Raw genomic sequence first — 57671 nt, forward strand, 5'->3', positions numbered from 1 at the left:
GGTCGTCGGCGTGCCCGACGCGGGGGGGCCGGTCGGGTCGCGGGTGGGGCGGGGGTGCGGGTGGGGGGCGTGGCTGTGCGCGGGGCGCAGGAGGTGGACCGCGGACGTGGCGGCGGCGGCCACGGCCGCCGCACCGCCGACCATCACGGCCCGCCGGCTGACCCGCCGATTCGCGCCCGGCCTGGTCAGCTCCCCATGAAACGCGGGCCCGGTAGCCCCGGCCCCGGGCGGCGGAACCGTCCCCGGGCCCGTCGCCCCGGCCCCGGCAGGGGGAACCGTCGCCCCGGTCGCGGGGGGAGGTGGTGGGGTCTGGAGGGAGGCCGGGTGGGGGGTGCCGGGGGTGCTGATGAGGTGGCGCAGGAGGGCGGCGGGGGTGGGGCGGGCGGCGGGGTCCTTGGCGAGGCAGGACCGGATCGGCTCCACCAGGCGGGCCGGCAGGCCCGTCAGGTCCGGTACGCCGCTCATGACCTTGTGCAGGATGGCGGCGACCGTCTCCCCGGCGTACGGCGGATGACCGGTGGCCGCGAACACCATCGTCCCCGCCCAGCTGAACACGTCGGACGCCGGCCCGACCCGCTCACCCGCGAACTGCTCCGGCGACATGTACGCCGGCGTCCCCATCGGCGCCGAGGCCATCGTCGTCGCCCCCAGCGCCTTGGCGATGCCGAAGTCGATCACGATCGGCCCCTCGGGCCCCATCAGCACGTTGCCCGGCTTGAAGTCGCGGTGCACGATGCCGGCCTCGTGGATGGCGGCCAGCGCGGTCAGCGTGGAGATCGCCAGCCGGTCCAGCGCGCCCCCCGTACGCGGCCCCGACTCCCGGACGAGCCTCTGCAGGGTGTCGCCCGCGACGTACTCGCTCACGATGTACGGCCGCCCGTCGGCCACCCCCACGTCCAGCACGGCGGCGGTGCAGAAGGCGGCCACCCGGCGCGCCGCCTCGGCCTCGCGCAGGAGGCCCCGGGTGACGGCGTCGTCCTGGGTCAGGTGGCTGTGCAGCAGCTTGACCGCGACCTCGCGGCCCGTGCCGTCGACGCCCTTGTAGACGACTCCCTGCCCGCCGGAGCCGAGCACGCCGAGCAGCCGGTGGTCGCCGATCCTCTCGGGATCGCCCGGCCGGAGCGGACGGACTTCCGGCATTCCGCTCCCTTCCTCGGGCACGTACGGGGACATGTCGGCGAACCACACCCTAGGGCCGTTCGGCCGGGCCCCGGAAGGCGGGGCCCGCGCCGGATGGCAGGATCGAATCCGGCACCGCACAGGAGAAGCCGGCACCGCACAGGAAAGGCGTCCCAGATGGCTCCGAGGATCGCGACCGCCCGCCGCGTCGACCTGCCCGAACTTCTCGACTTCCTCCGCCCCCGGCATCACGGCCTGCTCTCGACGACCCGCGCCGACGGGCGTCCCCAGCTCTCGCCGGTCTCGTGCGGCCTCGACGGCGAGGGCCGGATCGTGGTCTCCACCTACCCCGAGCGCGCCAAGGCCCGGAACGTGCGGCGCGACGAGCGCGTGTCGATGTGCGTGCTGTCCGACGACTGGGACGGCCCGTACGTCCAGGTGGACGGACGGGGAGAGGTCCTGGACCTGCCCGAGGCCCTCGACGCGCTGGTGGACTACTACCGGTGCATCGCCGGCGAGCACCCCGACTGGGAGGAGTACCGGGAGGCCATGCGCCGCCAGAACAAGTCGCTGATCCGGATCTCGATCGACCGCTGGGGGCCGATCGCGACCGGCGGCTTCCCGGCCGGTGCGACCTCCGGCGGCTGAGCGCGCCGCCGTGGGCCCGCCGCGTCAGCGGGCCAGCACCTCGCGCAGCACGTCGGCGAACTCCTTCGGCCGGTCGACGAAGCCGCCGTGCTCGCCGGGGAACTCGACCGGCGGCGTGCCGAGCAGGTCGGCCAGCGCCTGCGAGGTGCGGTAGGTGAGCAGGCCGCCCGACTCGGCCCCGATGCCCACGACGACCCGGGCCGGTCCGGCCTTCAGCGCCGCGACGTCGGGGACGTAACGGGTGGTGCCGCGCAGCTCGTGCAGGAAGAAGTGGGCGGCGTCGGCCAGGTCCTGCTCGGGCGACTCGCTCGGCGGCGGGGGCGGGGCGTCCTCGCCGCCCTCGAAGCCCGCGGTGGCCATGAACTTCCCGAACGCCGCCCCCGGGCCCTCCCGGCGGAACGTCTCGATGATGTCGTCCACCTCGGCGCGCCGCTGGGCCACGTCGGGCAGCAGCTCCAGCACGGGCGGCTCGTGCGCGACGAGCGTGCGCACGCGGGTGGGGTGGCGGGCGACCAGGGCCAGGCCGGTCACCGCGCCGCCGCTGCTGCCGAGCACGTCGGCGGACTCGGCGCCGAGCGCGTCCATGATCGCGATCGCGTCGTCGGCGCGCAGGGCCGGGGTGGAGTCCTGGTCGGGGTCGTCGAGCGTGCTGCCGGACACGCCGCGCGGGTCGTGCGTGACGACGGTGTGCTCCCCGGCCAGCTCCTCGGCCAGCGGGACGAAGGCCTCGGCGTTCATCGGCGCGCCCACGAGCAGCAGCAGGGGGCCGCTGCCGCGGACGTGGTAGCGCAGGCGGCCGCCCGGGATGTCGAGAATGTGCGTGGTGCTCATCGGTGTGGGTCCTTCCTCGGAATCGGGGTGACGCCGGGTTGGACTCCCGCGGGCGCGCGAACTCATCGGTCCTGCGGGCAGCTCGTCGAAATCTCGTGATCAGGGCTCTTTGACCTCGTCGAACAGGTTCTCGACGGCCGCGACGATCCGCCGGGTGGCCGGGGAGACGGCGTCCGGGCCGTCGAACGGGTGCGCCGTGCCCTCGGCGACCCCCTCGACGGTGGCCAGGTCGGCCCCCGGATGGCAGACGACGTCCGGCTCGGGCAGGTTGGCCAGCAGGAACTCGCCCTGACCCGCCCGCGCGTCGGACGGGTGCGCCCCCCGCCGCACCCACCGCAGGTGTCCCGACCGGTCCAGACGGTAGACGCCGGAGCCCTGGGCGGCGACCACGCGTACGGGGGTGTCGCGGTCCAGGCGGACCCTGACGTGGAAGGGGCCGCCCGGCCGGGCCGCGCGCAGCAGCGTGCGCTGGTTGAACTCGTGCGCGTCCCCCAGCCAGGTCACCGGCCCGCCGAGCATCACCGACAGGTGGGCCAGCACGAACGGGGGCAGCCCGGCCGCCTGCTGGTTGACCGACGACACCTCGGTGCCCTCGTGGTGCCGCCACTTGATCGACGACAGGTAGACCCGCTCGTCCGGCGTGAGGATGGCCTCCACGCTGAACAGGCCGGCCGCGCCGTACCTGCGCCAGGCCCAGGACGCGATGCGCTCGGCGCACTCGACGAGCAGCGCGGCTGCGGACGTCGGCCAGGGACGCGACCAGTCGTCGCCCGTGCTGCGCATCGGCCCCGCGCCCAGCTCGGCGATCCCGGCCGAGGTGTGGGCGGGGCGGTCGGCGTACACCCGGACGCCGCCGTCGCCGCCGGGCACGCTGAGCACCGCAATCGTGCACGGCCAGCCCGGCACGTACGCCGCCACCCGGTACGGCCCCAGCAGCCGGGCCGCCCGGGGCATGTCCCTCTCGTCGGCGACGACGACGGTGCCGTGCCGGTCCGCCCGCCCGCCCGCCTGCACCACGACCCGTTCGGTGCCGACCGCGCGCCGCAGCTCGGCGAGTCCGGGCAGCCGCTCGACGTGCACGCAGGGGACCCGGGCCACCGCCGGCACGCCGGCCGCCCGCAGCAGGTCGTCCAGCAGGTGCTTGGCCTCGATCGCGGCCCGCACGTCGGCGTCGATGGCCGCGACCACGCCGCCGGGGCCGGCCAGCTCACGCAGCCGGGCGTTGTCGTACCAGGTGAAGACGACCGGCGGGCGGTCCAGCTTGAGCAGGTGCCGGGCGGCCTCGTGCCGGACGCGGGGCAGCCAGGCGCGCCGGTCGGCGACCGAGCGGGTCCTGGTGCGGTCCTCGGCGGCGACGACCATGCCGGGCAGCGCCGGGTCCCAGGCCGAGTAGCAGCCGATGCTCAGAGCCGGGCGCAGCGCCCCGATCGAGGCCGGGCCGGTGTAACCGGTGCGCAACGCCGTGCTGAACCGTTCGACGCACACCAGCGGGCGGCCCGCCAGCGCGGTCGTCAGCTCCTCGTGCGCCGCCTCCTCCAGCCCGGTCACGCGCCGGTCCTCGCCGTCCAGCCCGTCCATCAGACCTCCCTCGTCGCAACCGGCTCAGGACCGTCACCCGGGGGCCACGGTCCGCACCCTTGACGATGAGCCATGTCCGGCGGACCGTCGAGGCCACCGCGATGTGAAGCGATGTGAAGACGAGATGCCGCCCCGGCGTACCCTCCCAGTCGTCAACCGGGCGCTCGCGGCGTTGATCGAGCAGGCGGGGTGGACGCACGCGGCCACCGCGCGGCACGTCAACGCCGTCGCCGCCGAGAGTGGCGAGCGCGTGCACTACGACCGCTCGGCGGTCGGCCACTGGCTGACCGGCACGATCCCGCGCCCCGAGGCGGTGCGCGCGGCGATCGAGGCGTTCCGCCGCCGCCTGGGCAGGCCCGACCTGCGCCCGGCGCATCTGGGGTGGCCCGAGCCGGGCGGGTGGCCGTGGTCCGACGACCCCTGGCGCGGCGACCCGGTCGCCCGGCTGGCCGTGCTGGGGGAGGACGACCTGCTCAACCGGCGCACGTTCACCCTGGCCGCCTTATCCGGCTTATCCGGCTTATCCGTTCTGTCGGGACGTCGTCCGGCGCGTCAACCAGCGGGACGCGCGGGGGCCCGCCGGGCGGGCGCGGGCGACGTCGAACGCATCCGCGCCACCACCCGCGCCTTCGCCGACCTGGACGACCTCTACGGCGGCGGCCACGGCCGCGCCGCGGTCGCCGCCTACCTGTCCCGCGAGGTCACCCCCCTCCTGCACGGTACGACCGGCCGCCACAGGCCCGACCTGTTCGCCGCCGCCGCCGAGCTGAGCTACCTGGCCGCCTACATGGCCATGGACGCCGGCGCCCACGCCCTGGCCCAGCGCTACTACATCAGCAGCGTGCGCCTCGCCGACGAGGCCGCCGACCTGCTGCTGCGCGCCACCGCCCTGCGCAGCATGGCCGTCCAGGCGGCCGAACTGGGCCACGACGGCGACGCGCTGGCCCTGGCCGAGGCGGCCGCGTCCGCGCTGGCCGGGCACGGCCCCGCCCGCACCCAGGCGTGGATCACCGGCATGCGCGCCGAGACCCACGCCGCCGCCGGGACCCGCTGGGACGCCCTCCGGCTGCTCGGCCGCACCGAGACCCAGCTCGAACGCGCCGACTCCGCGCCCGAGTCGGAGTGGACGGGCAACTACCGGCGCGAGTCCCTGGAACACCAGATCGGCCTGACCCTCACCCAGCTCGGCGACCACGCCACCGCCGCCCGCCACTTCGCCGCGTCCATGCGGGCCAGGCGGCCGGTCGAGCTGCGCACCCGTGCCCTGATCGGGCTGCGGGCGGCCCACTCCCTTCTGCGCGCGGGCGAGGTCGACCAGGCCGCGGCCACCGTCCTCGACCTGAGCGACGACATCCGGCGGATCTCCTCGGCCCGGGTGCGGGAGGAACTGCGCGTCCTGCGCGCCGCCTGGCAGCCCCACCGCGGCAACCCCCTGGTCGGCCGCGCGGACCGCGCGGTCGCAAGCTGACCCCGCCGCCGGCGGGAGGCCGCGGGTTCTTCCAGGGTGGCTCTAGGATCGCGGCGTGATCAGGAACGCGTACTGCTCCTTCTGTGGCGCCGCCTTCGCCCCCGCCCAGCCCTGGCCCCGCACCTGCGCGGCCTGCGGGAACACCAGCTACCTCAACCCCCTGCCGGTCGCGGTGACGCTGCTGCCCGTCGACGACGGCCTGCTCGTGGTACGCCGGGACGTCGAGCCGCACCGCGGCGAGCTGGCCCTGCCCGGTGGGTTCATCGACGTGGGGGAGTCCTGGCAGCAGGCGGCGGTGCGGGAACTGCGCGAGGAGACCGGCGTGGTGGCCGAGGCCGCCGACGTCACGCTCTTCGACGTGGTCAGCGCCCCGGACGGCACCGTGCTGATCTTCGGCCTGGGCCCGCGCGTCACCGCGTCCGGGCTGCCGCCGATGGAGGCCACGGACGAGACGACCGAATGGCTGGTCATCGACGGCCCCGCCGAGCTGGCGTTCCCCATCCACACCCGGATGGCGTCCGCCTACTTCGCACGGCAGGCCCGTCGCGACCCGCGGTGAGGGCGCCGCTCCGGCCGAGGCCGGAGCGGGGGGACGGCAGAAAGGCTCAGCTCAGGTCGAGGCCCGGGTAGAGCGGGTGGGCGGCGAGCAGTTCGGCCGCGGCGGCGCGGGTCTTCTCGGCGGTGCTCTGCGGCAGGTCGTACTTGGCCTTGGAGGTGGCCGACGGCGTGGTGTCGGTCAGCACGCCGACGATCAGCTCGGCGACCTGGTCGAACTCCTGCGTCCCGAACCCCCGTGAGGTGAGCGCCGGGGTGCCCACGCGGATGCCCGAGGTGTACCAGGCGCCGTTGGGGTCGCGCGGGATCGCGTTGCGATTGGTGACGATCCCGGCGTCGAGCAGCGCCGACTCGGCCTGCCGCCCGGTCAGCCCGTACGTGGACACGTCGAGCAGCACCAGGTGGTTGTCGGTGCCGCCGGTGACCAGGCGTACGCCCCGGCGCACCAGGCCCTCGGCCAGGGCGACCGCGTTGGCGGCCACCGCCCGCGCGTAGTCGGCGAACGCGGACTGCCGGGCCTCGGCCAGGGCGACGGCCTTGGCCGCCATGACGTTGCCGAGCGGGCCGCCCAGCACCATCGGGCAGCCCCGGTCGATCGAGTCGGCGTATTCCCGCTGGCACAGCACCAGGCCGCCGCGCGGGCCGCGCAGCGACTTGTGCGTGGTGGTCGTGGTGACGTGCGCGTACGGCACCGGGTCGTGCACGCCGGTGAACACCTTGCCCGCCACCAGCCCGGCGAAGTGGGCCATGTCCACCATCAGGACCGCGCCGACCTCGTCGGCGATCTCCCGCATGCGGGAGAAGTCGATGCGCCGCGGGTAGGCCGAGTACCCGGCGATCAGCACCAGCGGCCGGAACTCGCGGGCGGTCTCGCGCAGCGCGTCGTAGTCGAGCAGGCCGCTCTCCGGGTCGGTGCCGTAGGAGCGCTGGTGGAACATCTTGCCCGAGATGTTGGGACGGAAGCCGTGGGTCAGGTGACCGCCCGCGTCCAGCGACATGCCGAGGGCCCGCTGGTCGCCCAGGGCCTTGCGCAGGGTCTCCCAGTCGTCTTCCGACAGGTCGTTGACGTGCCGGGCGCCGGCGGCGGCCAGGGCCGGGGCCTCCACCTTGTGGGCCAGGATGCCCCAGAAGGCCACCAGGTTGGCGTCGATGCCCGAGTGGGGCTGGACGTAGGCGTGCTCGGCGCCGAACAGGGCCTTGGCGTGGTCGGCCGCGAGCTGCTCGACGGTGTCGATGTTCTGGCAGCCGGCGTAGAAGCGGTGGCCGATCGTGCCTTCCGCGTACTTGTCGGACAGCCACGTGCCCATCGTGAGCAGGACGGCCGGGGAGGCGTAGTTCTCGCTCGCGATGAGCTTCAGTGAGGCGCGCTGGTCGGCCAGCTCGGCGCGGATCGCGCCGGCCACGCCCGGCTCCACGGCGGCGATCACGTCGAGCGCGTTGCGGTAGGCGGCCGACACAGTTGCAGCGTCGTGGTCGCCGTAGGAATGGGGGTGCTCTTCAGCCATGACTTCTCCCGAGCCGTCGAAGTGAGGGCACCCAGGCGCGCGGCGACGTCCAGGACCGCTCCCCGGTGGTCAGTCCCACCTTACGATCACGCCAGTCACGATCCGAGGCTGACACTACGGTCAGCGGCCGGGGCCGCGCAACGAGGGAGGCGCTTGAGCCTCCACCAAGGGGAGACGCGAAGGTGGAGGCATGGACGGCGGCACCCTCTACACGATCGGCGATCTGGCGCGGCGGACCGGGCTATCGGTCAAGACCATCAGGTTCTACTCCGACCAGGGGATCGTGCCGCCGGTGGAACGCAGCCCGGCCGGTTACCGCCTCTACGACGCCGCCGCCGCGGCCCGCCTCGACCTCGTCCGCACCCTGCGCGACCTGGACGTGGACCTGGCCACGGTCAGGAAGGTCGTGGACCGGGAGCTCACGCTCGCACAGGTCGCGGCGGCGCACGCCGAGGCGCTGGCGGTGCGGATCCGCACGCTGCGGCTGCGGCACGCGGTGCTGACGGCGGTGGCCCGGCGCGGCTCGGGGCCCAAGGAGATGGAGCTCATGCACAGACTCGCGAAACTGTCGCAGGACGAACGCCGCCGCCTGGTCGGCGACTTCCTGGACGCCGCCGTCCCGGACGTGGAGCCGGGGCTCGCGGGGGCCAGGGTGTCGATGACCCCGGAACTGCCGGACGACGCCGAGCCGGAGCAGGTGGAGGCGTGGGTGGAGCTGGCCGAGCTGATGGCGGACCCGTCCTTCCGGACGGCGATGCGCGACCTGACCACGTCCCACGCGTCCGACCGTGCCGCCGACGGCGGGGGAGGGGTGCGGCGGGATGCCGTGTCGCTGGGGCTGGGCCGGGCGGGGGCGGCGCTGGCGGCGGGCGTGGACCCCGCCGGGCCCGAGGCCGCACCGGTCGTGGCGGCGGTCGCCGGGGAGTACGCGCGCCTCCTGCGCCTCCCCGACGACGCCGCGCTCCGGCGGCGGCTGCTGGCCAGGCTGGAAGCGGCGAACGACCCCCGCAGGGAGCGCTACCTCCGGCTCCTCGCCGTGATCAACGCCTGGCCGCCCCCGGCTTCCTCAGCCCCGGCCCTCGACTGGCTCCTCACCGCCCTGCACACCCACCCGGCCCCCTGACCCGACCGCGAAGGCCCTGAACGCGAAGGCCACCGACCGCGGGGTCCTCGACCGTGGGGGCCCTCGACCACGAAGAGCCCCCGACCGTCTCACCCGCGGGCGGGGGCCTCGGCGGTGGCGGGGCCGGTTTCCGGCAGGCCCCTGGTGAGCAGGCGGGCGCCGATGCCGAGCAGCGCGCTGACCACCAGCGTGACCCCCATCGGCAGCCCGGTGTCCTCCCCGCCCAGGCCGACCAGGGGCGAGACCAGCGCCCCGAGCGCGAACTGCAACGCGCCCATCACGGCCGCCGCCGTGCCGGTCGCGTACGGGGCCCGTCCCACCGTCAGCGCCGCCGCGTTCCCCATGATCAGCGTGAACGAGCTGACCAGCACGAACAGCACGGGCAGCACCACCACCGCGCCCAGCCCCGCCCCCAGCATCACCAGCAGGACGGCCGACAACCCCAGCACCGCCCCCTGCCCAGCCCGCAGCAGACCCTCCGGGCTGAACCGGCGCAGCAGGCGGGCCCCCACCAGGCCGGTCAGCGTCATGCCCAGCGCGTTGGCCGCGAACGTCACGGTGTAGGCGGGGGTGGACAGGCCCAGCACGTTCTGCACGACGAAGGGCGAGGCCGAGATGTACCCCATGAGCCCCGCGAAGCCGAACGCGAAGGAGAAGACGTAACCGACATAGCCCCGGTCGGCGAACAGCCGCCGCACGTTGCGCCCGGTGGCGGCCAGGCCGCCCGCGTGCCGGCGGCCGGGCGGCAGCGTCTCGGGCACGACGAGCGCCGAGCCGAGCAGCATCACGGCCGAGATCCCGGCCATCACCCAGAACTCCACGCGCCAGCCGGCGGGCGACAGCGCGCCACCGATCAGCGGGGCCACCACGGGCGCGACGCCGACCACGGAGGCCAGCAGCGAGAAGATCCGCGCCGCCGCCCGGCCGGTCGTCAGGTCGGCCGCCACCGCGCGGCCGATGACGATGCCCGCCGACCCGGCGAACCCGTGCACGAAGCGCAGGGCGACGAGCGTCCGGATGTCCGGCGCGAGCGCGCACAGGACGCAGGCGACCAGGGCCGCCGCGGTGGCCAGCAGGATGGGCCCGCGGCGGCCGAACCGGTCCGACAGCGGCCCGATGACGAGCTGCCCCAGCGCCAGCCCGGTGAGGAACGCGGTCAGCGTGAGCTGCACGCCGGCCGCCCCCGTCCCCAGGTCGGCCGCCAGGCCGGTGAACACGGGCAGGTACATGTCGGTGGCCAGCGGCGCCACCGCCGACAGCAGGCCGAGCACGACCAGCAGCGGGCCGGACACCCCCGTCCTGGTCACGAGGCACGCCCCGGCGGACGGTGGCTGTGGGAAGTGGCGAACTCCATGGTCATGGCTCCAAGACGGCCGCGCGGCTAGAGACCTAGGATGTTCCGTGATCCGGCCACGGCTAACCGCCTCACCGGCAGCCGGGGGCAGACGTCGCCGCAGGTCCGCCGGTCGCGGAGGCCGGGTGACCGCGCCGTCGCCGAGACAGGAGCACCGCATGACCGCCCGGCTGCCCGCCCTGCCCCCGGAGGACTTCGACGACGCCCAGGCCGAGGTCTACCGCGCCATCACGGGCGGCCCCCGGGCGGCGGGCCCCCAGGTCTTCCCCCTCGCCGACGAGCGCGGACGGCTGCGCGGCCCGTTCAACGCCATGCTGCTGAGCCCGCCGGTCGGCGGCGCGCTCCAGGCGCTGGGCGCGGCGGTGCGCTACGGCTCGGTGCTGCCCGGCCGGGCCAGGGAGCTGGCGATCCTCGTGGTGGCCGCCCATTGGGGCAGCGAGTTCGAGCGCGCCGCGCACGAGGCGGTGGGCCGGGCCTGCGGCCTGACCGACGCCGAGCTGACCGCGTTGCGCGAGGGGCGGCCGCCCGACCTGGCCGACCCGGCCGAACGCGCCGCCGTGCACGCCGCCCGCGAGCTGACCGGGGCGGGGACGCTGAGCGAGGAGGACTACCGGGCGGTCACGGCGGCGCTCGGCGAGCGCGGCCTGTTCGAGCTGACCACGCTGGTCGGCTACTACGCCACGCTGGCCCTCCAACTGCGCGTCTTCGCAGGCGAGCACCCCCGAAGCCCCGCGAGCGCTGACCGCGGGCCGAGCGCCGGGAGGGCTGACCACGAAGGCTGAGCGCCGGGAACGCTGAGGGCCGGGGGTTCACGCGCCTTCCGCCGAGGGGCGCCCGGTGGGTTTCGTGGCCAGGGCGACCAGGGCCGTCCTCGGGAGCTCCGCGACGTACTGCCCGTCACGCCGGTAGACGACCGGGCGGGGTGGGGTGTGCCGGTGCGTCCCGTGGTCGAAGTGCCGTTCCAGGACCCGCCAGGCCGCCTCGACGTCCCCCAGGGCGGCGAAGTACGCGCCGAGGCCGTACATGTCGGCGACGTAGCGGCACATGCGCTCCTTGGCGGCCGCCTCGCTCCCGGCCCGGACGATCAGCGGGTCGTACAGGTCGAGCACCCGTACGGGCAGGTCCGCGTCCGCGAACAGGGCGGCCAGGCCGGTCCGGGTGAAGTGCCGGTAGGCGTGCCCGCCCGCCGCGTGCGGATGCACGACCCGCGCGAAGAACCCCGCCATGGGGCCGGAGTCGTCGAAGTCGTGCAGCACGATCCGGCCGCCCGGCCGGGTCACCCGCGCCGCCTCGGCCACCGCGTCCGGCCGGTCGGCCGGGTCGATGTGATGGGTCCCGTACGCCAGCAGCACCCCGCCGACCGACCCCTCCCGCAGGAACAGGAACTGGGCGGCCTGGCGCACCGCGGGCAACCCCTGGGCCAGGGCCCGGTCGACCATCTGGCCGGACAGGTCGCCGGTGATGATCAGCGGCTTGGCGTCCAGGCTGCCCAGCCGCCCGGCGGCCGCCCGCGCGACCGTCCCGTCCCCGCCGAGGACGTCCAGCAGCAGCGGCGGCCCGTCCGCCGGATCGGGGGTGAGCAGGCCGAGGAGCGCCCGGATGCCGGTCCAGCGCACGAGCGCGTCCTGCTGGGCGCGGCGGTAGGAGTCGCCCCGCCCGCCGTGGTCGGAGTCGAACTCGCTGCTGGTCGCGACGAGCACGCCGAGCGCCCGCGCCGCGCCCGGCCGGTCGAAGTCCAGCACGGCGTGCACCTGCGGGTGGACGGTCGCGACCAGGCGCAGGTACTCGTCCAGGGTCAGCGAAGGGAGATAGGAGGCGCGCACCGGCCCTCGTCCTTTCCGGGTCACGTGCTGGGGGGCAGGAGCTGCGGGGGGTCCAGGCGGTGGCCCAGCCCGCCCACGAACCGGGTGACCATCCCGCTGCGGGCGGCGAACAACCGGCTGCGCGGCTCCAGCCGCACCCCGAACTGCTTCTTCGTCTCGTACGCCGCGCCGCCGAGCCGCAGCCTGCGCGCGCCCGAGCCGACGGCGGCCCGTACGCACGCCGTGAGCAGCGCGTGGTAGACGGCGGTGCCCTCCGTACGCGCGTAGTCGCGCCCGATCCACCGGGCGACCAGCTCGTCGCCGTCGCGCAGCAGCGCCACGCAGCCCGCCGGCGCGCCGTGCCGGTAGGCGGCCAGGACGGTCAGGTCCGCCCCCAGGACGCCGGCCGCCTCGGGGAACAGGCCGGGCCGGTAGAAGACGTGCGGCCCGTGGCGCAGGTCCACCGCGGCCACCATCCGGTCCAGCAGCCGGCCCAGTTCCCCGCCGGGCCCGGCGAGGAGCGGCCGGACCTCGATGCCCTCCCGCTCGGCCCGGCGCTGCGTCCGCCGGATCTCGGCGCGCCTCTTGCGCGGCAGATGGTCCAGGTACGCCTCGTACGACGGCCACGTCAGGTCCAGCAGCGTCTCCGGCAGCCAGCCCAGGCGGCTGTAGCCCGGCTGCCCGGCGGCGTACGGCAGGTGGTCGACCACGCAGAACAGCAGCCGCTCGCGCCTGACCAGCGACCGCACCGCCCGCAGCAGGACCCGCCGCTGCGGCCCCTCACCGCCCAGCAGCCCGGACGTCGCCGTCATCGGCGCCTGGACCTGCAGGAACGGCCACCGCCTGGTCAGCCGCCCGAACCGGGACTCCAGCACCGGGTTGTGCAGCCGGTGCTCCAGCGCGCACACCGCCGCGGCCACGAGCCCGCCGTCCTTGCGGACCAGCAGGTAGCGGGGCCGGTGCTCGGCCAGGACGCGCTCGGCCAGGACCAGCCAGTGGTGTCGCACGAAGGGCACGCCGTCGGCGAGCGCGTCCCACTCCCCGGCGCCGACCTCGCTGATCGAGCGCGCCACCTCAACGCCGTACATCGCCCTCCTCGCCGGCCGGGCGGGCCACGTCAACGCCGTCCATCGCCCCGCACCTCGAAGCGCAGCGTCCGCGTCACGGCGGCGGCGGCCGCCTCCAGCTCCGCCGGGCCGGACGCGTGCACGACGAACCAGCCGAGCCGGTCGGAGACGTCGCGGTAGGGCCGTACCCGCTGTCCGGGGCGGGCCAGCAGGACCAGCTCGGCCACCCCCGGCAGGGCCCTGGCCTCCTCCACGCCGGACACCGACACCAGCTCGCCCGCCCGCCCGGCGGTCAGCACCTGCCACAGGACCGGCCTGGGCGGATGCGGCCGCAGCTCGATCGGCAGGCCCACCGCCGCCCGCACGGCGGCCAGCACCGGATCGACGCCGTGGCAGGACCGCACCATGTCGTCGGTGCCGTTGCCGCCCGTCCGCAGGCCGAGCTCGATGACGTACGGCCGGCCGTCCGGGGTGACGATGAGGTCGAGGTTCAGCGGGCCGCGCCGGTAGTCCAGGCGGGCGCAGACCTTGTCCATGATCGAGCGCGTGGTGTCCAGGACCTCGCCGGGCAGCCCGGCCGGCATCCGGCGGCTCATGGTCAGCACCAGCGGCGGCGGGCTCACCTCCTGCAGGCTGGTCGCGACGAACGCCACGCGCCCGTCGTCCACGACGCACTCGCAGTTGCACAACCTGCCGCGGATCTCCTCCTCGACCATCACCAGCCCGCCGTACGAGCTGCGCCGGGCCTCCTCGGCGGCGGCGAGCACGTCGCCGGGGGCGGCGCACCTGCTCACCCCGCGCCCGCTCTGGGCGTCGGCCGGCTTGACGACCACGGGGAAGCGCAGCCCCCGCGCCCGCGTCGCCAGGTCGGCCGGGTCGTCGCCGACGATCCAGGGGTAGGAGGACACGCCCAGGTCGTCGAGGAGGCCGCGCAGCACCCACTTGTCCACCGAGGCCCGCGCCGCCGTCTCCGACAGCCGGCCCGGCAGCCCGTACGCCTCGGCCACCGCCCGCAGCGCGGGCACCGCGACGTCGCTGGACGGGGCCACCACGCCGGCCAGGTCGGCACGTCCGGCGAGCGCGGCGGTGACGGCGTCAGGATCGTGGGTGCTGACCGGCAGGTACTCGTCGGCGAGCGCGACGCCGGGCGCGTCGGCCGAGCGGTCCACCGCGATCGTCCGCAGGCCCATGCCGGACGCCGCCCGGTAGGTGGACAGCGAGCCGTCCGCCGCCCCGAGCACCACCAGGGACCTCGTGCCGCTCATCGGGCCTCCTCCAGCTGGAGTTCCGGTTCGCCGGACCGCCGTTTCCCGGCCCAGAACGGGCCGAGGGCCAGCGCGTCCGCGCCCGTCCTGAGGTAGCAGGCGACGGCGTCCTCGGGTGTGCACACGATCGGCTCGTCGTCGTCCCGGAAGGAGGCGCCGGCCAGCATCGGCACGCCGGTCAGCTCCTCGAAGCGGGTGATCAGCGCGTGGAAGTCCGGGTTGCCGGCGCGGCTCACCGTCTGGACGCGGGCGCTGCCGTCCACGTGCGTGATCGCGGGCACCTCGCCGCGCCGGTGGTCCAGCACGTCGAACCCGACCAGCATGACCGGCGAGGGACGGCCGTCCGCGAAGTAGTCCCCGGACCGTTCGGCCAGGCACGACGACGCCAGCGGCAGGAACGGCTCCCGCCGCCTGACCCGCTCGTTCATGCGCGTGGCGGAGGTGGGGTCGCGCGGGTCGGCCAGCAGCGACCGGTTGCCCAGGCCGCGCGGCCCGCACTCCGCCCGGCCCTGGAACCAGCCCACGATCAGCCCGTCGGCGATCCGGGCGGCGGCGTGCCGGGCGATGTCGCCGGGCCGCCGGTAGTCCACGCCCGCGTCGCGCAGCGCCTTCTCCATGCGTTCCTCGGTGAACCCGGGCCCGGCGAAGAGCTGACCGCCCGCCGGACGGGGACGCCCGTACAGGCCGACGCTCACCTCCAGCGCCGCGCCGAGCGAGGCGGCGGCCGGCTGAACCGACAGTTCCTCGAAGCCGGACTCGGCCAGCAGGCGGCCGTTCAGCATCGGGTTCATCGCCGCGTCGCCGGCCACCGCGAGCCGGGTCGAACCGGTCGTCTCGCGCAGCCAGCGGGCCAGGTGCAGCGCGGCCCGCTCAAGGGTGGCCTGGAGGGCGAAGGCGACGTCCGCGGAGTGCTGGGTGGGGGTCTCGACGGCAGGCGGTCCCGGCGGGCCGAAGGCGTCCAGGAACTTCGCCGAGACCGCGTGCCGCCCGCCGTCCCCGTGCGGCTCGAACCAGCTCAGGTCCAGCTCGTGGCCGCCGTACGGGGTCAGGCGCAGCAGGTCGGCGAAGGGCTGGAGGTAGGTGTCGTCGCCGTACGCGGCCAGGGCCATCACCTTGTCCTCGTCCCTGCCGGGACGGAAGCCCAGGTAGCCGGTGACCGCCGCGTACAGGGCGCCCAGGGAATGGGGCCGGCCGACGTGCCGCAGGTGCCTGATCCGCGCGCCGTCGGCCACGGCCAGGCAGGTGCCGGCCGCGTCCATGGTGAGCACGGCGGCGGAGTCGAACGGGCTCGCGTAGAACGCGCCCGCCGCGTACGCCCGGTGGTGTTCCACGAGGTGCATCCCGTACCCGACCGGCCCGGTGTGCCCGGCGGCCTCCCTGACCTCCCCATCGGGAGGGGAACCGGCCCGCGGCCCGTGGAAGGCGACGTGGTCCACCTCGTCCAGCCCGATCCCCGCCTGTTCCAGGCAGTACGCGACCGCCCGCCGGGGGAGCCGGCCGTCGTGCCGGACGCGGGTGAAGCGCTCCTCCTCGGCCAACGCCACGATCTCGCCGTCGCGCACCAGCGCCGCCGCAGAGTCGTGCGCCCGGGAGATGCCCAGTACGTCCATGTCGTCACTCCGAGTTCCGCGAGATGAGCATCCGGCGCATCACATGGGCCTTCACCGGGACGCCCAGGGCGAGCGTCACCACGCCACCGGCGACCCCCGCCCACGGCACGACGACGGCCGCCAGCGACCCGGTGGCCACCAGCCCGGCGAACGCGCCCGCCGACGTCACGGCGAGCACGTCGTTGTTCGTGTTCTCCACCAGGTAGGCCGCGTACATGACGGTCAGGAACAGCGCCAGCACGACGAGGACCAGCCCGCCCATCACCCCGGGCGACGTCGCGTGCCCGTCCGGCAGCGCCCACCCGAGCAGGACCGCGCACGCGACGGCGACGGCGGCCCCCGCCCGCTCGACCCGGCCCAGGAGCCGGGCCGCGCGGGCCCGCCCGGCCCGCCCGCCGGGCCCGCGCAGCCGCCGCGAGGTCGCGGGCTGCGCGACCCGCAGCAGGTAGATGGCGAGCTGGCAGACCGCGACCGCCGGAAGCAGCGCGAGGTACAGCACGCCGCTCTGCCCCGACCGCCCGGAGACGCCGAGCACCAGGTACACGGCCGCGAAGCAGAGCGCGTCACACAGGTCGGCCACCCCCAGCAGCCAGGTGGCCCGAGCCAGGGGACGCAGCAACCGCCGTCCAGGGGCGGCACCCGTTCCAAGGAGCGGCAGCCAGTCGCGGGGGAGCGCCGCGAGGGCCGCGCAGGTCACCGCGACCGTCCCGGCCAGGACGAGCAGCAGGTGTGTCTGCGGCGGCCAGCCGATCCACAGGGTGGCGGCGGTGACGGCGAGCACCACGCCACCGCTCGCCCCGAACGCCATCGTGTCCAGCACGGGCCGCCCGCGCACGCGGTGCAGGCCGGAGACCGCCATCAGCAGGCCCGTGCAGGCCGACCACGCCCCGGCCGCGAGATACAGGGTCGCCACGGACAGCGGCGCGGTCACCGCCACGGGAACGAGCACCGCCAGCAGCACCGCCACCGGCGCGGCGGCCATGGCCATCGCGAGCCGGGAGACCGCCGGGCCGATCCGGCTGACCCGCGCCAGCGTCTTCAGCGCCGCCTTCTCCGGCGCGTCCGCGACCAGGAGCAGCCAGCCGCACAGCCCGAGGGCGGCGGCGAAGTGGCCGAACGTGGACCCGTCCCACACGGTCGCCGGGGCCGCCGCGGCCACCTGCGTACCGGCCCTGAACGCGCCCCGCCCCGCCAGCAGCCGCAGCACCGCCACCGGGCGGGGCACGACCGCGTCCACCGCGCTCACGAGCCGCCCGCCCGCGGCCCCCGGACACGGCACAGGGGGAGTTCAGGCAGCGGCCCGGCGGCCGGAGCGCCGGTACTGGGAAGGGCACGGGCAGCTCGCCGCTCACGGAAGGGGCGATGGGCGTGGGGGTGGGTCTGGGTGTGGGTGCGGTGGTGGAGAGCGGCGTGGGCGTGGGTCACCGTGGTCCCCCGGTAGTCGCCTGGCGGCGTGATGGCGTTCGTGCGCCGGATCAGAGCGTCCGCCGTGCGGCCGGAATACCGGTTGGGGGGACCAAAACGGATCAACCGGAGGAGTAAGGGGTCGTCAGGCGGCGCCGGAGCGTTGTGCGGCCTGGTAGACGGCCATGGCCTCGTTGCCGAAGAAGGGGCCGAACATGAAGTCGGGGGCGAAGTCGTACTTGAAGCTGTTGACGGAGTTCAGCCAGCCGAGCCCGGTGGAGGTGTCGAACCCCTCGAACCACGGCCCGCCGCTCGACCCGCCGGTCATCGCGCAACGCAGCCCCTGGTCGCGCGTCCTGACCGGGTCCTTGAACGCCTTCCCGCTGCAGAACACCAGGTCAGAGCCGTCGAAGGGGGCGGCGGCCGGGTAGCCGAAGGAGAACATCTGCCGTCCGGTGGGCTGGTTGAAGGCCACCCCCTGCCCGCCGACGACGTCGGTGAGCGTGCGTCCCTGTAAGGGCGCGACCACGACGGCGGCGACGTCGAAGTTGATGTCCTCGTTGGTGTTCCACTGCTGGGTGGTCAGCACCCGGGTGGCCACCCACGTGCCGAACGGGCGGCGGCCGTTGGCGAAGCCCGGGACGAACACCCAGTTGCGGTGGGCGGCGCCGTTCAGCTTGACGCAGTGGCCCGCGGTCATCACGACGCTCTGGTTGGCGCTGGTCACGGCGGTGCCCGAGCAGGAGGCCGTACCTCCCTCGGCGGTGGTGAAGAACACCCGGCCGACCGTGCGGACGACGCCGCCCCCGTCGGCCCACGCCTGGCCGGGACTGTTCTGCACCGGCGCCGCCTGCCGGCCGGCCGCCGCCGTGCCCCCGGCGCCCGTGGCGGCGGCCGCGCCGCCACCGCCGGTCCAGGAGGAGGTCGTGATCCGGCGGGAGCCCGTGACGCCGCGGGACGCCCACGGCGAACCCTGCGTCGGCCCGTCGGAGGACGTCCTGCGGCGCGGCGCGGGCGCGGAGAGCGGTCTGGCCGCCCGCATGCGCTCCGGCGTCCAGTACTCCGTGACGGTCCTGCGCTCGGACGACGTGCCGGCCCCCGACCAGCCCACGGGCCCGGGGGCGGACGTGGTTCCCGCCTGGGCGGGTACCGGCGCGCCCGCCACGGCGAGCGCGACGACGGACAGCAGGACGACTCTGCGGTGCATGACGTACCTCCGAAACCGGAACCGGGATCTGCCGTCAGGAGGTACGCGCGCCGCCCCCGCGCGGGCTCAAGCCATGCGTAATCGGGTATGGGCGCGACGGGATTACACATTCGGTTACACACTCTGGACCATGCCGCCCGCCCGTCCCCTTCCTACCCTGGAGCCATGACTGGTTGGACGGAGACGGTCCTGCTGCGGGCGGCCGCTCTCGGCCCGCGCGTGGCGGTCGCCGAGGCCGCGAGCGGCGCCACGCTCACGTACGGCACGCTGGCCGTCCGCGCCCGCCAGGCGGCCCAGGGCCTGCGCCGGCGGGGCCTGCGCCCCGGCGACCCGGTGGTCGTGCTGCTGCGCGGCGGCTGCCACCTCCCCGTCGCCGGGTACGCGGTGCTCGCCGCGGGCGGCGTGGTCGTGTCCATCCCCGGCGGACCGGCCGCCGCCGGCGCCCGCATCATGATCACCGACCGGGACGACGCCGACGCGATCGCCCTGGAGGCCGACATCCGGCAGGTCTACTCCTTCACCGGCATCCCCGGCACGGCCGGCTTCGACAGCCTGCTCGGCGCCGACGGGCCGATCGAGCCCACCGCCCGGCTCACCACCGCCCGCAGGGTGAGCGCGGCCGACGTCGTCCTGGTCGCCGGGGCCGACCTGCGGGCGTACGACATGGTGCTCGGCGCGGGGGCCCGGCTGGTCGCGGCGCACGAGCCCGACCCGGCCGAATGCCGCAGGATCATCGCCGAGCACGACGTCACCCTGCTGATCGACGCGCGGTTGCGGATCGTCCCGGTCGGCGCCCCCGGTCCCGCGCTTGGGGCAAACCTCTGACAGGTCGTGAGGGCGGTGTCACACTGGGTGCCAATCCTGGGGTCCAGACACTTGAGGATCATGGTGACGTTGCTCAGACACAACCTGCCCGCCGAGCCCGACAGGTTCATCGGGCGGGAGCGGGATCTGGAGGAGTTGTGCGGGCTGGTCGGTGAGGTCAGGCTGCTGACGCTCAGCGGCGTCGGGGGCACCGGCAAGACCAGGTGTGCGCTGCAGATCGCCACCCGGCTGGTCCCGTCCTTCCCCGACGGGGTCTGGCTGGCCGAGCTGTCCAGGCTGACTCGCGCCGACCTGCTGGTCCACGAGATCACCAAGGTGCTGGGCGTGCACGAGGAGGGCGTGCGGCCGCTGCTCGACACGCTGGTCGACTTCCTGCGCGGCAAGAAGCCGCTGCTCGTCCTGGACAACTGCGAGCATCTGGTCGGGGCGTGCGCCGAGCTGGCCGAGAGGCTGCTGACCTCCTGCGAGGACCTGCGGCTGCTGGTCACCAGCAGGGAGCCGCTGAAGATCCCCGGCGAGCTGGTGTGGCGGGTGCCGCCGCTGGCGGTGCCCGGCCCGGCGGAGGCGGCCGAGGAGGTCGAGCGGGTCGAGTCCGTGCAGCTCTTCCTCGACCGGGCGCGGGCGGCCGGGTCGGGGCTCGCGGTCACCGGCGCCAACGCCCGCGACATCGCCCGGCTCTGCCAGGCCCTCGACGGCCTGCCGCTGGCCCTGGAGCTGGCCGCGGCCAGGACCGCCGCGATGTCCCCCCGCCAGATCTCCGACCGGGTCAACGACCGGTTCCGGCTGCTGACGGCGAGCGGCCGTACGGCGCCGGCCCGGCAGCGCACCCTGCTGGCCACCCTCGAATGGAGCCACGACCTGCTCGCGCCGCAGGAGCAGGTGCTCTTCCGGCGGCTCGCGGTGTTCAGCGGGCCGTTCACCCTCGACCTGGCCGAGTCCGTCTGCGCCGGGCGGAGCCTGGCCGCCGCCCACGTCCTCGACGTGCTCAGCGGCCTGGTCGACAAGTCGCTCGTCCTGTTCGACCAGGGCAGCTCGTGCTACCGGCTGCTGGAGTCGGCCCGCCAGTTCGCCGCCGGGAAGCTGGAGTCGGCGGGCGAGACCCGGCACCTGCGCGACCGGCTGCTGCACGGCCTGGCCGACCTCGCCCACCACCACGGCCGCGACGTGTGGGCCACGCCCGGCCTGACCTGGCCCGAGCGCTACGCCCGGCTGCTCGCGCTCCAGGACCTCCTCGGCAACGCCCGCGAGGCCCTGTCCTGGGCCGTCGAGTCCGGTCTGGCCGAGCCGGGCCTGCGGCTCGCGTGCGGCTACATGCCGCTGTGGGCCGGGTTCGGCGAGCTGACCGAGGGCCGCCGCTGGTACGAGAGCCTGCTCGCGCTGCCCGCCGCCCGTACCCTCGGCGACCTGTCCGCCGAGGCCCTGCTCCACCACGCCAACCTGGCCTACGAGCAGCAGGACGCCGCCGCCTGCGGCGAGTCGGCCGCCCGCGCCCTTGAGCTGCGCCGCGCGACCGGCGACGACTTCATGCTGGCGTTCACCCTCGTGATCGCAGGCATGTACGAGGGCACCAAAGGCGACGTCGTCCTGGCCGCCGAGCGCGGGGAGGAGGCGCTGAAGCTGGCGCTGCTCGTCGGCAACGGCCTGATCGAGGCGTCGGCGCGGCTGCTGCTGTCCGGCGTCGCCGCCTTCCACGGCCAGCGGCGCGAGTCGCTGACCAGGGGCGAGGAGGCCATCGAGGTCTACGCCCGGTTCGGCCACCTGTGGGGGGTCACCAGGGCCCACCTGGAGCTGGGCCGCTTCGCCGACTTCCTCGGCGACCTCGACACCGCCCGCCGCCACCTGGAGGAGTGCGCCGAGCTGGCCGAGGAGATGGCGGCCAAGCCCGTCCTCGCGACCAGTCTCGGCCTGCTCGGCGCGGTCCTGGCCCGCCAGGGCGAGGCGGAGCGGGCGAGGGAGCGGCTGGCCCGGTGCGTGACGCTGAGCCGGTCCATGGGGCAGCACCTGCCGATCATCTCCGTGCTGGTCGCGCTGGCCGTGCTGGCCGAGGGGCAGCACGACCTCGAACCCGCCGTACGCCTCTGGGCCGCGGCCAGGGCCATGGAGGACCGCCTCGGGCTGCCCGTCTGGACCTCGGCCACGCCAGAGCCGCTGCTCGCCCGCGCCCGTGCGGAGGCCGGTGAGGGGCAGGTCCAGCTCTGGTGGACGATGGGCGGCGGCATGACGGAGGAGGAGGCCCTGCGCTACGGCCTGGCGGGTGAGCGGCCCGCCCAGGGGGCGTCCCGGCCTCCGGCGGGCCCGGCGTCGGTGCTCACGCCGCGCGAGCGGGAGATCGTCGTGCTGATCAGCCGGGGGTTGTCCAACCGGGCCATCGGCGAGGAACTGTTCATCAGCCCGGCCACCGCCGCCCGGCACGTCGCCAACATCCTGCTCAAGCTGGGCTTCGGCTCGCGCACGCAGGTCGCCGCCTGGGCCGCGGAGCACGGCGTCCTGCACTGACCGCACCCACCGGCGGGGCACGGCGTCCTCCGCTGACCTCGCCCCCGGGCGGGGCGCGGCGTTCGCGGCCGGGGCGGTCATCGGCCCGCGGCCACCTCGGCCGGGCGGGACGGTGGCGGGTCGAGGACCGCCGTGAACAGGTCTCCCGCCCGTTCCTGGCAACGTGCGGCGGCCGGCTCGTCGCCGATGCGGCGGTGGGCGCGTCCCAGCGTCACCAGGGCCCGCGCCTCGCCCAGCTTGTAGCCGCTGCCGGCGTGGACGCGGGCCGCGCGGGCGGCGTACGAGATGGCCGCGCCCGTGTCGCCGGCCGCCAGCGCCGCCTCCGCGCACGCCGCCAGCGCCGCGCCCTGCACCAGCACCGCGCCCGCCTTCCTGGCCAGCCCCAGCCCGGCCAGCGTGTCGCGCATGGCGGCCAGGTGCTCGTCCAGGCCGGTGCGCGCCACGGCCAGCCCCACGAGCGCGTCCGCCTGGCCCACGGCGGCGCCGATGCCGCGGGCCCGCTCCAGCGCGGCGTTCAGCTGCCCGACGGCGGCTCCCGGATCGGTCTGGCAGCGGATGCGGCCGAGTCCGATCAGGGCGTCCAGCTCCAGCTTGGGATCGCCGACCGCCAGCGCCCGCCGCAGCGCCTCCTCGGCGTAGCCGAGCGCGTCGGCCCGCCGGCCCGCGTCCAGGTGCACGTCGGCCAGCTCCCTGCACAGGTCGGCCTGGTACCGCTCGCCGATCGCGGCGCCGAGCCCGCGCGCCGCCGTCAGGCACCGGACGGCCTCGCCCAGCCGCCCGGTCAGCCGCAGCACGGCGCCGAGCCCGGCCAGCGCGGCGGCCTCGGTCGCCGGCAGCCCGCGGTCGCGGCAGAGCGACAACGCCTCGCTCAGATGCTCCTCGGCGACGCCGAGCCGGCCCATCTGGGTCAGCGCCAGCCCCAGATGGACGAGCGGCGCGGCCCCCACCCGCGCGGAGCGCCGGGAGCCGTCCACGGCCAGCGTCAGCAGCCGCCGGGCCGCGCCCAGCCTGCCCTGCTGGAGGTGGACCGCGCCGAGCGCGGCCAGTGCCGCGAGCCTGCCCTCCGGCCAGCCGGCCAGCTCGGCGGCCGTGAACGCCCCCCGCAACTCCTCGACCGCCTCGGTCAGCTCGGCCGCCCGCCACCGCGTGGAGGCCAGGCAGTGCCCGACGGCCGCCTGGCCCAGGTGGTCGCCGGCCGCGCGGGCGGCCTGCCGGGCGTCCCGCAGCACGTCCGTCCAGCCGGGCTGGCCGCCGGTCAGGTCGAGGTAGCCGTTCATGGCGTCGATGAGCCGCCAGGCGTACGGGTGGCCGGGGGCGTTCCGGACGGCGGCGACGAGGTTGGCGCGTTCGGCGTCCAGCCAGGCCAGCGCGGCGGTCGCGCCGGTGAAGGCGACCGGACGGCGGGAGCCGTCGGCGGGGGCGCGCAGCAGGTGGGGATAGGCGACGTCGCCGGCCTCCCGGACCATCCGCAGGTACCAGGCCATCAGCGCGTCCAGGGCACGGGCCCGCCCCGGCGCGGACTCCTCGGCCAGCACGCGTTCGCGGGCGTACTCCCGCATCAGGTCGTGGAAGGTGTAGCGGCCCGGCTCCGGCTCCTCGACCAGGTGCGCAGCGGCGAGCCCGGACAGCAGCCGGTCGGCCTCGGCCGGGACGGTCCCGGCCAGCGCGCCGGCCGCCCCCGCGGTGAACGTGGGCCCCGGGACGAGCGCGAGCAGCCGGAACAGCCGCCGTGCCGCCGGATCCAGGCGGTGGTAGGACAGGTCGAACGCGCCGCGCACGGCCGCGTGCGGATCTCCGGTGACCGCCAGGGCCGATAATCGGGTGCCGGTCAGCCGGCGCACCTGGCCGGCGATGCCGCCGGCGGCGTCCCCGTCGGCCCTGCCGAGGATGCCCGCGGCGGCGATGCGCAGCGCCAGCGGCAGCCGGCCGCACGCCCGGGCCAGGTCGAGCGCCGCGTCCCGCTCGGCGGCCAGCCGCTCGCCGCCGAGGAGGCCGCCGAACAGCGTGACCGCCTCGCCGGTGGACAACATGCCGAGCGGGACGGGGATCGCGCCGTCCCGGGCGACCAGGCCGTCCAGGCGGTCCCTGCTGGTGATCACGGTGGCGCAGCGCGGGCCGCCCGGCAGCAGCGGGCGGACCTGCTCCTCGCTGCCGGCGTTGTCCAGCACCACCAGCACCCGCCGGTCGGCCAGCAGGCTGCGGTAGGCCGCGCTGGCCTCCTCCACCGTGCCGGGCACGCGCTCGGCGGGCACGCCGAGCCCGCGCAGGAAGCGGCCCAGCGCCTCGATCGGCAGCAGCGGCCGCTCGGCCGAGTGCCCGCGCAGGTCCACGTAGAGCTGGCCGTCGGGGAAGCGGTGGCGGTCGCGGTGGGCCCAGTGCAGGGCCAGGGCGGTCTTGCCCGAGCCGCCCGCGCCGGTCAGCACCGCGATCGACGTCCCGCCGGAGGCCGGGTCACCGCCGGTCCCGAGCGGGTCGAGCAGCCGGAGCTGGGCCGTCCGCCCGGTGAACTGGCCGGGGCCGGGCGGCAGCTGGGCGGGCGTCACCGTTTCCCGGGAATCGGACGGCCTGATCGGCGGAACGTTCCCGCGCAGGATGCGCTGGTGCAGTTGCCGCAGCTCGGGTCCGGGGTCCAGGCCCAGTTCCTCGGTGAGGCGGCGGCGGGTGCGGTCGTACCGCTCCAGGGCGTCCACGCGGCGGCCGGCCCGGCACAGCGCCAGCATGAGCAGGCCCACCAGCCCCTCACGGAACGGGTGCTCGGCGACCAGCGCGATCAGCTCCGGGACCAGCACGGCGGCGCGGCCCGCCCGGACCTCGGCGTCCAGGCACTCCTCGACGGCTGCGAGGCGTTCCTCGGCCAGGGCGTCGCGCAGCCGGTCCAGCAGCTCGCCGCCGGAGACGCCGGTCAGCGGCTCGCCCCGCCACAGGGTCAGGGCGCGGCGCAGCCCGGCGGCCTGCCGCTCGGCCGTCTCCCCGGCCCGCGCGCGGGTGACCGCCGTCCGGAACTCGTGCACGTCCACCTGCCCGGGGTCCAGGCCGAGCTGGTAGCCGCGCGGGCGGTAGGCGATGGTGACGCCGGCCGCGGCCAGGGCGGGGCGCAGCCGGGAGACGTACCCCTGCACCAGGTTGCGCGCCCCGGCCGGGGGACGTTCGCCCCACAGGCCCTCGATCAGCCGGTTCACCGAGACGAGCCGGCCCGCGTCCAGTGCGAGCAGGGCCAGCGCCGCCCGCTGCCGGGGTGGCCCGAGCGGGATCTCCTGGCGCCCCCGCCAGGCTCGCACCGCCCCCAGGAGCCCGATTTTCAGTACGTCCGCCAGACCTGCCCGTGTTGTTTCGTCTGACATGTCGTATTTCCCCTTTGCCACGTCGCAGGCCGCCGTACAGCAGACATGACAGGCAGTACAGCCGAAATCCTGACGCCATCAAGCCCCCGTGCAGCGGCCTGCTGCACTCTGAACGCGATCTCGCTTGGTTCGCCCCACATTCGCTTGACACGGGCTGACAGACGCGCGGGCCGTGCGGCCGGCGGCGCCGCGTCACCCCGGGGAAGAGGCAGCGTTGTCCGAACCGCACCACGACGTTCTCCGGGAGTTCGCCCGGACGGCCGAGCGCCACCCGGACCGCCCGGCCCTGGTCCACGCCGGCCGCACCCTCACCTACGCCGAGCTGGCCGCCCGGGTCCGCGCGACGGCCCGGCGGCTCGGGCCCGATCCCGGGGCGGTGGGCGTGCTGACGTCCCGCACGCCGGGGACCGTGGCCGCGCTGCTGGGCACGCTCGCGGCGGGCGGCGCGTACGTGCCCGTCGACCCGGCGCACCCGCGGGCCCGCCGGGAGGCGGTGCTGGCGGCGGCCGGCTGCCGCACGCTGATCGCGTCCGGACCCGGCGCGTGGGCCCCGGAGGGCGTGCGCGTGATCGAGCCGCCCGATCGCGGGGAGCCGGAGGGCGGACCGGTGGACGAGCTCGACGAGCTCGCGGCCGTCGAGGCGGGCACCCCCGCGTACATCCTGTTCACCTCCGGCTCGACCGGCGCGCCCAAGCCCGTGGTGACGCCCAGACGGGCGATCTCCGTCGTGACCGGGGCGCTGCGCGAGCTGTTCGGGATCACCCCCGCCGACCGGGTGCTCCAGTTCGCCTCGCTGAACTGGGACACCTGCCTGGAGGAGATCCTGCCCGCGCTGACCGGCGGGGCGGCGCTGGTCTTCCACGACGGCACGCATTCGGGGTCGTTCCGCCGGATGCTGCGCGCGGTCGCCGACGAGCGGGTCACCGTGCTGGACCTGCCCACGGCGTTCTGGCACGAGCTGGTACGGCACCTGGCGGACGAGCGGGCCGCGCTGCCTGCGTGCGTCCGGCTGGTGATCATCGGCGGCGAGGCCGTGAGCCCGCCGCGCCTGGCGGACTGGCGGGCCCTGGACACCGGCGACATCCGGCTGCTCAACACCTACGGCTGCACGGAGACCACCCTCATCACGCACGCCGTCGACCTGCACGGCCCCCTGGCGCCCGGGGACGCGGGGGAACGGGCGCCGGGGGATGCGCGCGGCGCGGCGGCGCGGGAGCGGGCTTCGGCGGAGCGGGCTTCGACGGAGCCGGGAGGCACGGCGGTGGGGGAGCGGGTGCCGATCGGCTGGGCGCTGCCGCACGTCGTGCAGCGGGTGAGTGGGGAGGGGGAGCTGCTGGTCGGCGGGCCGGCCCTGGCACTGGGCTACCTGGGCCTGCCCGAGGCGACCGCCGCCCGCTTCGTCACCCCCAGGACGGAGTCCGGGCGGTTCTTCCGCACCGGCGACCGGGTCACCGTGACCGGGGGCGGGGCGCTCGTCCACGAGGGCCGGCTCGACCACGAGCTCAAGATCCGGGGCATCCGGGTGGACCCGGCCGAGGTCGAGGCGCACATCGCCGGCCATCCGGGCGTGGGCGCGGTGGCGGTGGCGGGTGTCACGGTCGCCGATCACACGACCCTCGCCGCGTACGTCGTGCCCCGCCCGCAGCCAGGCCGGGACACCGAGGACGGGCTGGCCGCCGAGGTCCGGGACTACCTGCGGGACCGGGTGCCGTGCCACCTCGTGCCCAGCCGGATCACCGTCGTGCCCGAACTGGCCTACACCACCAGCGGCAAGGTCGACCGCGCCGGTTCGCACCGGCGCTACACCACCAACTGAAGGAGATCATGTACGTGGACGTCACCGCCGTCTCTGACATCTTCCGGCGGGTACTGGAAAACCCCGAAATAACGGATGATTCCGACTTTTTCGTCTTGGGTGGGGATTCGCTGCTCGCCACCCGCGTCCTGAGCGCGATCGCCCGCGACTGCGGCGCCGAGCTCGACTTCGACGACTTCCTCGACGCGCCCACCCCGGCCGCCCTGGCCAAGAAGATCGCGAGCCTGGCATGAGCGAGCCGGGCACGAGGGCCCCGGGCGTCAAGGCACCGGGCTTGAGGGAGGCGGGCGTCAAGGCGCCGGGCTTGAAGGTCGTCGTCGTGGGCGCGGGCCTGGCCGGGCTCACCGCCGCCGCCGACCTGGCCGCGTCCGGCGCCGAGGTCACCGTGATCGAGGCCAGGGACCGCGTCGGCGGCCGTACGCACGGCATCGAGGTCGCCCCCGGCGGCTGGGCCGACGCGGGCGCGGCGTACCTGGGGGAGCGGCACACCGCGTTGACGGCCCTGCTGGCCGAGCTGGACCTGAAGACCACCCCGGCCACCGTGGGCGGCGCGGCCAGGTTCGCGCTCGGCGGCGAGCCGGTGACCGGCCGCTTCCCGCCTCTGTCGGCGGTCGCGCTGGGCGGCCTGTTCGACGCGCTGGAGGAACTGGCCGCCGCCGTCCGCCCCGACGCGCCCTGGCTGACCCCGGACGCCGCCCGCCTGGACGCCACCACGGCGGCCGACTGGGCCGAGGCACACCTGACGCATCCGGACGCGCGGTTGTTCTTCCCGCTGTTCGCCGGCGAGATGATGGCCGCGGACCCGGCGGACGTGTCCGTCCTGCACCTGGCCTTCTACCTGCGCTCGGGCGGCGGGCTGCGCTACCTGAACGCCTTCGCGGGCGGCGCGCAGGAGGACCGGATCGACGGCGGCGCCCACCAGGTGTGCCTGCGCCTGGCCGCCCGGCTCGGCGACCGGGTGCGCCTCGGCGAGCCGGTGCAAGCGGTCCACCAGGACGACTCCGGCGTGGACGTCGTCACCGCGACCGGCTCGGCCAGGGCGGACGCGGTGGTGGTCGCCGTGCCGCCGTCGCTCGCCGACGCTGTGGAGTTCCGGCCGGGCCTGCCCGCGCCGCGGTCGGGCCCCCGTACGGCGCCCGGCTGCGCGGTGAAGGTGCACCTGGTCTACCCCGCGCCGCTCTGGCGCGAGCAGGGCCTTTCGGGCTGGTCGGTCAGCGCGGACGGCCCCCTGCTGTCCACCGTGGACGACTCGCCCGCGGGCGGCTCGGCGGGCGTGCTGACCGGGTTCGTGACCGGCGCGCAGGCCAAGGCGTTCGCCGCGCTGCCCCCGCGCGAGCAGGCCGGGCGGGCGCGGGCCCAGGTCGCGCGGCTGTTCCCCGGGCTGCCCGCCCCGGACGCCTGCCACGTGACCGACTGGCTGAGCGACGAGCACAGCCGGGGCTGCTACGCGGCGCTGTTCGGGCCGGGCGACTGGCTCCGGCTCGGCCCGCGGCTGACCACCCCCCACCAGCGGGTGCACTGGGCCGGCACCGAGACGAGCACCGAGTTCTTCGGCCTGATGGAAGGCGCCATCCGCTCAGGACACCGGGTGGCCGCGGAGATCGACGCGACCTGGAGGCACATCCATGACTGACCGGACCCCGATCGCCCCCCTGGCCGTACGGGAGGGCTTCATGACCGAGCCCGGCCTCGGCGCGGGCAACTTCCTCGACCACGCCCTCGCGGCCAACCCCAACCGCGCGGTGCCGTTCGTCCACAGCCACCACACCGACCACCGCGGCCAGGTCGTGTTACGCGGCCACAGCCTGACCGACCTCGCGGCCCTGCGCGACCGGTACGCCACCTGGTACCACGCCAACGGCGTGCGGCCCGGCGAGCCCGTGGGCGTCGTCGTGGCCGAGGGGCTGGAGCCGCTGCTGCACTTCCTGGCGCTCACCGCGCTCGGCGCAATCCCGGCGATGGTCAACGACGCCATGCGGGCCGACGTCATGGCCGGCTACCTGGAGCACGTCGGCGTGGTCGGCGTCGTCGCCGACGACACGACCCGGCTGCAGCTCGCCTACCGCAACACGCCCCGGGCCCGGCCCAGGTTCCTCGCCCTGGCCGCCGAGGTGCGCGCCCACGACGCGGCGTCGGGCGGCCTGCCGGAGCAGTACCCGTACCGGCATGAGCCGGACGACGTGGTGGCACTCATCCACTCCTCGGGCACCACCGGCACGCCCAAGTCCACCATCCTCGGGCATCGCAGCTTCTGGGACGGCAAACAGCTCCGGATGGTGCGCTTCCCGGCGGAGCCGTACGACCGGCTGATGTCGCTCATGCCGCACACGCACGCGGGCGGGCTCAGCTACTTCCTCACCGCGGTCCTGCTCGGGCTGCCGACCGTGATCATGTCGGACTGGCGGCGCGCCGGCGTGGAGCCGGTGATGGAGGCGTTCCAGCCGACGATGGTGGCCTCGTTCCCGCGCACGTTCGTGGAACTGGCGACCGGCGAGCTGCCGATCAGGGGCGCGGCCAGGGTACACTCCTGGTTCAACACCGGCGACAGCGCCCACTACGGCCACATCCGGCGGCTCGTCACGCTCGGCGAGCGGCCCGCGGGGCTGATCAGGTCGTGGCTGCTGCCGCGCGGCGAGGCCGCCGGCGAGCCGCTGCCCGGCTCCCAGTTCGTGGACGGGCTCGGCTCCTCGGAGATGGGCATGGCGCTGTTCGGCCAGGTCACCTCCCCCGAGACGCCGCGCGCCGACCGCTGCGTCGGCAAGCCCCAGGACGCGGTGATCAAGGCCGCCGTGCTCGACGAGAACGGCCGGGAGCTGCCCGACGGCGAGGTCGGCCTGCTGGGCGTGATCACTCCGTCGCGCACCCCCGGCTACTGGAACGACCAGAGGCTGACCGGCAGCTTCGAGCTCAACGGCTTCTGGCTCACCGGCGACGTCGCCCGCCGGGACGCCGAGGGCGACTTCTACCACCTCGACCGCACCGTGGACGTGATCGACACCGCGGCCGGGCCGGTCTACAGCCTGCCCGTCGAGGAGGTGCTGATCGCCGACTGCGCGGACCTCGTCCAGGACTGCTCGGTCGTCGGCGTGCCGGGGCCCGAGGGCCAGGTGCCGATCGCCGTCGTACGGACGCAGGCCGGGGCCGCCGCCGTCACCGCCGAGGAGGTCAGGGAGAAGGCCAACAAGGCGCTGGCCGACGCGGGCCTGGCCACACTGGCCGCCGTGGTCCTGGCGCGCACCGAACAGGACTACCCGCTCGGCCCCACAGGCAAGGTGCTCAAGCGTGAGCTCCGCACCCGGCACGCGGCGCTGTTCGCCGGATGAGCCCGCACGACGACACCCCCCGCCACCCCGTCGCCGCCACCGGAACCGCCCGCTCAGCCGCCACCGGAACCGCCCGGTCCGGCGCCGCGGGGCCCGCCAGTGCCCGGTCCGGCGCCGCGGGGCCCGCCAGTGCCCGGTCCGGCGCCGCGGGGCCCGGGACCGCCGAGTCCGGCGGCGTCCGCCCCTTCGTGTACGCGCGGCGGGCGCTCGCCGAGCCCGACTGGCGGCGGCTGCCGGGCTGGCGGGAGGTCACCGAGGCGCAGTGGCGCGACGCCCAGTGGCAGCGCGCCCACTGCGTGCGGAACGCGGCGCAGCTGCGCGCCGTGACCGGCGACCTGCTCCAGGACGCCTTCCTCGCCGACCTGGCCGCCGACGTGGCCCGGTTCGCCACCATGTCCATGCTGGTCACGCCCCAGCTCCTCAACGTCATGGCGCCGGACGAGCCGGAGGACCCGGCCGCGTTCACGGCGGCGTTCCTGGCCAACCCGGTCCGCCGCTACCTGCTGCCGGTCGCCTCCGACCGGCACCCGGTCTGGCCGAGCCATCCGCGGGCCCAGCGCGACTCGCTGCACGAGGCCGAGATGTGGGCGGTGGAGGGCCTGACCCACCGCTACCCGACGAAGGTGCTGGCCGAGCTGCTGGCCACGTGCCCGCAGTACTGCGGACACTGCACCCGGATGGACCTGGTCGGCACGTCCACGCCGCAGGTCGTCAAGGCCAGGCTCGCGCTCAGGCCGGTGGACCGGCAGGAGCTGATGCTGGACTACCTCAAGCGCACGCCCGCCGTCCGGGACGTGGTGGTCTCCGGCGGCGACCTGGCCAACATGCCGTGGCCGCGGCTGGAGGCGTTCCTGCTGCGGCTGCTGGAGCTGGAGTCCGTGCGCGACATCCGGCTGGCCACCAAGGCGCTGGTCGGGCTGCCGCAGCACTGGCTCCAGCCGGCCGTGGTCGAGGGCGTGGGCCGGGTGGCCGCCGTGGCCCGCGCCCGCGGGGTGAACCTGGCCGTGCACACCCACGCCAACCACGCGCGTTCGGTGACGCCGCTGGTCGCCGAGGCGGCCGGGGCCCTGCTGGCGGCCGGCGTACGGGACGTGCGCAACCAGGGCGTGCTCATGCGCGGCGTGAACGCCACCCCGCACGACCTGCTCGACCTGTGCTTCGCCCTGCACGGCGAGGCCGGCATCCTGCCCTACTACTTCTACGTCTGCGACCTGATCCCCAACGCCGAGCACTGGCGCACCCCGCTCCACCAGGCACGCAACCTCCAGGAGGCCATCATGGGCCACCTGCCCGGCTACGCCACGCCCCGGATCGTGTGCGACGTGCCCTACGTCGGCAAGCGCTGGGTGCACCAGGCCGCCGCCTACGACCGGGAACGCGGCGTCTCGTACTGGACCAGGAGTCACGGGATCGGGCTGGAGCCGCCCGGCCCTGAGCGTCGCTTCCCCTTCTACGACCCGATCGACACCCTGCCCGAGCCCGGCCGCCGCTGGTGGACGAGCCAGAAGGGAGAGTCATGACCCCGTTGCGCCGCATGTGCTGGATCTTCCCCGACCGGGAGTCCACCCGGGCCACCGCGATGTGGCACCCGTTCTTCTGGGACCTGTACGAGGACGTGGCCGCCGAGCTCGGCCTGCGCTGGACCAGGAACTCCCCGGACTCGGTCACCGTGGACGCGCTGGACCCCGGCAACCCCCGCGTCTACGTGGACGACGAGCCGGTCACCCCCGAGGACACGCTCTTCATCACCGCCCTGTACTCCCTGCCCTACCAGTCCATGGACGTCTTCAACCAGTACGCCCTCTACGCCGTCCTGGAGGAGGCCGGCTTCTACCTGCCGTTCCCGCCGTCCCTGTCGCCGGTGGCCAACGACAAGCTGGCCACCGTCCTGCGGCTGCGCGACTCGCCCGTGCCGCCGATCCCGACCCTGCGCATCGGCACCGGCCGGGACACCAGCAAGCACCTGTACGAGGCCGCGATCGCCGGCCTCACCTACCCGGCCCTGGTCAAGCCCGCCGGCTGGTGCGGCGGCGGCGGGGTGAACCTGGCCCGCGACTCCGAGGAGCTGCGCGGCCTGGCCAGCCTCGCCCAGGGCGGCGACACCACGCTCGTGGTCCAGCCGTACCTGGGCGACGGCACCGTGGACTACCGCGTCTACGTCGTGGACGGCGAGCCGTACGCCGTCATGAAGCGCATCCCCGAGCCGGGCTCGCCGGTCGCCAACGCCAGCAGGGGCGGCACGATGGAGTTCCCGCCCGTGCCGCCGGAGCTGGCGGCGGCCACGGCGTACTTCTACGAGCGGGTGCCCATCCCGTTCTTCTGCGTCGACTTCCTCCACGACGGCGAGCGCTACTGGTTCTCCGAGCTGGAGCCCGACGGCGTGATCGCCCCCGACCTGGGCGACCCCGCCCGCACCCTCCAGCGCGACGTCACCCGGGCCCGCTGGACGGCCTACCGCGACGGCCACGCCCGCTTCCTCAAAGAACGCCTCCCGCACGAACCCGAGAGCTGGTGACCCCCATGACCGAATCGTTCTCGCTGACGCCCGAGGCGGCAGAGCCGCGCCTGAGCGTCCCGAGGCGCTCGCTGGAGCGGCTGAGGAGCGTGCCCGCGCTCGCGCCGCGCTACGAGGGCCACGGCAAGGTGCTCACGCTGGAGGACCTGGCCGCCCTGCCCCCGCTGGTCAAGGACGACCTCAACGTCGCCCTCGCCCACCTGGAGCCCAAGGCCGGGCAGGGCGCGACCTGGCTCTTCCAGAGCGGCGGCAGCACCGGCGCGCCCAAGGTCGGCTACGCCCCCACCGGCTTCTACATGGCGGGCGTGCACCGCGAGTGGCGGCCCCTGGAGCCGGACGACGTCTTCGTCAACGCCTGGGGCGCCGGCCGCATGTGGGGCGCCCACTTCCTGGCCGCCGCCTTCGCCGACCTGTCCGGCTGCCGGGTCATCGCCCTGGGCTCGGTCGGCAGGGACGAGTACGGCGACTGGCTCGGCTTCCTCGCCGACCGGAAGGTGACCGCGTTCGGCGGCACGCCCAGCGTGCTGCGGTTGTGGTTCGCCCACGCGCGGGCCGCCGGGCTGCGCCTGCCCGCCCTGCGCAAGGTGCTCTGGCTGGGCGAGGCGTGGCATCCGCAGCTCGACGAGGACCTGGCCGAGGTCGCCCCGGACGCCCGCCGCTGGGGCATGTTCGGCAGCACCGAGACCTGGGTCGCGGCCACCAACACCCCGGACTGCCCGGCCGACGTCTTCCACCCGCTGCCTGACCAGCTCGTCCACAGCGACGCCGACGAGCTGCTGGACTTCACCACGCTCGACCCGGACATGCTCAACCCGGTGCTGCGCTACCGCACCGGCGACGCCGGCCGCTTCGTCGCCTGCCCGTGCGGCCGGGACGGCAGGGCGCTGCGCATCCTGGGCCGCCGCGACTCGGTCGTCCAGGTACGCGGCCTCGGCCTGCACGTGGACGACGTCGTCGCCCAGGCCGAGCGCGAGCCCGGCGTGCTGCGGGCCCAGGTCCTGGTCACCGAGCGGCGCGGCCGGGTCTCCGGCGTGGACGTGCTGCTGCTGACCGGCCAGGACGCCCCGCCCGACCTGCCCGAACGGCTGCGCCGCGACCTCCTGGCCGCCACCTTCACCCTGAGCACGGCCTTCCAGCACGATCCCGGCTCCTTCCGCGTACGGGCGGTGGACGCGCTGATCGGCAACGACCGCACCGGCAAGACCTCGTCCTTCGTAGTCCGGGAGGAGCAGTGAGGATGCCGGGGTCGCTCGGCAGGGAGTTCGGCCTCTACTGGAGCGGCCAGACGGTGAGCCTGCTCGGCGACCGGATCACCGTGTTCGTCGTCCCGACGCTGATGATCTTCGTACTGCACGCCTCCGCGCTGGAGGTCGGCATCGTGGCCATGGCCCAGTACCTGGGCATCCCGCTGCTGGGGCCGATCGCCGGGGTGCTGGTGGACCGGTGGGACAAGCGGCTGACCATGGTCGTGTGCGACCTCGTCCGGCTGGTGGCGGTGGGGGCCATGCCGGTCGCGTACTGGTGCGGGGTGCTCTCGACGCCCGTGCTGTTCGTGTGCGTGGCGCTGATCAGCGGCGCGACCATCTTCTTCAACATCGGCTACCTCGTCGCCGTGCCCACGACCGTGCCGCAGGACCGGCTGGTGCGGGCGTACTCGCGGCTGGAGGGCAGCAGCACGGTGTCGGAGGTGGCCGGGCCGTCGATCGCGGCCGGCCTCTACCACCTGCTCGGCGTGGCCTCGCTGCTCGTGGACGCGGCCACCTACCTGGTCTCGGCGGCGTGCCTGCGGGCCATGAAGCCGTGGGGCGTCACGACCGGGGAGCGGGTGCCGGTGCGTTCGCGGCTGATGCTCGGGTTCCGGCTGAACTGGGCCGATCCGGTGCTGCGGCGGGTGGTGCTGGCCGCGGTGGTGCTCAACTCGGGCGGGCCGATCTTCGTCACGGTCCTGCCGGTGCTGGCCTACCAGGGGCTCGGCGTCTCGGTGGGCGTGTTCGGCGCGGCGATGTCGGCGGCGGCCGTCGGCGCGGTGCTCGGCGCGCTGGTCGCCCCGAGGATCAGCGACCGGCTCGGCCTCGGCCGGACCATGGCGTGGGCGCTCCTGCTGCACTGCCTGGTCGGCCTCGGCGTGCTGGCCGCGCCCGCGCTGCCCGCCGCGCCGGTGATCGGCGTGACGTTCGGCTGCTACGGCTTCTTCATGTCGTGCATCAACGTGTGCAGCGCGCCGATCCGGCAGTCGCGGATGGCCGCCGAGAACCAGGGCGTGATGCACGCCGCGTTCCGCACGGCGACCTGGGGGGTGATCCCGCTGGCCGCGCTCGCGGGCGGGTCGGCGGTCACCCTGCTGACGCCCGCGCTGGGCGTGCTCGGCGCGGCGCAGGCGGTCATGGCCGGCGGCACGCTGCTGGCGGCGTTCTCGTTCCTGCCCGCCTCGGGCCTCCAGGCGCTGATGGACCGGGCCGCGCCGCGGGCGCACCTGGCGGGGAGCGCGTCATGACGACAGTGCTGATCACGGGGACCTCGTCGGGGATCGGGCTGGCCACCGCGGTCGCCGCCGCGCGGGCCGGGCTGACGGTCGTGGCCACCATGCGCGACCCCGGCCGGGACGGCGACCTGCGCGCGGCGGCCGATCGGGCCGGCGTCACCCTGGACGTCCGCCGCCTCGACGTCACCGACCCGGCCTCGGCGCGGGCCTGCCTGCGGGGCGTGCGCGAGACGTACGGCGGGCTGGACGCGCTGGTCAACAACGCGGGCGTGTCGAACTTCGACCCCACGATGGAGATGTCCACGGCGGAGGCGCTGCGCGCCAACTTCGAGGTCAACTTCTTCGGCGTCGTCGAGGTCAGCCGGCTCGCGATGCCGCTGCTGCGGGCCGCCGGCGGCCGTCTGGTGACGATCGGGAGCGTGCACGGCGTCGTGGGCCAGCCGTTCAACGAGGCGTACGCGGCGGCGAAGGCGGCGGTCGAGGGGTTCATGGAGAGCCTGGCGCCGGTCGCGGCCGAGCACGGGGTGCGGGTGAGCGTGGTCGTGCCCGGCTTCGTCTCCGACACCCGGTTCGGGATTTTTCCGGACATCAATAGGAAGACGATCCGGGCCGCCTCCGGCCCGTACGCCCCGACGTTCGACGCCTACCTCGACTGGGTGTGCGGCCCCGGCTGGGAGGGCGCGGGCCAGTCCTCCTGGCAGGTGGCCGACGTCGTCGTGGACGCGCTGACCGCCGCCGACCCGCCCTTCCGCATCCCGACCAGCCCCTGGGTGTCGGAGTACGTGGCCCGCAAACTCGCCGACCCCGACGGCTCGGCCGTCCGGACCATGGCCAGGACCTGGATCGGAGCCGCGCCGTGACCGGCCCCGATCCGGCCTGCCGGGCGCTCGGCATCGCCCTGGAGGAGGCGGCCGGAGGCCGGGCCCGGCTGCGCATGCGCGTCACCGAGGACATGGTGAACGGGCACGGCGTCGCCCACGGCGGCTACCTGTTCCTGCTCGCCGACGCCGCCTTCGACCACGCCTGCAACAGCCGCGGCCCGGTCATGCTGGCCCATAGCGCCCAGGTCACGTTCCTGCGCCCGGCCGCGGCGGGCGACGTGCTGGTGGCCGAGGCCACGGAACGGGCAAGACACGGTCGGCACGGCGTCTACGACGTCACCGTACGCCGCCCGGCCGGCGAGATCGTCGCCGAGTTCCGCGGCCACGGCGTCGTGGTCGCCGGCCGGCCCACCGACGAAAGGAAGGCCCCATGACCGAGCAGAACAGACGAACCGGGCGTTGGATCGAGCACTGGGAACCCGAGGACCCGGGCTTCTGGGCGGCCGTCGGACGCCGCGTCGCCACCAGGAACCTGATCTTCTCCATCTTCGTGGAGCATCTCGGCTTCGCGGTGTGGCTGCTGTGGAGCGCCGTCGTCGTCCTGCTGCCGAAGGCGGGCTTCCCGTTCACCGTCGACCAGCTCTTCTGGCTGGTCGCGGTGCCGAACCTGGTCGGCAGCACGCTGCGGCTGCCCTACACCTTCGCGGTCTCGGCCTTCGGCGGGCGCAACTGGAACGTGGCCAGCGCCCTGCTGCTCCTGGCGCCGACGGGGCTGCTGGCCTGGCTGGTCACCGATCCGGCCAGGCCTTACTGGATGTTCCTGGTCGCCGCGGCCACGGCCGGGCTCGGCGGCGGCAACTTCGCCTCCTCCATGGCCAACGTCTCCTACTTCTACCCGGAGCGGCGCAAGGGGTTCGCGCTGGGCGTGAACGCGGCCGGCGGGAACCTGGGCGTGGCGGTCGTGCAGCTGCTGATCCCGCTGGTGGCGGCGGGCGGCCTGGCGTACGCGGGGCTGGTGTGGCCGCCGCTCATCGTGGCCGCCGCACTGTGCGCGTACCTGTTCATGGACAACCTGGCCGTGGCCAGGACCGGCTTCGGCACCCAGGGCAGGGCGTTCCTGCGTCCGCACACCTGGGTCATGTCCTTCCTCTACATCGGCACCTTCGGCTCGTTCATCGGATACTCGGCGGCGTTCCCGCTGGTCGCCAAGTCGGTGTTCGCGCAGTCCGCCTCGCCGTACCTGGCCTTCATCGGGCCGCTGGCCGGGTCGCTGGCGCGGCCGGTCGGCGGCTGGCTGGCCGACCGGTACGGCGGGGCCAGGGTCACCTCGTGGTCGTTCGTCGTCATGGCCGCCGGGGCCGTGGCCGCGCTGGCCGCGCTCGGACGGCACAGCTTCCCGCTCTTCCTGGGCGCGTTCCTGCTGCTGTTCGTCGCCTCCGGGGCGGGGAACGGGTCCACGTACCGGATGATCCCGGCCATCTTCACCGCGCAGGCCCGGCACGGCTCGGCGGACGTGCGGCTGCGGGCGAGGCGCGAGGCCGCGGCGGCCATCGGCATCGCCTCGGCGATCGGCGCGTTCGGCGGGTTCCTCATCCCGCGCGGCTTCGCGGTCTCGCTGGCCGGATCCGGTTCCGTCGCGCCCGCCCTCCAGGTGTTCATCGGCGCCTACGCCGTCTTTCTGGCCACCAATTGGTGGTTCTACCGCCGCAGGGTGCTGGCGCGGGTCCCCAGCCTGGCCCACAGCCGGATCTGAGCACCGCTCTGAGCACCGACGACCCCAAGGAGTGACACATGCCCGCCAAGTCCCTGCGTGACCTGATCGACTTCGCCCGGCGGCACTCGCCGTTCTACGCCGAGACCTACCGCGACCTGCCCGACGGCGTGGACGACCTCACCGCGCTGCCGATCATCGACCAGGACGCCTTCTGGGCCGCCAACACCTACCCCGACAACCGGCTGCTGACCGGCCCTCTCACCGACGCCGGCGTCTACGCCTCCGGCGGCACCACCGGAGCGCCCAAGTTCTCCCCGTGGACGCGCTCCGAGCACGCCGACTCGGTGACCGCGTTCGGCGCCGGCATGGTGAAGGCGGGCCTGCGGCCCGGCCACCGGGTGGCGAACCTGTTCTCCGCCGGCGAGATGTACGGCGGCTTCCTCTACATCGAGCACGCCCTGCACAACGCCCCCGTGGAGAACGTGCGCCTGCCCATCGCCTGCCACGCCCCGGACGGCTACATCGCCGACCTGATCGAGCTGTTCGGCGTCCACGTGCTGGCGGGGCCGCCGATGAAGCTCGGCAAGGTGGCCGAGGCGGTGATCGCGCGCGGGCGCAGCGCCGACACCGTGGAGCTGCTGCTGTTCGCCGGCGACCTGCTCTTCGACGACCTGCGTCCCCAGCTCGCCAAGGCCTTCCCCGGGGCGGCGATCGCCTCGCTCGGCTACGCCTCGGTGGACGCCGGGCTGATCGGCGGGCCGGTGGCGGGCGCGGACGTGCGGGTGCACGAGGCGTTCCCCGACCGCACGCTGGTGGAGCTGATCGACGAGGTGACCGGCGAGCCGATCAGCACGCCGGGGGTGCGCGGCCGGGTCGTCGTCACCAACCTGTTCAGGACGCTGATGCCGGTCATCCGCTACCCGGTCGGCGATCTGGGGGAGTGGACCGACGCCGAGTGCCGGGCGTTCCGGCTGGTCGGACGGACGTCCGAGGGGGCCAGGGTGGAGACGGTGGCGATGTCCAGCGAGGCCGTCCGGGCCGTGCTCGTCGCCGCCGACCCGGACCGGGCGATGTCGGCGATGCAGATGGTCCAACGCCGCTGGGACGGCAAGGACGGCCTGCTGCTCCGCCTGGCCTGCGCGCAGGAGCCGCCGCCCGGCCTGACCCAGCGGCTCGTGGACGCCGTGTACGCGGCCAAGCCGCTCTACCCGAAGTCCGTGGCCGAGGGGCTGGTGCACCCGCTGACCGTCGAATGGGTGCGGCCGTCGGAGCTGGTGACACACCCGCGTACCGGGAAGGTGCTCCAGGTGGTGGACGAACGCCCGCATCCCTGAACCCCGTGCGGAACCTCCGGCCTCGGCCGGAGGTTCCGGATTAATGCGGATTTCTCCGCGTCGTTCGACGCTTCGTTTCTATGATGGAAAGGAGCGTCCGCGGGGCGATGCTCATTCGGGTACGCACCAGCTGACGACGACCCGGCAGGTTGCTCCAATGGCGGATTCGTTCGACGACGCTCACCTTCGCCTGGTGACGAAGGAATGTCTCCCGCTCGGGAGCGGCGACCGGCTCCCGGTCATCGTGCTGCTCGGGCCGGACGGCACCGACCGTGAGGTGTGCCTGACCCGCGTCTGGAAGAGCGTCACCAGGCCGGAGTCCCCCCCGGGTGCGGGTGGACTTCCGGCTGCCGGGGCTGCGCGACGCGCCGGTGGTCAAGACCGTCGAGCGCATCGCCCACGACCTGATGGAGACCTCCAGCGTCAGGCTGCCCCGGGTGGTCTTCGCGCTGCACGTGCTCGCCCTGGACCCGCGGGACCGTTCCGACAACGAGCTGACCGGCGAACTGGACGACCTCGTGGACGGCGGCGACCCCGAACGCCTGTCCGACGCCCTGGCCCTGCTGCGCGACCTGCTCGGCCGCATCCCGGGGGCCGAGCCGCTGGCCGCGCTCACCTCGGTGCTCCAGTACGCCGCCCGGGGCCAGCGCCGCCGCGTGGTCAGGCTGCTCAACGGCAAGGGCAGGACGTGGCTGGCCGCCCAGATGGCCAACGGCAACGTGATCGACCTGGCCAGGCGCCGGGACGGCCACGCCGGAGACCCGGCCGGGTCCGCCGGGTCGATCCTGTGCCGGGCCCTCGTCGCCGACCTCACCGACTCCTGGTCCAAGAGCCATCGCCATGCCCGGAGCTGCCTGCTGCTGCTGGAGGGGGCCGAGACCGCGGCGGGCCGGGCCCTGCTCAAGGCGCTCGGCCCGGCCAAGGGCGCGGACCCGCTGCTGGTGGTGGCGGAGTCGAAGCAGTGGCTGCCGATGGGCGGCTCGTGGGCGCGTCCCGGCACGGTCGTCCCGGGCGCCGCCTACCCGCCCACGCTCGCCGAGGCGGGCTACCGGGACTGGCGGGACGGCTACGACGCGCGCGAGCAGCCGTGGTGGTACCCGGTGCTGATGCCGCCGCTGCCGGCCGACAGGTCGCGCGCCTACGCCTCGGCCGTCCAGGAGCTGACCGGCGGCCATCCGGCGGTGACCCGGCGCCTGGGCAGGCTGGCCGCCACGGCCCAGGACGACGACGCCTTCCGCGCCGTCGTGTGCCGGGAGGACCTGCTGCGCTGGCCGGACTGGCTGCACCTGGCCCACCTGGACGAGCTCACCGACTGGGCGGCGGCCAGGAACGTGGACGACGCCGAGAGCGCCCTGCTCAAGCGGGCCGGCCGGGCGCCGAACCTGCGCAACGAGCTGGCCGACCTGCTCTGGCTCGCCCGCCGTCCGGAGGAACGGGACCCGCACGGCCGCTACGAAGGGACGCGCGGCCCCCAGGTCACCGTCATCCACCCGTGGCTGCGGCGGCTGCTGCTGCACCGGCTGGCCGTCACCGGCCGCTGGGACGACGTGCACCGCGACCTGGAACGGTTCCACCTCGGCCCCGGAGGCGAGGAGAACACGCGCAGCCTGCACCACCGCCTGGCCCTCGTCGGCCGGGACGACCCCGAAGGCCACCTGACCCACGTGGCCGGGCACCTGCACCGCCTCTTCGACCGGCTCGACGTGCGCGAGGACGGCCAGAGCCGCCTGCCGGAATGGCTCGCCGGCTTCAACGAGGTGACCACGGCCCCCAACCGGCTGCCGCTGGTCACCCCCCTGGACGAGCTGTACGACTCCCTGGTGGCGACCGCCGGCCCGCGCGAGCGCGGGGACTGGCTCGTCGTGGTCAGGACCCTGGTCGTGGATCGCTGGTTCTGGCTCGACCCGCTGCTCGACCCGTCGGGGAGCCGGGCCGAGCAGGTCGCGCGCGGGTTGCGGGACCTGGCCAGGAGGTCCGCCACCAGTCCGGCGATCTTGTTACGGGAGGCCGACAGGTATGAGCGACGACGGTGACGACCCCGGCAGGGCCGGGACGGGCGAGCCGGCCCCCGCGGAGGTCGGCGCGAAGTGGGCGCGGGACCGTCGCAACCGCGTCTTCCTGCGAAGAGCCCTGGCGGGCGTGCTCGTCGTGGCGGTCGTCGTCGTCCTCGGGTTCTCCGTCAGGACGTCGAGGCTCACCGACGAGAGCGGCGCCTTCGGCCCCGACCTGGCTCCGGTCATGGACCGCATCGCCGCGGAGAACGCCGAGGTGGCGAAGAACCACCCGGGCGCGTACGTCACCGTCGTGGCGATGTTCCCGATGACCGGCTCCCTCACCGACATCGGCCTGAACAGGGAGAGCATCAGGCACGGCCTGGAGGGCATCCACCTGGCGCAGGTGTGGCGCAACCGGCAGCCGTCCTCGCCGCCGTACGTGCGGGTGCTGGTCGGCAGCGACGGGCCGGACGACTGGGAGCCGACGGTCGAGGCGATCAAGGCCCGGACCGCGGACGAGCACATCGTGGCCGTGACCGGGCTGGGCGCCAGCACCGGCACGACCCGCAGAACGGTGGAGAGCCTGAGCGGCAGCGGGTACGCGATGGTCTCGGCGGTGATCACCTCCGACGAGCTCACCGGGGTCCGCGGGCTGGCCCGCGTCGCGGCGCTGAACAGCGAGCAGGCCCAGGCGGGGGTGGTGCACGCCAGGAAGGTGAACCCCGGGCTCAAGGCGGTTGTGATCAAGGACCTCAACCCGGCGGACAGCTACGTCAAGACCCTCGCCCGGTTCTACACCGGCTCGCTGGCCGGCCGGGAACGCGTGATGGAGCTGTCGTTCGACTCCTCGACCCGGTTCTCCGGCACCGTGCTCGACGTCATCGCCGAGCGGGTCTGCAACTCCGGCGCGAACACCGTCCTGTACGCCGGGCGCAGCGAGCAGCTTCCCGCGCTGATGCAGGCGCTCAGCCAGCGCGACCGGTGCGTCCGGCCCGGCATGACCGTGATCACCGGCGACGACGCCAGCGAGATGAACCGCAAGGCCGACCTGAACATGTGGGGGGACACCAGGATCCGGCTCTTCTACACGGCCCTGGCCCACCCGGCGGGCCTCACCCTGCCCGGCGGCGAGGTGCTCACGGCGATCAGGGCCAGATTCGCCGGCGACGACCCCGACGCCTTCCCGCGCGTGTTCCCGCACGAGAGCCTGGGCGACGGCATGGCCATCATGCACCACGACGCCATGTTCGTGGCCCTGGAGACGGTCAAGGCGTTCGCCCGGGAGCCGGACGTGCCCTCGCCGCAGGACATGGCGAACATGCTGACCAGCGGCACGGTGGCGGTGGAGGGCGCCAGCGGCCCGATCAGGATCGTCGAAGGCGGCGCCCGCCAGACCAAGGAGATCCCGATCCTCCAGCTCAACCCGGACGGCACGTCGGCGTACTCGGGACGGATCACGATGACGGACGGCGGCCCCGGCCGGAGCTGAGCCGCCTTTCATGTATTACCTATTGCTTTTGTGGGAAATTTCGCGCAGGATCAAAGGCGTGAAGAGCCTTCTGGTGGCCCGCCTCCACGTCGACCTCCGGCGGCAGGCGAGCGCGCTCTGTGCCATGCGGTGACCTCCGGGTCCCCGCTCTCCTCGGACGCCCGAGCGTCCTTCCCCCAGACCTTCCCCGAAGCTCAGAGGAGTGGCCCGACCATGTCGACCACCAGCGTTCTCACCGTCCGGCGCGTCGCCGGGCACATCGGCGCCGAGATCAGCGGCGTCAACCTGGCCCACCCGCTCGACCCGTCCGTGGTCGAGGAGATCCGGCAGGCCCTGCTCGCGTACAAGGTCGTGTTCTTCCACGGGCAGGAGCTCGACCACGCCGCGCAGATCACCTTCGCCCGCCAGTTCGGCGAGCTGACCCACGCCCACCCGCACGAGGACGCGCCGCCCGAGGAGTTCCCGCAGATCCTCACCATCGACCCCCGCCGGTACGAGAAGCGTTACGGCGTCAACTACCGCGAGCTCTACCAGCGGCGGCGCTACTCCTACTTCTCCGGCTGGCACACCGACGTCACCGCCGCCGTCAACCCGCCCGCCGCCTCGATCCTGCGGGCCGAGACCGTGCCGGAGTTCGGCGGCGACACCCAGTGGACGAACCTGGTCGCCGCCTACGAGGGCCTGTCCGCGCCGCTGCGCGCCCTGGTGGACGGCCTGCGCGCCGAGCACCGCTTCCTGGCCGGCTACCAGTCCGCCGACGAGGACGGCAAGCTGGTCAAGCGGATCAACGACAACCTGCTGATCTCCGTGCACCCGGTGGTGCGGGTGCATCCGGAGACCGGTGAGCGGGCGCTGTTCGTCAACCCCGGCTTCACCGACCACATCGTGGGCCTGTCGGCCGTGGAGAGCCGCCGCATCCTCGACCTGCTGTACGAGCAGCTCACCCGGCCCGAGTACACCGTGCGGTTCCGCTGGCGTCCCGGCAGCGTCGCCTTCTGGGACAACCGGGCCACCGCCCACCTCGCCCCGTCCGACCTCGACCACCTCGACGTGCCGCGCACGCTGCATCGGGTCACGCTGATCGGCGACCGTCCCGTCGGCCCCGACGGGTTCGTCTCCGAGATCGTGGCCGGAAGGGAGTTCAGGGCGCAGTCACTCGTGGTCGCCTGACGACGGCGGCCACCTCCGCGAGCGGGACCCGCTCGCGGCACCGGACGCGCGGGCGGGGGCTGGGGGGTGCCCGCCCGCGGCGTCGGTCCCCACTTCTGGGAGGGGGGTGCGCGACGCGATCAACCGGCGGCCGAGCCGCTGCGCCGGGGCCTCGACCACGTGGTACGTCACCAGGCACAGCGGGATCAGGACCACGTAGTAGAGCGGCAGGTTCGGCAGCGGGCGCAGCAGCAGGGGATGCAGCAGGTAGACGGAGAAGCTGATCACGCCGAGCCGGGTCAGCACCCGCGGGAACGCCCTGTGGCGCAACGCCAGCCCCAGCCCGAACACGGCGAAGGCGAGCACGAGCGCGGGCGCCCAGCCCGGGTCGTCCTTGGCGGGTATCCCGCAGGCCAGCACCGCCAGCGCGGCCAGACCGGCGGTCCGCCAGGAGATCGTGCCCTGCTCGGCGCGGTGAACGGCGGTCCCGGCGAACATCGCGGCCAGGATGATCACGCCCTGCCAGGTGCCCGCCCGGCTGCCCAGGACCACCAGCGCCAGCCCGAGCAGCCCGCCCGCCACGGCGGCCGCCGTACGGGCCCGGCCGCGTCCGAGGACGGTGACCGCGATCGCCGCGACGACCGCGAGGGCGAGCAGCGCGGCGACCAGGTCGGCCCCGCCGTTGATCGACGCGCCCGGCAGCAGCAGCCCCGCCGGCACGGCCAGCGCCGCCAGGGACACGGCGATCCCCGCCGACCTGTGGGCCTGACCGGTCGCGAACAGCCCCACGCTGATCAGGTAGAACGCCATCTCGTACGAGAGCGTCCAGGTCACGCCGATGACGGGCGGCAGGTTGAGCAGCTCCTGCAACATCGTCAGGTTGCCGAGCGCGACCAGGGGCGCGGGACGTTCGCCGAGGCGGGGGTCGAGGGGGAGCAGGCCCGCGAGGCCGAGCAGGAAGGCCAGGCCGAGTGCGGTCAGCAGCAGCGGCAGGAGGCGGAAGGCCCGGCCGGTCCAGAAGGCGCGCAGGTCGCCGCGCCGTTCCAGGGAGGCCGGGATGATGTAGCCGCTGACCAGGAAGAACACGAACACGCCCCACGTGCCGAGGTCGATCCTGCGGTCCACGACCGCCCACACGGCGGGGACGAAGGACCAGCCGGCGTGGTGCGCGGTGACGGCCAGCGCGGCCGGCCCCCGCAGGGCGTCCAACCAGGCCAGCCGGGTGGGGGCGGGGGACATCTGTGCGATTCTAGGCTATTTGTCGCAGGTCATTCGCGACCTGACCCCCCGCGAGCGCATGGCCCGCATCGCCCTCGGCTCTGTCCGTGAGCGGGTCGCCCGCCGCGCTCAGCGGGACGGCGAACGCCGCAGGCGCAGGCCGATCACCACGACCGCGACGCCCACCAGGAGCACCAGCGGCCCGATCACCGCCCAGGTGGCGTCGCCGGTCATCACGCTGCCGCCCACCACGCCCAGCCCCTGGAGGGCCCACAGCCCGCCGACCAGGGCCAGCAGCACGCCGGCGACGATGAGGATCCAAGAGGTCATCGTTCTTCCCGTCTCTCGTCCCGCCGCGCTTGTCCCGCCGCGGGGCTCTGTGTGCGTTGACAGCGGTGTTCGTTGATCGCGTGGCCCCCGAAGAGTAGCCGAGCGTTTGTCACAGAATGCGGATTTTTCCGGTCACCTCTTGGCGGCGGCTTTCCGTCGTCCTAGTGTTCAGTGCAATGCCACACATTACTGAGCCCTATGGAAGGAGAGTCATCGGTGCGTGACGGCAGGCCCCCGAGGCTGTCCGAGATCCCCGCTTTCACCGCGTACATGAACAGCGGCTGGGGCACCCCCGACCGCACACCGCCCGTCGTGCCCGGCGCGGCCGAGGCCGCCGCCGTCCACCGGGCCAGGCTCGCCGAGGCGCTGCCCGGCCGGACCGTCGTGCTGGCCGCGGGGCAGGCCCCGATCCGCAGCAACGACATGGCCTACGACTTCCGCGCCGCCAGCGACTTCGTCTGGCTGACCGGCTGCCAGATCGAGAACGCCGTCGTCGTGCTGGAGGGCGCCGAGGCCACCCTCTACCTGCCGCCGCCCGCCGTTCCCGGCGATCCGGCGTTCTTCGCCGACTCCAGGTACGGCGAGCTGTGGGTGGGCGCCGCGCCGGGCCCGGAGGACTGGGCGAAGGCGCTGGGTGTCCGGGTCCGGCCGCTGGCCGAGCTGACCATGGAGGTCACCGAGGACCAGGAGGCCCGCCGGGTCCTCGCCGAGCTGCGCATGTACAAGGACGACTGGGAGATCGGGCAGCTCCGCGAGGCGGTGGACCGCACCGTCGAGGGGTTCGCCGCCGTCGTCCGCGAGATCCCCGCCGCCGTCGCCGGGCGCGGCGAGCGGTGGCTCCAGGGCACCTTCGACCGGTACGCCCGCGCGTACGGCAACGGCCCCGGCTACCCCTCCATCGTCGGCGGCGGCCCGCACGCGCCCACGCTGCACTGGGTGCGCTGCGACGGCCCCGTGGTCCCCGGCGAACTGCTGCTGCTCGACCTCGGCGTCGAGGCGGAGAGCTGCTACACCGCCGACGTCACCCGCACCTTCCCCGTCTCCGGCCGCTTCACCCCGGCCCAGCGGCAGGTGCACGACCTGGTCGAACGGGCCCACCGGGCCGCGCTCGCCGCGGTCGCCTCCGGCCGCCGCTTCAGCGACTTCCACCACGCCGCCATGGAGGTCGTCGCGCACGGCCTGGCCGACTGGGGCCTGCTGCCGGTCTCGGTGGACGAGGCGCTGTCCGACGCCGGGCAGCACCACCGCCGCTACCTGGTCTGCGGCGTCGGCCACCACCTGGGCCTGGACGTGCACGACTGCGGCCGGGCGAGCCAGGAGTCCTACCAGGACGCCGTCATGGCCCCCGGCATGGCGCTCACCGTCGAGCCCGGCCTGTACTTCCACGCGCACGACCTCACCGTCCCGCCGGAGCTGCGCGGGATCGGCGTCCGGATCGAGGACGACCTGCTGGTCACCGAACAGGGCGCCGACGTGCTGTCGGCCGCGCTGCCCCTGGACGCCGACGGCCTGGAGAAGTGGATGGCCGCCGGGTAGGTAGCCGCTGTGACATCACCGTGACATCACACCGCATAATCTCGAAAATCCCCAGTGAGGAGACCTCAGCATGACCACCTCCGCCACACCGTGGCGCGGCATCCACGTCGCGACGGCCCTGCCCTTCCACGACGACCTCTCCGTGGACTACGACGGGTTCGCCGAACACGTTCGGTTCCTGGCCGCGGGCGGCTGTGACGGTGTGACGCCCAACGGTTCGCTGGGCGAGTACCAGACGCTCACGCCGGAGGAGCGGACCCGCGTCGTCGAGACCGCCGTCCAGGCCGCGCCGGCCGGGTTCGGCGTCATGCCGGGCGTGGCCGCGTACGGCGCCATGGAGGCCCGCCGCTGGGCCGAGCAGGCGGCCGAGGCCGGGGCCACGTCCGTGCTGCTGCTGCCGCCGAACGCCTACCGGGCCCCGCGCGAGGCCGTCGTCGCCCACTATCGGGAGGTCGCCAAGGCCGGGCTGCCGGTCGTGGCCTACAACAACCCGTTCGACACCAAGGTGGACCTGACCCCCGCCCTGCTGGCCGAGCTGTTCCACGAGGGCCTGGTCGTCGGCGTCAAGGAGTTCACCGGGGACGTGCGCAGGGCGTACGAGATCGCCGAGCTGGCGCCGGACCTTGACCTGCTCATCGGGGCCGACGACGTGCTGCTGGAGCTGGGCCTCGCCGGGGCCGTCGGCTGGATCGCCGGTTACCCGAACATGATCCCGGAGTCCACGACCCGCCTGTACCGGCTGGCCACCTCGGGCGACCCCGCCGACCTGCCCGAGGCGCTGCGCGTCTACCGCGACCTGCACCCGCTGCTGCGCTGGGACTCCAAGCCCGAGTTCGTGCAGTCGATCAAGCTGTCCATGGACCTGGCCGGGCGCAAGGGCGGCGCCTGCCGTCCGCCGCGCCTGCCGCTCGCGCCCGAACTGGTCGCCCGCATCACCGCCGACACCGAGACCGTCCTGGAAAAGGGCTACAAGTGAGATCACGCCGCACCTTCCACGCCGTCGACTCCCACACCGAGGGCATGCCCACCCGCGTGATCGTCGGCGGCGTCGGCACGATCCCGGGGGCGACCATGGCCGAGCGCCGGCTGTGGTTCATGGAGAACAGCGACGACGTCCGCACGCTGCTGATGTACGAACCGCGCGGCCACGCCGCCATGAGCGGGGCGATCCTCCAGCCGCCGACCCGGCCGGACGCCGACTACGGCGTGCTGTTCATCGAGGTCTCCGGGCTGCTGCCGATGTGCGGCCACGGCACGATCGGGGTGGCGACCGTCCTGGTGGAGACCGGGATGGTGCCCGTGGTCGAGCCGGTCACCACGATCCGGCTCGACACGCCCGCCGGGCTCGTGGTGGCGTCCGTGGCGGTCGAGGACGGCGCGGCGACCTCGGTGACCATCCAGAACGTGCCCTCCTTCGCGTACGCGCTGGACCGCAAGGTCGAGGTGCCCGGCTTCGGGGAGATCGCCTACGACCTGGCCTTCGGCGGGAACTTCTACGCCTTCGTCGAGCTGGCCGACCTGGGCCTGCCCTTCGACCGGGCCCGCGCCGGCGACCTGCTGACCGCCGGGCTGGCGATCATGGACGCCGTGAACGAGCACGACCGCCCGGTCCACCCCGAACGTCCCGACATCAACGGCTGCCACCACGTCTACCTGGCCGCCCCCGGCTCGACGGCGCAGCTGTCCAGGCACGCCATGGCCATCCACCCCGGCTGGTTCGATCGCTCGCCGTGCGGCACCGGCACCAGCGCCCGCATGGCCCAGTTCCACGCCCGGGGCGAGCTGGCCCTCGGGGACGACTTCGTCAACGAGTCGTTCATCGGGACCCGCTTCACCGGGCGGCTGCTCGGCGAGACCACGGTCGGCCCGCTGCCCGCCGTGCTGCCCTCGATCACCGGCCGTGCCTGGGTCACCGGCACCTCGCAGTTCCACCTCGACCCGACCGACCCGTTCCCGGCGGGGTTCCTGCTGTGAGCCGGCCCGGCCCGCGGGCGGGCGGCGCGAAGGGCACCCCGTGAGCGCCGACCTGGTCGTGGTCGGCGCGGGCGTGGTGGGCGCGGCCGGCGCCTACTTCGCCGCGCTGGCCGGGCTGCGGGTGGTGGTCGTCGAGCGCGGTGCCATCGCCGGCGGCACCTCCAGCGCGGGCGAGGGCAACCTGCTGGTGTCCGACAAGGAGGCCGGGCCCGAGCTCGACCTCGCGCTCCACTCCCAGCGGGTGTGGCGCGAGGACCTGGCCGAGCACGCCGGGTCGTGGGAGTTCGAGGCCAAGGGCGGCCTGGTCGTCGCTTCGTCCGGGGCCGGCCTCGCCTCGCTGCGTGAGCTGGGCGAGCACCAGCGCCGCCACGGCGTCGAGGTGCGCGACGTGGCCGCGCAGGAGCTGCGCGACTACGAGCCGCACCTCGCGCCCGGCCTCGCCGGTGCCGCCTTCTACCCCCAGGACGCCCAGGTCCAGCCCATGCTGGTGGTCGCCCACCTGCTGCGCCTGGCCCGCGCGCACGGCGCCGAGGTGCGGACCCGTACCGGCGTCACCGGGTTCCTGCGCGACGGGAGCCGCGTGACCGGCGTGCGCACCACGTCCGGCGACCTGCCCGCCGGGGCGGTGCTCAACGCGACCGGCACGTGGGCCGGCGACCTCGCCGCCCTGGCCGGGGTGAACGTGCCCGTGCTGCCCCGGCGCGGGTTCGTGCTGGTCACCCAGCCGATGCCGCCCCGGACGATCCGCCACAAGGTCTACGCCGCCGAGTACGTCGGGGACGTGGCCAGCTCCGACGCCGCCCTGCAGACCTCGCCCGTCGTGGAGGGCACCGGCAGCGGCACGATCCTCATCGGCGCCTCCCGGGAGCGGGTCGGCTTCGACCGCACGTTCTCCCCGGCGGCGGCCGGGGCGCTGGCGGCCAAGGCGATCGCGCTGTTCCCGATGTTGCGGGACGTCCGCGCCATGCGCACGTACCTGGGGTTCCGGCCGTACTGTCCGGACCATCTGCCGGTGATCGGGCCCGACCCGCGCGCACCCGGACTGTGGCACGCCTGCGGGCACGAGGGCGCGGGCATCGGGTTGTCGGCGGGCACCGGCAAGCTCATCGCCCAGGCCCTCACCGGCCGCACCCCTGACCTCGACCTCACCCCGTTCGCCCCCGACCGTTTCCCCGACGCCGAGGCCCATGACGCGGAGGCCCCTGACACCGAGGCCCCCGGCGGCGGGGCACCCCCGACCGGCGGCTCCGGGACCGGGTCTTCCGCGACCGAGGAGGCGCCCCGATGACCCACCAGCTGACCTTCCGCGGCGAGAGCGTCCCCGCCGAGCCCGGACAGAGCGTGGGGGCCGCCCTGGTCGCGGCCGGCATCCTCGACTGGCGCACCACCCGCGGGGCGGGCCGGCCGCGCGGCCTGTTCTGCGGCATCGGCATCTGCTTCGACTGCCTCATCACCGTCGACGGCGTCCCCGACCTGCGCGCCTGCCTGGTCCCGGCGCGCGACGGCATGCGCCTCGGCGACGACACCCCCGCCCAGGAAGACGGCGAACAGGGTGCCGGCGAGCGGGGAGGGCATCATGCGTGAGCCGTACGACGTCGCCGTGGTCGGCGCGGGGCCGGCCGGGCTGGCCGCCGCCGTCGAGGCCGCCGAGGCCGGGCTCGGCGTGGCCCTCGTGGACGCCGCCGGCCAGCCCGGCGGCCAGTTCTGGCGGCACTACGACGAACGCCACGCCCGCCCCGGCGACGCCGCCGGACACCACGGCTGGCCGGTCTTCACCCGGCTCCGCGACCGCCTGCGCGCCCTGACCGCCGCCGGACGGGTCCGCTACCTGCCCGGCCACCAGGTCTGGCTGGCCACCCGCGACGGCGAGGGCACGTTCACGCTGCGCACGACGCCGACCGTCCCCGAGGAGGGGGCCGCCGGCACGACGGTGACCGCCCGCGCGCTGATCCTGTGCCCCGGCGGCTACGACAGGCAACTGCCCGTCCCCGGCTGGGACCTGCCCGGCGTGATGGCCGCCGGAGGAGTGCAGGCCCTGCTCAAGGGGCAGCGCACCCTGGCGGGCCGCCGCGCGGTGGTCGCCGGGACCGGGCCGTTCCTGCTGCCGGTCGCCACCGGCCTGGCCGCCGCCGGGGCGCGGGTGGCGGCCGTCGCCGAGGCCAACGCCACGCTCGGGTGGCTGCGCGACCTCCGGGGCGCCGCGTCGGTGCCCGCCAAGGGGCTGGAGGCGCTCCAGTACGCCGCGCTGCTGGCCCGCCACCGCGTCCCGTACCGCACCAGGACCGTGGTCACCGAGATCCTGGGCGAGGACCGGGTCGAGGCGGTCCGGCTCAGCGGGGTCGGGAGCGACGGCCGCCCGGCCGGGCCGGTCAGCGAGGTCCACGTCGACCTCGTCGCGCTCGGCTGGGGCTTCACGCCCTCGCTCGAACTGCCGCTCATGCTCGGCGCGGACACCAGGAAGGACGTCGACGGCTCGCTCGTCGTCATCGTGGACGCCTTCCAGCGCACCGGCGTCCCCGGCCTGTACGTCGCCGGCGAGGCGACCGGCGTCGGCGGCGCCGTCCTGGCCCGGCAGGAGGGCCGGCTGAGCGCCCTGGCCCTGGCCCGTACGCTGGGCCGCCGCGCCGACCCGGCGCTGATGGGCCGCCTGCGCCGGTCGATCGCCCGCGGACGGCGCTTCGCCGCGGCCATGCACCGGACCTACCCCGTGCCGCGCGCCTGGACGACCTGGCTGCGGGACGGGACGCTGGTCTGCCGCTGCGAGGAGGTCTCCTACGGCGATCTTCGCCGTGCCCACGACGACCTGGGGGCCGACGACCCGCGCACCCTGAAGATGCTGGCCAGGCCGGGCATGGGCTGGTGCCAGGGACGGGTGTGCGGGTTCGCCACCGCCGGCGTCGCGGCCTGCCTGAGCCGCCGCGAGAGCACGGCGGCCGACCTGCGCCCGCTGTCCACCCGGAGCCTGGCGGCCCCGGTGCCGCTGGGCGAGCTGGCCGCCCTCGCCGACGAAACTCCCGACGAAGACGAAAGAGGACAAGACCGTGAGTGACGTGCTGAGCGTCGATCCGCGTACCGGGGAGTCCCGCGGGCGCGTCGCGGCGGAGTCCACGCCGCAGGACGTGGACCGCGCCGTACGCGCCGCTGCCGCCGCCGCCCCGGCGCTGGCCGACCGGTCCGTACGCGCCGAGTTGCTGCGTACCGCCGCCGCGCTGCTGGAGGAGGGCGGCGAGGAGATCATCGCGACCGCCGACGCCGAGACGGCGCTCGGCCGGGTACGGCTCACCGGCGAGCTGGCCCGCACCTGCTACCAGCTGCGCGCCTTCGCCGACGTGGCCGAGTCGGGCGCCTTCCTGGACGTGATCATCGACCACGCCGACCCGGCCGCCCACCCGGCCCCCCGTCCCGACCTGCGGCGCTACAAGGTGCCGCTGGGCGTGGTCGCGGTGTTCGCGGCGAGCAACTTCCCGCTGGCCTTCAGCGTGCCGGGCGGCGACACCGCCAGCGCGCTGGCCGCCGGCTGCCCGGTCGTCGTCAAGGCGCATCCGGACCATCCGGCGACCAGCGTCCTGACCGCCCGCGCGCTGCGCGCCGCCGCGGAGAAGGCCGGGCTGCCGGCCGGCGTCGTGGGCCTGGTCCACGGCTTCGAGGCGGGTCCGGAGCTGGTCCGGCACCCGCTGACCGCCGCCGTCGGCTTCACCGGCTCGGTACGCGGCGGGCGGGCGCTGCACGACCTGGCCGCCGCCCGTCCCCGGCCGATCCCGTTCCACGGGGAGCTGGGCAGTCTCAACCCGGTCGTGGTGACCGAGCGGGCCGCCGGGACCAGGGCGGCCGAGATCGGCGCGGGCCTGGCCGCCTCCTACACCCAGGGGCTCGGCCAGTTCTGTGTCAAGCCGGGCCTGGTCCTGCTGCCCGCGGGCCCGGCGGGCGACGCGGTGCTCGACGCCGTCGTCTCGGCCGCGGTCCCCGCCGGACCGCTGCTCGACCCGCGCATGCGGGTGGCCTTCCTGGACGGCGTGCGCTCCCGCGCCCTGCTGCCCGGGGTCACGCAGGCGCTGCCCGCGGGCGAGGACGACGCCGCGCCGCTCGCCGTCCGGCCGGGCGTGCTGACCGTGGCGGCGCGACGGCTCGCGGACGGGGACGCGTACGCCGAACTGCTGGAGGAGTGCTTCGGACCGGTCACCGTCGTGGCCAGGTACGGCTCGGAGGCCGAGCGGGACGCGGTGCTCGACGCGCTGCCCGGCAACCTCACGGCGACCGTGCACCTGGGGGCCGACGAGCGCGAGGGCGCGGCGGCCGGCCTGGTGGCCGGGCTCGCCGGGCTGGCCGGACGGGTCGTCGTGGACGGCTGGCCCACAGGCGTGTCGGTCGCGCCCGCGATGCAGCACGGCGGGCCGTACCCGGCCTCGACCAGCACCTCGACCTCGGTCGGCGGCACCGCGATCGAGCGCTGGCTGCGCCCGGTGTGCTTCCAGGACACCCCTGACCCCCTCCTGCCGCCGGAACTGCGCGAGGCCAACCCGCTCGGCGTCCCCCGGATGGTGGACGGAGTCGCCTGACGCTTTTATCTACACTTGTAGACGTTCTGGGGCTATATTGCTCGTGTGTCCACCACCGACTCCACGGTCGTGGCCGTCACCGGCGAGGTCCCAGCGGCCTCGCTGGGCGCGGTCCTTCCGCACGAGCACCTGCTGAGCGACTTCGCCCCGACCGACGACACGCCCGAAGCCTGGGCCCGTGCCGGCCGCGTCCGTCCGACGGCGGCGAGCACGCTGCGGCTCTACCGCGCGCCGCTCACGATGGACCTGCTGGGCGAGGTCGGCATGGGCGCCGTCAACCGGGACGACCTGCTGCTCGGCGACGCGGGCCTGGCCGCCGCCGAGCTCGCCGCCTTCCGCGAGGCCGGCGGCGGCACGGTGGTGGACCTCACGGCCGACGGGCTCGGCCGCGACCCGGCCGGGCTGCGCCGGCTCGCCGAGGCGACCGGCCTGACCGTCGTCATGGGCTGCGGCCGGCACCACCCCGCGCGGACCGGCCTCCCCACCGGCGGGGACGCCGCCGAGCAGCTGACCGAGGAGCTGCTCCGCGACCTCACCGAGGGCGTGGACGGCGTGCGCGCCGGCGTCATCGGCGAGCTGGCCGCGCTCGACCCCGGCGTGCCCGCCGAGCGCGCGCTGCTGGTCGCGGCGGCCCGCGCGTCGGCGGCCACCCGCGCCGCCGTCTCGCTCGCCCGCGATGACGACCCCGCCGTCCAGCAGCGCGTCCTCGACCTGCTCGCCGAGGAGGGCGCGGACCTCGCGCGGGTGGCCGTCGGGCACTGCGACGCGCTCTCCCCGCGTCCCGACGAGCTCGAACCGCTGCTCGAACGCGGCGTCTTCGTGCAGTTCGACCAGCTCGGCAGGCTGCCCACCGCGCTCAGCGTCTCCGACGACCAGGACGTCGCCGCGGCCGTGCTCGAACTCGCCCGCCGCGGCCACGCCGGACGCCTCCTGCTCTCGCACGACGTACGCGCCAAGTCGCAGCTCCTCGCCTACGGCGGCGGCGGTTACGCGTTCGTGCTGCGGCAGTTCGTCCCGTACCTGCGGATGCTCGGCGCGGACGACGAGCTGATCGAGACCGTCACCGTGCGCAACCCGAGGCGGCTGCTCGCGCTCAGGACCGAGGAGGCGGGCTCGTGAGCCGCTACCCCTTCCCCATCCCGAACCTGGCCGGACAGGCGCTCACCGTCGCCGGCCCGGTGGACCCGGCGCTGCTCGGGCAGACGTCCATGCACGAGCACATCTTCGTCGACCTGCGCAGGCCCGCCCGGTCCCGCCGTCCCGGCGAGGACGCGCCCGCGGCGGCCGAGCCGCTCACCCTGGACACCCTCGCGCGCGTCCGCCACGGCGGCCCGAACGCCGACAACGACCTGCTGGGCGACTTCGACGAGATGCTCGCCGAGACCCTCGCCTTCGCCCACAGCGGCGGGCGCACCATGGTCGAGGTCTCGCCCATCGGCCTCGGCCGGGACCCGGAGGCGCTGCTGCGGCTGTCGCGGGCCAGCGGGCTGCACATCGTCATGGGCGGCGGCTGGTACACCCCGACGTTCCATCCGGCCGACATGGCCGGGCGCACCGTGGACGAGCTGGCCGACGTCATCGTGCGCGACGTCGTGCTGGGGGCCGACGGCACCGGCGTCCGCGCGGGCATCATCGGCGAGGTCGGCGCGGAGTCGGCGCCGCTGACGGACGGCGAGCTCAAGAGCGTACGCGCCGCCGGACGGGCCTCCCGCGTCACCGGCGCGCCGGTCACCTTCCACTTCGGCGGCGTCGGCGAGGAGAAGTTCCGGGTGCTCGACATCCTCCAGGAGGAGGGCGTCGCCCCCGGCAACGTCGTCCTGGGCCACTGCGTGGACGTCCTGTCCGGCCCCGAGTTCGCCGAACGCCTGCTCGCCCGGGGCGTGTTCGTCGAGTTCGACTTCCTGGCCGCGCCCGGCAGCCCGTGGGGCCACCTCGTCCTGGGCAGTGACCACAAGGTCCTGCGCGGCATCGCCGACCTGGTCGAACGGGGCTACGCACGGCAGATCGTGCTCGGCCACGACGTCTGCCAGAAGATCCAGCTCAAGAGGTACGGCGGCAAGGGCTACGACTACATCCCGCGCCACTTCCTGCCCGCCCTGCGCCGCCTCGGCGTCAGTGCCGAGGCCATCCACATGATCATGGTCGAGAACCCGGCACGGGCCCTCGCCTTCGCAGCCCCGCAGTGACCAGGAGAACCATGCCCCCCACCCCCGTCCCCTTCGAGCCGGCGCTCGCCGCGGTCCTGGACGGCATGCCCCGGCCCGACGGCCCCGCCCCGACCCTGGAGACCATCCCCCTCATGCGCGCGGCCGGCGCGGCCATGCCCATGCCGTCCGTCGCCGAGGTGATCGGCGACCGGGAGATCGACGCCGAGGAGCGGTTCGTCCCCGGCCCGGCCGGCGCGCCCGACCTGGAGGTCACCGTGCTGCGCCCGCGCCGCCCGGCGGCCCCGGTACCCGGGCTGTTCAACATCCACGGCGGCGGCATGATCACCGGCCATCGGGCCATGGACTTCCCGCGCCTGGTCGCGCTCGTCGAGGCGCTGGGCGTCGTCGCCGTCAACGTCGAGTACCGCCTGGCCCCCGAGCATCCCCACCCGGCGCCGGTCGAGGACTGCTACGCCGGGCTGGCCTGGATGTCGGAGCACGCCGCCGAACTCGGCGTGGACCCCGGACGCGTCGTCGTCATGGGCGGCAGCGCCGGAGGCGGCCTGGCCGCCGGCGTCGCCCTGCTGGCCCGCGACCGCGGCGGCCCGCGCCTGGCCGGGCAGCTCCTGCTGTGCCCGATGCTGGACGACCTCAACACCACCGTCTCCAGCCACCAGTACGACGGCCTCGGCACCTGGCCGCGCGCCCTGAACCTGCTGGGCTGGCGGGCCCTGCTCGGCGAACGGGCCGGCGACCCGGACGCCGACGTCTCCTGCTACGCGGCCCCGGCGCGGGCCGCCGACCTGTCGGGGCTGCCGCCCGCGTTCGTCGAGGCGGGGGCCGCCGAGCTGTTCCGCGACGAGGACGTGGCGTACGCGTCGCGGATCTGGGCCGCGGGCGGTCAGGCCGAGCTGCACATCTGGAGCGGCGCCTTCCACGGCTTCGACATCTTCGCACCGGACCACGAGATCACCCGCGCCGCCCTCGCCACCCGCCTGTCCTGGCTCCGGCGCACTCTCACCCTCTGAACCCCCGTCCTCCCGGCTCCGGCCCCCGGCGGCACGGCCCGACGGGGGCCGCCGCGGTGGGGTCAGAGATTCAGGGTTCGCTGGAACCAGGAGTGCTTGGTCGCCAGGGCGGCGCGGGAGACGCGCGCGCCCGGTGTGCCCGTGAAGCCGTGGTGGCCGCCCGCCCACACGTGCAGTTCCGCCTGGCCGCCGGTCGCCCAGATGCGGCCGGCGAACTCGACCGCCTCGTCGCGGAACACCTCGGCCGCCCCGACCTCGATGAAGACCGGCGGCAGCCCCGACAGGTCGGACGCCCGCGCCGGGACCTCGTGCGGCAGCACCTCCGGGGTGCCGCGCCGTTCGCCGAGCAGGGCGGTCCAGGCGGTGTCGTTGTTGTTGCGGTCCCAAGCGCCGATGCCGTCGTACTGGAGGCTCGACACGGTCGAGTTCCGGTCGTCGATCATGGGCGCGCCGACGTAGAGGCCGGCGGCGGACGGGCCGTTCCGATCGCGGGCCATGATGCCGACGGACGCGGTGAGCCCGCCGCCCGCGCTGAAGCCGGACACGACCAGGCGGCCCGGGTCGAACCCCAGCTCCCGGGCGTGCGCGGCGGTCCAGACGAAGCCCGCGTAGCAGTCCTCGGCCGCCGCCGGTGCCGGGTTCTCGGGGGCCAGCCGGTACTCGACCGTCACGCCGACCATGCCGTGCTCCAGGGCCGCCTGGATCAGGCTCTCGATGCCGAAGAACCGGCTGCCGAGGATCATGCCGCCGCCGTGGATCTCGTACACGGCCGCCGCGCCGGGCGCGGGGCCGCCCTTGGGACGGACGACCGTGAGGGTGACGTCGGGGGCGCCCTCGGGGCCGGGCACGTCCACGTCCCACCACTCGACGGGACGGCCGGCGACGATCTCCTCCATGGGCGGGATGAGCCCGGCGAAGATCTCGCGGTTGCGCAGGATGGTGTCCGCGCGCAGCGGCACGCTCTCGACCGCCGTCAGGAACGCCGCGAGACCTTCCGCCAGCTCAGGGTCATAGGGGACGGGGACGTGGCTCATCGTGCCGCCTCTC

48 protein-coding genes and 1 riboswitch are annotated in these 57671 nt (G+C 74.9%); of the genes, 33 read left to right on the forward strand and 15 right to left on the reverse strand.

Going from position 1 to position 57671, the window contains the following annotated elements:
- Positions 1–1140 (reverse strand): serine/threonine-protein kinase (locus ABZ815_RS45140; RefSeq protein ID WP_357707927.1); only part of this gene is annotated, 1140 nt, incomplete at its 3' end.
- Between the two features lie 156 nt (positions 1141–1296).
- On the opposite strand from ABZ815_RS45140, the gene ABZ815_RS45145 reads away from it, so the two are divergent.
- Positions 1297–1767 (forward strand): PPOX class F420-dependent oxidoreductase, encoded by a 471-nt coding sequence (locus ABZ815_RS45145; RefSeq protein WP_357707929.1) that lies wholly within the window; start codon positions 1297–1299, stop codon positions 1765–1767.
- A gap of 24 nt (positions 1768–1791) precedes the next feature.
- On the opposite strand, the gene ABZ815_RS45150 is transcribed toward ABZ815_RS45145, so the two are convergent.
- Positions 1792–2598 (reverse strand): alpha/beta hydrolase, encoded by an 807-nt coding sequence (locus tag ABZ815_RS45150; RefSeq protein WP_357707930.1) that lies wholly within the window; start codon positions 2596–2598, stop codon positions 1792–1794.
- 99 nt (positions 2599–2697) lie between these two features.
- The gene (locus ABZ815_RS45155; protein WP_357707931.1) at positions 2698–4176 is read right to left on the reverse strand and encodes a hypothetical protein; all 1479 of its coding nucleotides are present in this window, start codon (positions 4174–4176) and stop codon (positions 2698–2700) included.
- Between the two features lie 124 nt (positions 4177–4300).
- Between ABZ815_RS45155 and ABZ815_RS45160 the strand changes: the two genes are divergently transcribed.
- Positions 4301–5644, forward strand: coding sequence for a hypothetical protein (locus ABZ815_RS45160; protein ID WP_357707932.1), 1344 nt, complete (start codon positions 4301–4303; stop codon positions 5642–5644).
- A gap of 55 nt (positions 5645–5699) precedes the next feature.
- A complete protein-coding gene (locus tag ABZ815_RS45165) occupies positions 5700–6203 on the forward strand; it encodes an NUDIX domain-containing protein (RefSeq protein ID WP_357707934.1) in 504 nt (167 codons plus the stop codon).
- Positions 6204–6249: 46 nt separating this feature from the next.
- Here ABZ815_RS45165 and ABZ815_RS45170 read toward each other — a convergent pair whose 3' ends face one another.
- Positions 6250–7704, reverse strand: coding sequence for a glycine hydroxymethyltransferase (locus ABZ815_RS45170; RefSeq protein ID WP_357707935.1), 1455 nt, complete (start codon positions 7702–7704; stop codon positions 6250–6252).
- Between the two features lie 22 nt (positions 7705–7726).
- A riboswitch (ZMP/ZTP riboswitch) is annotated at positions 7727–7813 on the reverse strand.
- 81 nt (positions 7814–7894) lie between these two features.
- Here ABZ815_RS45170 and ABZ815_RS45175 point away from each other — a divergent pair.
- Positions 7895–8827: a MerR family transcriptional regulator gene (locus ABZ815_RS45175; protein ID WP_357707937.1), complete on the forward strand. Its 933-nt coding sequence runs from the start codon at positions 7895–7897 to the stop codon at positions 8825–8827.
- Between the two features lie 89 nt (positions 8828–8916).
- Here ABZ815_RS45175 and ABZ815_RS45180 read toward each other — a convergent pair whose 3' ends face one another.
- On the reverse strand, positions 8917–10134 hold the full coding sequence (locus ABZ815_RS45180; protein ID WP_357707939.1) for a multidrug effflux MFS transporter: 1218 nt from the start codon (positions 10132–10134) through the stop codon (positions 8917–8919).
- Positions 10135–10339: 205 nt separating this feature from the next.
- Here ABZ815_RS45180 and ABZ815_RS45185 point away from each other — a divergent pair, with 205 nt between their 5' ends.
- Complete coding sequence (locus ABZ815_RS45185; RefSeq protein WP_357707940.1) at positions 10340–10963, forward strand: carboxymuconolactone decarboxylase family protein; 624 nt, start codon at positions 10340–10342, stop codon at positions 10961–10963.
- Between the two features lie 27 nt (positions 10964–10990).
- Here the strand turns inward: ABZ815_RS45185 and ABZ815_RS45190 are convergent, their stop codons facing one another.
- From ABZ815_RS45190 to ABZ815_RS45215, 6 genes are all read right to left on the reverse strand, one after another.
- On the reverse strand, positions 10991–12004 hold the full coding sequence (locus ABZ815_RS45190; protein WP_357707942.1) for a class I SAM-dependent methyltransferase: 1014 nt from the start codon (positions 12002–12004) through the stop codon (positions 10991–10993).
- A 20-nt stretch (positions 12005–12024) separates the two neighbouring features.
- On the reverse strand, positions 12025–13071 hold the full coding sequence (locus tag ABZ815_RS45195) for a GNAT family N-acetyltransferase (RefSeq protein WP_357707943.1): 1047 nt from the start codon (positions 13069–13071) through the stop codon (positions 12025–12027).
- Between the two features lie 29 nt (positions 13072–13100).
- Positions 13101–14315: a hypothetical protein gene (locus ABZ815_RS45200; RefSeq protein WP_357707944.1), complete on the reverse strand. Its 1215-nt coding sequence runs from the start codon at positions 14313–14315 to the stop codon at positions 13101–13103.
- Positions 14312–15925 (reverse strand): carbamoyltransferase C-terminal domain-containing protein, encoded by a 1614-nt coding sequence (locus ABZ815_RS45205; protein WP_357707945.1) that lies wholly within the window; start codon positions 15923–15925, stop codon positions 14312–14314. The genes ABZ815_RS45200 and ABZ815_RS45205 overlap by 4 nt, the downstream gene beginning before the upstream one ends.
- Before the next feature lie 4 nt (positions 15926–15929).
- The gene (locus ABZ815_RS45210; RefSeq protein ID WP_357707946.1) at positions 15930–17204 is read right to left on the reverse strand and encodes a hypothetical protein; all 1275 of its coding nucleotides are present in this window, start codon (positions 17202–17204) and stop codon (positions 15930–15932) included.
- A 270-nt stretch (positions 17205–17474) separates the two neighbouring features.
- The gene (locus ABZ815_RS45215) at positions 17475–18536 is read right to left on the reverse strand and encodes a peptidase (RefSeq protein WP_357707947.1); all 1062 of its coding nucleotides are present in this window, start codon (positions 18534–18536) and stop codon (positions 17475–17477) included.
- Between the two features lie 165 nt (positions 18537–18701).
- Here ABZ815_RS45215 and ABZ815_RS45220 point away from each other — a divergent pair, with 165 nt between their 5' ends.
- Together ABZ815_RS45220 and ABZ815_RS45225 are read left to right on the forward strand one after the other, a co-directional pair.
- Entirely contained in the window at positions 18702–19361 is a 660-nt protein-coding gene (locus tag ABZ815_RS45220) for an AMP-binding protein (RefSeq protein ID WP_357707948.1), read from the forward strand.
- 60 nt (positions 19362–19421) lie between these two features.
- Entirely contained in the window at positions 19422–21857 is a 2436-nt protein-coding gene (locus ABZ815_RS45225; RefSeq protein ID WP_357707949.1) for a LuxR C-terminal-related transcriptional regulator, read from the forward strand.
- A 77-nt stretch (positions 21858–21934) separates the two neighbouring features.
- On the opposite strand, the gene ABZ815_RS45230 is transcribed toward ABZ815_RS45225, so the two are convergent.
- On the reverse strand, positions 21935–25135 hold the full coding sequence (locus ABZ815_RS45230; RefSeq protein WP_357707951.1) for a BTAD domain-containing putative transcriptional regulator: 3201 nt from the start codon (positions 25133–25135) through the stop codon (positions 21935–21937).
- Positions 25136–25412: 277 nt separating this feature from the next.
- On the opposite strand from ABZ815_RS45230, the gene ABZ815_RS45235 reads away from it, so the two are divergent.
- From ABZ815_RS45235 to ABZ815_RS45310, 16 genes are all read left to right on the forward strand, one after another.
- Positions 25413–27014 (forward strand): AMP-binding protein, encoded by a 1602-nt coding sequence (locus ABZ815_RS45235; RefSeq protein ID WP_357707952.1) that lies wholly within the window; start codon positions 25413–25415, stop codon positions 27012–27014.
- Positions 27015–27022: 8 nt separating this feature from the next.
- The gene (locus ABZ815_RS45240) at positions 27023–27247 is read left to right on the forward strand and encodes an acyl carrier protein (protein ID WP_357707953.1); all 225 of its coding nucleotides are present in this window, start codon (positions 27023–27025) and stop codon (positions 27245–27247) included.
- Positions 27248–27318: 71 nt separating this feature from the next.
- On the forward strand, positions 27319–28647 hold the full coding sequence (locus ABZ815_RS45245) for an FAD-dependent oxidoreductase (protein ID WP_357707954.1): 1329 nt from the start codon (positions 27319–27321) through the stop codon (positions 28645–28647).
- The gene (locus ABZ815_RS45250; protein ID WP_357707956.1) at positions 28640–30337 is read left to right on the forward strand and encodes a class I adenylate-forming enzyme family protein; all 1698 of its coding nucleotides are present in this window, start codon (positions 28640–28642) and stop codon (positions 30335–30337) included. The genes ABZ815_RS45245 and ABZ815_RS45250 overlap by 8 nt, the downstream gene beginning before the upstream one ends.
- Positions 30334–31857 carry a lysine 2,3-aminomutase gene (locus ABZ815_RS45255; protein ID WP_357707957.1) on the forward strand — a complete coding sequence of 508 codons (1524 nt, stop codon included), beginning with the start codon at positions 30334–30336 and terminating at the stop codon, positions 31855–31857. The genes ABZ815_RS45250 and ABZ815_RS45255 overlap by 4 nt, the downstream gene beginning before the upstream one ends.
- Positions 31854–32852 carry a hypothetical protein gene (locus tag ABZ815_RS45260; protein ID WP_357707958.1) on the forward strand — a complete coding sequence of 333 codons (999 nt, stop codon included), beginning with the start codon at positions 31854–31856 and terminating at the stop codon, positions 32850–32852. Before ABZ815_RS45255 ends, ABZ815_RS45260 begins: the two co-directional genes overlap by 4 nt.
- Before the next feature lie 5 nt (positions 32853–32857).
- On the forward strand, positions 32858–34087 hold the full coding sequence (locus tag ABZ815_RS45265; RefSeq protein WP_357707959.1) for an AMP-binding protein: 1230 nt from the start codon (positions 32858–32860) through the stop codon (positions 34085–34087).
- Between the two features lie 2 nt (positions 34088–34089).
- Entirely contained in the window at positions 34090–35346 is a 1257-nt protein-coding gene (locus ABZ815_RS45270) for an MFS transporter (RefSeq protein WP_357707960.1), read from the forward strand.
- Positions 35343–36194 carry an SDR family NAD(P)-dependent oxidoreductase gene (locus tag ABZ815_RS45275; RefSeq protein WP_357707962.1) on the forward strand — a complete coding sequence of 284 codons (852 nt, stop codon included), beginning with the start codon at positions 35343–35345 and terminating at the stop codon, positions 36192–36194. The genes ABZ815_RS45270 and ABZ815_RS45275 overlap by 4 nt, the downstream gene beginning before the upstream one ends.
- The gene (gene paaI, locus ABZ815_RS45280) at positions 36191–36589 is read left to right on the forward strand and encodes a hydroxyphenylacetyl-CoA thioesterase PaaI (protein ID WP_357707964.1); all 399 of its coding nucleotides are present in this window, start codon (positions 36191–36193) and stop codon (positions 36587–36589) included. Before ABZ815_RS45275 ends, paaI begins: the two co-directional genes overlap by 4 nt.
- Complete coding sequence (locus ABZ815_RS45285) at positions 36586–37908, forward strand: MFS transporter (protein ID WP_357707965.1); 1323 nt, start codon at positions 36586–36588, stop codon at positions 37906–37908. The genes paaI and ABZ815_RS45285 overlap by 4 nt, the downstream gene beginning before the upstream one ends.
- A gap of 38 nt (positions 37909–37946) precedes the next feature.
- Positions 37947–39203, forward strand: a complete 1257-nt coding sequence (locus ABZ815_RS45290; protein ID WP_357707966.1) for a hypothetical protein — start codon at positions 37947–37949, stop codon at positions 39201–39203.
- A gap of 329 nt (positions 39204–39532) precedes the next feature.
- Complete coding sequence (locus tag ABZ815_RS45295; protein ID WP_357707968.1) at positions 39533–41236, forward strand: hypothetical protein; 1704 nt, start codon at positions 39533–39535, stop codon at positions 41234–41236.
- On the forward strand, positions 41220–42686 hold the full coding sequence (locus tag ABZ815_RS45300; protein ID WP_357707969.1) for a hypothetical protein: 1467 nt from the start codon (positions 41220–41222) through the stop codon (positions 42684–42686). Before ABZ815_RS45295 ends, ABZ815_RS45300 begins: the two co-directional genes overlap by 17 nt.
- A gap of 10 nt (positions 42687–42696) precedes the next feature.
- Complete coding sequence (locus ABZ815_RS45305; protein WP_357707970.1) at positions 42697–42819, forward strand: putative leader peptide; 123 nt, start codon at positions 42697–42699, stop codon at positions 42817–42819.
- Positions 42820–42899: 80 nt separating this feature from the next.
- On the forward strand, positions 42900–43856 hold the full coding sequence (locus ABZ815_RS45310) for a TauD/TfdA family dioxygenase (RefSeq protein WP_357707971.1): 957 nt from the start codon (positions 42900–42902) through the stop codon (positions 43854–43856).
- Here ABZ815_RS45310 and ABZ815_RS45315 read toward each other — a convergent pair.
- Together ABZ815_RS45315 and ABZ815_RS45320 are read right to left on the reverse strand one after the other, a co-directional pair.
- Positions 43839–45074, reverse strand: a complete 1236-nt coding sequence (locus ABZ815_RS45315; protein WP_357707972.1) for an acyltransferase — start codon at positions 45072–45074, stop codon at positions 43839–43841. The genes ABZ815_RS45310 and ABZ815_RS45315 overlap by 18 nt on opposite strands.
- Before the next feature lie 108 nt (positions 45075–45182).
- Positions 45183–45383 (reverse strand): hypothetical protein, encoded by a 201-nt coding sequence (locus tag ABZ815_RS45320; protein ID WP_357707974.1) that lies wholly within the window; start codon positions 45381–45383, stop codon positions 45183–45185.
- Between the two features lie 216 nt (positions 45384–45599).
- Between ABZ815_RS45320 and ABZ815_RS45325 the strand changes: the two genes are divergently transcribed.
- From ABZ815_RS45325 to ABZ815_RS45370, 10 genes are all read left to right on the forward strand, one after another.
- Positions 45600–46919, forward strand: a complete 1320-nt coding sequence (locus tag ABZ815_RS45325; RefSeq protein ID WP_357707976.1) for an aminopeptidase P family protein — start codon at positions 45600–45602, stop codon at positions 46917–46919.
- A gap of 70 nt (positions 46920–46989) precedes the next feature.
- Positions 46990–47895: a dihydrodipicolinate synthase family protein gene (locus ABZ815_RS45330; RefSeq protein ID WP_357707977.1), complete on the forward strand. Its 906-nt coding sequence runs from the start codon at positions 46990–46992 to the stop codon at positions 47893–47895.
- Positions 47892–48893: a proline racemase family protein gene (locus ABZ815_RS45335; RefSeq protein ID WP_357707978.1), complete on the forward strand. Its 1002-nt coding sequence runs from the start codon at positions 47892–47894 to the stop codon at positions 48891–48893. The genes ABZ815_RS45330 and ABZ815_RS45335 overlap by 4 nt, the downstream gene beginning before the upstream one ends.
- 40 nt (positions 48894–48933) lie before the next feature.
- Positions 48934–50181, forward strand: a complete 1248-nt coding sequence (locus ABZ815_RS45340; protein WP_357707979.1) for an FAD-dependent oxidoreductase — start codon at positions 48934–48936, stop codon at positions 50179–50181.
- Positions 50178–50477 carry a (2Fe-2S)-binding protein gene (locus tag ABZ815_RS45345; protein ID WP_357707980.1) on the forward strand — a complete coding sequence of 100 codons (300 nt, stop codon included), beginning with the start codon at positions 50178–50180 and terminating at the stop codon, positions 50475–50477. Before ABZ815_RS45340 ends, ABZ815_RS45345 begins: the two co-directional genes overlap by 4 nt.
- Positions 50470–51942, forward strand: a complete 1473-nt coding sequence (locus tag ABZ815_RS45350; protein WP_357707982.1) for an FAD-dependent oxidoreductase — start codon at positions 50470–50472, stop codon at positions 51940–51942. The genes ABZ815_RS45345 and ABZ815_RS45350 overlap by 8 nt, the downstream gene beginning before the upstream one ends.
- Positions 51935–53449 (forward strand): aldehyde dehydrogenase (NADP(+)), encoded by a 1515-nt coding sequence (locus ABZ815_RS45355; RefSeq protein ID WP_357707983.1) that lies wholly within the window; start codon positions 51935–51937, stop codon positions 53447–53449. The genes ABZ815_RS45350 and ABZ815_RS45355 overlap by 8 nt, the downstream gene beginning before the upstream one ends.
- 45 nt (positions 53450–53494) lie before the next feature.
- The gene (locus tag ABZ815_RS45360; RefSeq protein WP_357707985.1) at positions 53495–54568 is read left to right on the forward strand and encodes a phosphotriesterase; all 1074 of its coding nucleotides are present in this window, start codon (positions 53495–53497) and stop codon (positions 54566–54568) included.
- Positions 54565–55635, forward strand: a complete 1071-nt coding sequence (locus ABZ815_RS45365; RefSeq protein WP_357707986.1) for an aryldialkylphosphatase — start codon at positions 54565–54567, stop codon at positions 55633–55635. Before ABZ815_RS45360 ends, ABZ815_RS45365 begins: the two co-directional genes overlap by 4 nt.
- A gap of 11 nt (positions 55636–55646) precedes the next feature.
- A complete protein-coding gene (locus tag ABZ815_RS45370) occupies positions 55647–56624 on the forward strand; it encodes an alpha/beta hydrolase (RefSeq protein WP_357707987.1) in 978 nt (325 codons plus the stop codon).
- Positions 56625–56686: 62 nt separating this feature from the next.
- Here the strand turns inward: ABZ815_RS45370 and ABZ815_RS45375 are convergent, their stop codons facing one another.
- Entirely contained in the window at positions 56687–57658 is a 972-nt protein-coding gene (locus ABZ815_RS45375; protein WP_357707988.1) for an alpha/beta hydrolase, read from the reverse strand.
- Between the last annotated feature and the right edge of the window lie 13 nt (positions 57659–57671).

Origin of the sequence: Nonomuraea sp. NPDC047529 (assembly GCF_040642995.1) — a bacterium.
Classification (GTDB): Bacteria; Actinomycetota; Actinomycetes; order Streptosporangiales; family Streptosporangiaceae; genus Nonomuraea.

Bases quoted from the DNA above. Each gene is read 5' to 3' on its own strand.
- ABZ815_RS45145 (WP_357707929.1), top strand. From the start codon at position 1,297: ATGGCTCCGAGGATCGCGACCGCCCGCCGCGTCGACCTGCCCGAACTT.
- ABZ815_RS45275 (WP_357707962.1), top strand. From the start codon at position 35,343: ATGACGACAGTGCTGATCACGGGGACCTCGTCGGGGATCGGGCTGGCC.
- ABZ815_RS45315 (WP_357707972.1), bottom strand. From the start codon at position 45,074: ATGTCCCCCGCCCCCACCCGGCTGGCCTGGTTGGACGCCCTGCGGGGG.
- ABZ815_RS45305 (WP_357707970.1), top strand. From the start codon at position 42,697: ATGTATTACCTATTGCTTTTGTGGGAAATTTCGCGCAGGATCAAAGGC.
- ABZ815_RS45250 (WP_357707956.1), top strand. From the start codon at position 28,640: ATGACTGACCGGACCCCGATCGCCCCCCTGGCCGTACGGGAGGGCTTC.
- ABZ815_RS45320 (WP_357707974.1), bottom strand. From the start codon at position 45,383: ATGACCTCTTGGATCCTCATCGTCGCCGGCGTGCTGCTGGCCCTGGTC.
- ABZ815_RS45270 (WP_357707960.1), top strand. From the start codon at position 34,090: ATGCCGGGGTCGCTCGGCAGGGAGTTCGGCCTCTACTGGAGCGGCCAG.
- ABZ815_RS45265 (WP_357707959.1), top strand. From the start codon at position 32,858: ATGACCGAATCGTTCTCGCTGACGCCCGAGGCGGCAGAGCCGCGCCTG.
- ABZ815_RS45160 (WP_357707932.1), top strand. From the start codon at position 4,301: ATGCCGCCCCGGCGTACCCTCCCAGTCGTCAACCGGGCGCTCGCGGCG.
- ABZ815_RS45205 (WP_357707945.1), bottom strand. From the start codon at position 15,925: ATGGACGTACTGGGCATCTCCCGGGCGCACGACTCTGCGGCGGCGCTG.
- ABZ815_RS45375 (WP_357707988.1), bottom strand. From the start codon at position 57,658: ATGAGCCACGTCCCCGTCCCCTATGACCCTGAGCTGGCGGAAGGTCTC.
- ABZ815_RS45200 (WP_357707944.1), bottom strand. From the start codon at position 14,315: ATGAGCGGCACGAGGTCCCTGGTGGTGCTCGGGGCGGCGGACGGCTCG.
- ABZ815_RS45240 (WP_357707953.1), top strand. From the start codon at position 27,023: ATGTACGTGGACGTCACCGCCGTCTCTGACATCTTCCGGCGGGTACTG.
- ABZ815_RS45220 (WP_357707948.1), top strand. From the start codon at position 18,702: ATGACTGGTTGGACGGAGACGGTCCTGCTGCGGGCGGCCGCTCTCGGC.
- ABZ815_RS45150 (WP_357707930.1), bottom strand. From the start codon at position 2,598: ATGAGCACCACGCACATTCTCGACATCCCGGGCGGCCGCCTGCGCTAC.
- ABZ815_RS45155 (WP_357707931.1), bottom strand. From the start codon at position 4,176: ATGGACGGGCTGGACGGCGAGGACCGGCGCGTGACCGGGCTGGAGGAG.
- ABZ815_RS45175 (WP_357707937.1), top strand. From the start codon at position 7,895: ATGGACGGCGGCACCCTCTACACGATCGGCGATCTGGCGCGGCGGACC.
- ABZ815_RS45310 (WP_357707971.1), top strand. From the start codon at position 42,900: ATGTCGACCACCAGCGTTCTCACCGTCCGGCGCGTCGCCGGGCACATC.
- ABZ815_RS45215 (WP_357707947.1), bottom strand. From the start codon at position 18,536: ATGCACCGCAGAGTCGTCCTGCTGTCCGTCGTCGCGCTCGCCGTGGCG.
- ABZ815_RS45185 (WP_357707940.1), top strand. From the start codon at position 10,340: ATGACCGCCCGGCTGCCCGCCCTGCCCCCGGAGGACTTCGACGACGCC.
- ABZ815_RS45255 (WP_357707957.1), top strand. From the start codon at position 30,334: ATGAGCCCGCACGACGACACCCCCCGCCACCCCGTCGCCGCCACCGGA.
- ABZ815_RS45285 (WP_357707965.1), top strand. From the start codon at position 36,586: ATGACCGAGCAGAACAGACGAACCGGGCGTTGGATCGAGCACTGGGAA.
- ABZ815_RS45330 (WP_357707977.1), top strand. From the start codon at position 46,990: ATGACCACCTCCGCCACACCGTGGCGCGGCATCCACGTCGCGACGGCC.
- ABZ815_RS45300 (WP_357707969.1), top strand. From the start codon at position 41,220: ATGAGCGACGACGGTGACGACCCCGGCAGGGCCGGGACGGGCGAGCCG.
- ABZ815_RS45195 (WP_357707943.1), bottom strand. From the start codon at position 13,071: ATGTACGGCGTTGAGGTGGCGCGCTCGATCAGCGAGGTCGGCGCCGGG.
- ABZ815_RS45225 (WP_357707949.1), top strand. From the start codon at position 19,422: ATGGTGACGTTGCTCAGACACAACCTGCCCGCCGAGCCCGACAGGTTC.
- ABZ815_RS45370 (WP_357707987.1), top strand. From the start codon at position 55,647: ATGCCCCCCACCCCCGTCCCCTTCGAGCCGGCGCTCGCCGCGGTCCTG.
- ABZ815_RS45350 (WP_357707982.1), top strand. From the start codon at position 50,470: ATGCGTGAGCCGTACGACGTCGCCGTGGTCGGCGCGGGGCCGGCCGGG.
- ABZ815_RS45345 (WP_357707980.1), top strand. From the start codon at position 50,178: ATGACCCACCAGCTGACCTTCCGCGGCGAGAGCGTCCCCGCCGAGCCC.
- ABZ815_RS45260 (WP_357707958.1), top strand. From the start codon at position 31,854: ATGACCCCGTTGCGCCGCATGTGCTGGATCTTCCCCGACCGGGAGTCC.
- ABZ815_RS45290 (WP_357707966.1), top strand. From the start codon at position 37,947: ATGCCCGCCAAGTCCCTGCGTGACCTGATCGACTTCGCCCGGCGGCAC.
- ABZ815_RS45170 (WP_357707935.1), bottom strand. From the start codon at position 7,704: ATGGCTGAAGAGCACCCCCATTCCTACGGCGACCACGACGCTGCAACT.